Below are 55426 nucleotides of genomic sequence, written 5' to 3' on the forward strand. Positions count from 1 at the left end.
CGGGGGCAGACCCGAGATCGAGGGCGGAATGCACTCCGTCTTGTACGCCACCTCGGCGGCGTGCGCCGGGGCCGCGGCCACACCCAGCAGGATGCCCGCGCCGCCGAGCATCAGCGCGACCCCGGCCGCGCTCACTCTCCGTCCGGCTTCCGGTACCACTCTCCGTTGCGTGCTCACGTATGTCCTTTCGTCGTCGGGCTGTTGTCCTGCGGTGCGGAGAGCTGACCGTTCGCCGCGGTGCCCGGATCGCTGTCCGGCGTGAACCACGGGAGGGCCGGGGTCGTGGAGGTCTTCGACGACATCGGCGCCGAGGCCGGTGACTGGCTCAACTTCTGGATACGGAGGACCAGTTCGGGCAGGCGCAGGCCCCTGTGACGGCCGCCGCGCCCGTTCGCGCCGCGCGGCCGGACCCGGTCCACCACGGCCATTCCGATACGGAACACCGCACCCGGTACGACCACGCCGAGCAGGATCCAGAAGAGGGTCACGCCCCAGGGGCGGCCCACGCCCCACGGCTGCTCGGCGAGCACCTTCCCGCCGTACTTCAGCGAGACCGTGTAGTCGCCGTGCGCCCCGGCCGACAGTTCGACCGGGAGTCTGATCCGCGCCTTCCGGCCGGGCGCGATCGTGCCGCGCCACTGCTGTTCCTCCCACTGCGGGGCGAACACCCCGTGCGAGGTGCCGACTTGGAAGACTGGGTTCTTCACCGGGGCCGTGCCGACATTGCCGATGGTGAAGACGAGTGTGCGGGAGGGGGGTGAGCCGAACCAGGTGAGCAGGCCGCTCGACCCGTCGAGGCCGGTGTCCGTCAGCACCGAGAGGCGCCCGCCGCTCTCCTCCTTGGGCAGCGGCTCGACCGAGTGCCCGGCCACCATGAAGATGGCGTCGGCCTGTGCCTTCTCCCCCGTGACGGTGGCGACGTGCACCACGCACGGACACGGCTTGGGCGGCTCGGCGACCGGCAGCTTCTTGCTGAAGACGCCCTTCGCGTCGGTGGTGACGGCCCGGCCGTCCGCGTTGGCACAGGAGTTGGTGCCGCCGATCACGCCCCGGGACGGCACGGACTGTCCGCAGATCAGCATCATCAGCAACGTCCTCGGCCGCCAGCCGCTGCCGGTCACCGTGATCGAACCACCGGTCCCCGCCTGGGACGTGGACAGCTTCACGCTCGGTTTCCCGGCGGCGGCCGACGCCGGGACGCTCCCCACCGACGGGACCAGGACAAGCGCGAGCACCGCCCCCAGCGCCGCCATCCTCGCCCTGACGCTCACGACACCGCCCCCAGCGCCGCCATCCGTACCCTGACGCTCACGACACCGCTCCCGTCAACTCGACATCCGTACGCGGCTGTTCCTCCCGCGCCTCGTCGTCCCGCCCGCGCCGCCTGTGCCGCCGTACGGCCAGCCAGGCGCCCAGCACCGCCGCGAGGCCACCACCGGCCCCGGCCACCGCGCCCCACGGCACGAACCGCGCCGACCCGGTGGCCGTGTCGCGCGCGCCCCCCGCCGCCGTCACCGTCAGCCGCACGTCGACCGCGTCCAGCGCCGGAGTGTCCGGCCACGGCTCGCCGAGGCGGACACGGCGGCCCGGCAGGAGTTCGACGGGCAGGGTGCGTGGGGCGCGGTCGAGGAGCGTGCCGAACACGCCGTCGGCGTGCACCGCGAGGCTCGGGGTGAGGACGGTGGTGCCGCGGTTGACCAGCTCGTACGAGATCCGGCCGGCGCGCACGGCGACGTGTTCGACGGTGAGCGCCGACAACGTCGGTCCGCTCACCCGCAGTTGGACCCGTACCGCCGTGGACCGGCCGCCGCCGCTCACCACGATCGCGCCGGGGTGGTCGCCGGGCGCCGCGCCCGCCGGGACACTCAGGGTGAACGGCACCTCGGCGCGGGTGTGCGCGGGCAGCCGTACGGACACCTCGCGCACCGCCACGCGCCGTCCGTCCGTCGTCCGCGCGAAGCCGATCCACGCGCCCGTGTCCGTCGCCTTCTTCCGTACGGTGAAGCCGCCGGCCGAGGTGTTGTCGGCGTCCGCGCCGCGCAGCAGGACGGTGAGCGGTCGCGCTCCCGGGTTGCGCACGGACACGGTGTCCTGAAGGACCGTGCCGGGCGCGCCCTCCGCGTAGACGTACGGCCGCCCGCCCGCCGCATCCGCCGCCGTACCCGCCGTGCCCGTGGACGGCACGACGGACCAGCCGTCGTCGGCGAGGGCCGTGGGGGCCGGTGCCGAGAGCGACAACACCAAGGTCAGGCCCAGCGCGCGGGCGGCGGAGAGTGCGTACGGCATCGAGCGGCTCCCGTGTGCAGGGGCGGCGCGCAGCGCCTCGTCGAGGGGCGGTGGCGGGGCTGCGGGCGGGCGTACGGAGACGTCAGCGGCGTACCGCCTGGCGCCTGCGCGTCAGCCACAGCACGCCCGCCGCGCCCGCGAGCAGCACCGTGCCGCCGAGTGTGCCGAGGGCGATCGCCGAGTCCTCGGGGCCGGTCTGCGGGAGCTGGCCGCCGGAGTCCGAGCCGCCCTGGGTCTGACCCGAACCGGAGCCCGAACCGCCGCTCGCCGCCGTCACGTCGAGGGTCAGTGAGGGCTTGGGGTTGTTCGACGGCGTGCACGTGGTCGTCGTGCCGAGCGCCTTGATGGTGAGCACGCCCGCGGTGAAGGTGACCTTTCCGGTCTTCTTCGGCGTGTACGTGCCGCTCAAGTCGCTGATCTTGATGGGGGTGTTGGCGGGGATCGCGGCCGCGTTGGCCGGACCGCTCACGGCCACCGTGCCGCTGTCCGCGCCGCCCACCTTGATCACGGCGCTCGGGCTCATCGCGCCCTTGCCCAGCTCCACCGGGCTGGAGGAGACGCCCTTCTGCCAGGACATGGTGAGCTTGTAGCCGCTGCCGCTCTTGACGCTCTTGATGTCGATGGGCGAGACGGCGCTCTTGTCGCCGATCGGCGTCTTGCACTGGTAGTTGACGTCCACCACGGCGGCCTGGGCCCCGGGGGCGGCCATCAGCACCGCCGAGCCGGCCAGGGCCGCGGCGAACGCGAGCGCGGCGGTTCGTTTCTGGTACGTCCGGTACGACACCTCGAAGTCCCCTCGTCGCCGATTCACTGACAGCACGTACTGGCAGCATCTACTGACGGCATTTACTGACGGCACATCAGATTGGGCGCTCAAAGTACGCCCGGGGACTTGTGGAGGGAAGACAAAGTGCGCGCCGGATCTGAGGAGATCCGGCGCGCATACGGCGACGTACGAGAAGGGGTTCGAGAGGCCGCCGAACCCTGGGTAACCCCAGCTGGCCGTTAGCGCGCGGGTTAAGCGGGGGCCCCGAGCTCCGCCCAGACGGTCTTGCCCGCGACCCCGGGAGTCCGCACGACCCCCCAGTCGAGGCACAGCCGCTGCACGATGAACATGCCGTGCCCGCCCGGGCGGCCGGCACGGTGCGGGGTGCGCGGGGCGGGCTGGCCCGCGCCCCGGTCGGAGACCTCGATGCGCAGCACCTTGTTGTCGCAGCCGATCCGGAGCTCGTCCGGGCCCTCGGCGTGCAGACAGGCGTTGGTGACCAGCTCGGAGACGACCAGCAGCACGTCCTCGGCGGCGGCCCGCCGGTCGGCACCCTCGGCGGGCAGCCAGCCCCACGCGTACAACGCCTGACGGGTGAAGTCGCGGGCGAGCGGCACGACGCCGCTCTCGCCGTCGAAGCTCAGTCTGCGGGCCTGACGGCCGACGGAGGGGACGGCCGCGCCGCCCGGGGACGCGCCGTCGCCGGGCGTCCCGCCGGCTGCGGGCACCCCGGAAGCGCCGCCGTCGCCCGACTCGGGGCCGCGGTCGCCCGGCGAGTAAGGCCGGGTGGTGCTCATCAGCGCTTCACCTCACCGATTCACCGGTTCACGATTCAAGACTCACTACGTTTCAAGACTCAGTACGCGTCGATCACAAGACTTCAGTGCGTGTGTACGTGTTGTACGGGCGTGCGTGTGGATCAGTTGTACGCGTTACGTGTGCGTGTGGATCAACGGCGTCCCCGCCGCGCTGGCTGCCGACATAGTCAGGATGTCTCCTGCCCGACCGATCCGTCCGAACACCCACTTATTCGACACGGAACCTGTGACGCACGTAACGCGCTGGTCACGCGGGGACAACTGAGACATGACGTGGCCATGAAGGGAGTGGTCAGCTTAGTCGGCCAAGGCCGCTTCGAGCGTCTCGTGGATGGTGAAAACGGCCTCGGCCCCGGTGATCTCGAAGACCCGGGCGACCACCGGCAGCATTCCGGCCAGATGAACCCCACCCCCCGCGGCCTCGGCCTTCAGCCGGGCACCGAGCAGCACATTGAGTCCGGTGGAATCACAGAACTCAAGACGTGAGCAGTCGACGACCAATCGCGCGAAGCCCTTCTCGAGGCAGTCATCGAGTGGCTCACGCAACAAATCGGCCGTGTGGTGATCCAACTCACCCGCGGGGGTCACGACGGCACTAGTGCCGTCTTCCCGCACCTCGACAAGAAGCCGGCCAGACTGTGCGCTGCCGACCGTCCCGCGGTCCATGCCGTCTCTCTCCCGAGCGTCGCGACTGTTGATGTACGCCCTCGAACACTACGCCTTCTCCACGACACCCGACACCCGAACAACCCCCCGAAATCGGACATTTCGCAATGAAACGCACTTGCGGCGGCCTTGCGAAAACGGGTAGGGCTAGTAGAGACACCTATTCGACACGGCCGGCTTTGGAGGCGCCGCACACCGCAGTGCACGAATTGGCATCGGCGGCCATATGCCGAGAACGATGGAGGACATCATGTCACCCCGGCTCGACGGATCGCAGACCCAGACGGCGACGTCGACACCCTCTCTGGAACGTCCGGAGCACCTCGACGGAGCCGATGGACCCCCCACGGTCCACGGACTCGACGGGTCCGACAGGTCGGACAGGTCCGACGGTTTCACCGGACCCGTCGGCGTCACCGGACTCGAGGACCTTCCGGAGATCCCCCCGTACGACGAGGTGGGGCCGGTGGACGCACGGGCCCTGTCCAAGACACTCTTCGAGCGGCTGGAGTCCCTCGAAGAGGGCACCCACGACCACGCGTACGTCCGCAACACGCTCGTCGAACTCAACCTCGCGCTGGTCAGGTTCGCCGCCTCCCGCTTCCGCTCCCGCAGCGAGCCGATGGAGGACATCATCCAGGTCGGCACCATCGGCCTGATCAAGGCGATCGACCGCTTCGAACTGAGCCGAGGCGTCGAGTTCCCCACCTTCGCGATGCCAACCATCATCGGCGAGATCAAGCGGTTCTTCCGCGACACCTCGTGGTCCGTGCGCGTACCGCGCCGACTGCAGGAACTCCGGCTCGACCTGGCCAAGGCGGGCGACGAACTCGCCCAGCGGCTCGATCGCGCTCCGACGGTGGGAGAGCTGGCGGAGCGCCTCGGCATCAGCAACGACGAGGTCGTCGAGGGCATGGCGGCGTCGAACGCCTACACGGCCAGTTCGCTGGACGCCCAGCCCGAGGAGGACGACTCCGAGGGCGCGCTCGCGGACCGGATCGGCTACGAGGACCACGGGCTCGAAGGCATCGAGTACGTGGAGTCCCTGAAGCCCCTGATCGCCGAACTCCCGCAGCGCGACCGCCAGATCCTCTCGCTGCGCTTCGTCGCCAACATGACCCAGTCCGAGATCGGTGACGAGCTCGGGATCTCGCAGATGCACGTGTCGCGGCTGCTGTCGCGGACGCTGGTGCGGCTGCGGAAGGGTTTGACGGTCGAGGAGTGAGGGTCGCGAGGCGAGGGGGCCTCACGATGACGCTTCGACCCCGAAAGCGGTCCGGTCCGATCGACGGTGCCGGACCGCTTCGTTTTCTTCTTCGTCTTCTTCGGTACCGTGCCGCATCGTCCTGACGAGTGCCGGTCCGCTTCGACTTCTTCGGTACCGGGCCGCTTCCTGACGAGTGCCGGGCCGCTTCGTCCTTCACGGCGCCTGACGGCCTCGCCCTCGACGAGTGCCGGGCCGCTCGGCCTTCTGCCGGTGCGGACCGCCTCGCCCGGCCGCGATGCTCGGCCTGACCCGTGTGGACGTGACGTACGACACGGAGCCCGCGCTCCAGGCGCTGGCCCAGGCCTGTCTGAAGTCCCGGCTGGCCGCCTCGGACGACCCCCGGGGCCCGGACTTCCGCCGGCTGATCGAGGAGTCCGTACGGCCCGACACCTCCCGCCACAGCCCGGACCTGCACGCTCACAGGGTCCACTGCCCGCACTGCACGACGGCGTACGAGGAACTGTCCGCCCGCGCGACCACCCGCGCACCGCCCTGGCCGAGGGCTTGCTGCCCTGGGCCGGCACGGCGTACGCGACGGCGGCCGGCACGAGGGAGTCGCGGCCCGGCGCGGGTGTCCCGTCGGAGAGTGCGCCTCGGTCGACGGCCGCAACGGCCAGAACCTGAGGTTCACCGTGGACGGCGACGGCGTGATCCGCCCGGCCATCGCCATCGAGACGGCGGTCACACCGGACGGCGCCGACGGTCTGTCCCTGGTGCCGCTGAACGGGGGCGCGGGGCAGCGGTGGCGGGCGGGTGCCTCGTAACCCGTCGCCGTAGCCAGTGCTGGTAGCCCGTCCCTCGCACCCGTCTCTCGTACCCGGTCCCTCGCCCCGTCTCTCGTACCCGGTCCCTCGTAGCCGGTCGTCAGACCTCGCGTACGCCGCGTCGCCAGACCCCGGTGACCAGTGGCACGCCCGGGCGGTAGGCGAGGTGCACGTGGCTGGGCGCGTCCAGGAGAGCCAGGTCGGCGCGGGCGCCGACGGTGAGGCGGCCGATGTCGTCGCGGCGCAGGGCAGCCGCGCCGCCCGCGGTGGCCGACCACACGGCCTCGTCCGGGGTCATCCCCATGTCCCGTACCGCGAGCGCGACGCAGAACGGGACGGACGAGGTGAAGGACGAGCCCGGATTGCAGTCGGTGGAGAGGGCGACGGTCACACCCGCGTCGAGCAGCCGCCGGGCGTTGGGCCACTGGGCGCGGGTGGAGAACTCGGCGCCGGGGAGCAGGGTCGCCACGGTGTCGCCGCTCGCCAGGGCGTCCACGTCGGCGTCCGTGAGGTGGGTGCAGTGGTCGGCGCTGGCCGCGTCGAGTTCGACGGCGAGCTGGACGCCGGGGCCGTACGAGAGCTGGTTGGCGTGGACGCGCGGGTGCAGGCCCTTCGCCTTGCCCGCCGTGAGGATCGCGCGGGCCTGGTCGCCGTCGAAGGCGCCCTTCTCGCAGAAGACGTCGACCCAACGGGCGTACGGGGCACAGGCGTCGAGCATCTCCCCGTTCACCAGGGCGACGTATCCGGCGGGGTCGTCGGCGTAGTCGGGCGAGACGATGTGCGCGCCGAGGTAGGTGACCTCGTCGGTGTGGGCGGCGGCGATGCGCAGGGCGCGGGCCTCGTCCGCGACGGTGAGGCCGTAGCCCGACTTCGTCTCCAAGGTGGTGGTGCCCTGGCGCAGCGCCTCCTGGAGGTAGCGCGTGAGGTTGCGCTCCAGGTCCTCGTCGCCGGCGGCGCGGGTCGCGGCGACGGTGGTGCGGATACCGCCCGCCGTGTAGCCGCGCCCCGACATGCGGGCGTTGAACTCCTGGGTGCGGTCGCCGGCGAAGACGAGGTGCGAGTGGGAGTCGACGAAGCCCGGGATCACCGCGCGGCCCCCGGCGTCGATCCGGTTGTCAGTGGCGGGTGCTTTGCTTGATTCACCGGTCCACGCGATGCGGTCGCCGTCGATGACGACGGCCGCGTCCTGGATCAGACCAAGGGGGGATTCGTCACCGAGGGAGGGGTCGTTGGTTACCAGGCTTGCGATGTTGGTGATGACGGTCGTACTGCTCATGGTGTCCTCGTCGTCCTTTTCGGCGGTGAGGCTGTGGACGGTGGTCAGGCGCGCAGGGCGTCGATGGCGTCCGCGAGGGCTGTCGGCACATCCGGTACGAGGGTGTGCGCGCCGTCTCGGACGACGTGCCGGCCGCCCACGACCGTATGGCGTACGTCGGCCGCCGTCGCGGCGAATACGGCGGTCTCGGCACCGAGGCGCGGCACCGGTCCCGCTGTTCTGACCGAGTCGAGGGCGATCGTCGTGAAGTCGGCGAGCGCGCCCGCCTCCAGGGTGCCCGCGTCGTCCCAGCCCAGCGCCGCGTGGCCGTCGGCGGACGCGGCGCGCAGCAGGGCCGCGGCCGTCCAGTGACCGCGGGTGCGGGTGCGCAGTCGCTCGTTCAGCTCCATCGCGCGCGCCTCTTCGAGGAGGTCGATGACGGCGTGGCTGTCGGAGCCGAGGGAGAGCGGCGAGCCCGCGCGCTGGAGGGCGACGGCGAGACCGATGCCGTCGGCGAGGTCGCGCTCGGTGGTGGGGCACATGCAGGTGCCCGTTCCGGCGCCGCCGATCAGGGCGATGTCCTCGTCCGTGAGGTGCGTGTTGTGGACGCCGGTGGTGCGCCGCCCGAGAACGCCGTGGTCGGCGAGCAGCCGGGTGGGCGTGCAGCCGTGCGCGTCGCGGCAGGCGTCGTTCTCCGCCGTCTGCTCGGACAGGTGCACATGCAGCGGGGCGCGCCGCTCCTCGGCCCAGCGCGCGACCGTGGCCAACTGCCCGGCGGGCACGGCCCGTACGGAGTGAATGGCCGCACCGATCCGTGCGTGATCCCGGTCCTTGAGAACTGAAGAGCGTTCCGCCCAGGCGTCGGCCGTGCCGTCGGAGAAGCGGAGCTGGTGCTGGTTCGGGGGCTGCCCGAAGCCGGAGGAGAGGTAGGCCGTGTCGAGGAGGGTGATCCGGATGCCGGCCTCGGCCGCGGCCGCGATGAGCGCCTCGCCCATCGCGTTCGGGTCGGCGTACCGGGTGCCACCCGGGGCGTGGTGCACGTAGTGGAACTCGCCGACGGCCGTGACGCCCGCGAGCGCCATCTCCGCGTACACCGCGCGGGCGAGCGCGTGGTAGGTGTCCGGGGTCAGCTTGTCCGCGAAGGAGTACATGAACTCGCGCCAGGTCCAGAAGGTGCCGGAGCCGACCTGGACGGTGCCGCGCAGGGCGCGGTGGAAGGCGTGCGAGTGGGCGTTGGCGAGCCCCGGGAGGGTCAGTCCGCGGAGGATCTCGGCGCCGGGGGGCGGGGTGTCGAGCCCGGTGCGGACGGCGGTGATCCGGCCGCCGTCCACGTCCAGGGCCACGCCCGGCTCGACGTAGGTGTCGAGCCAGGCGTGCTCCAGCCAGTACGTCTCCGTCGTCACCTGCGGGCCAGCCCTTCGAGTACGTCGGCGAGTGCGGTCACCCCGGCCACGCAGTCGTCCTCGGCGGCGTACTCGGCCGGGGAGTGCGAGACACCCGTGGGGTTGCGTACGAACAGCATGGCGGTCGGAACGGTGCCGGAGAGGATTCCGGCGTCGTGTCCGGCACCGGTACCGAGCACCGGTACGGTCAGCTCGGCGTCCTTGTCCTTGCCCAGGATGCGGGCGAGCTCGTCCCGCAGGGCGTGCTCGAACTCGACGACGGGGGTGAACGACTCGCGGACGACGTCGAGGTCGACGCCGTGCGCCTCCGCGTATTCGCGCGCCGCCTTCTCGATGCCGGTGACGACCGTGTCGAGGGTCGCCTGATCGGCGGCGCGGGAGTCGAGCCAGCCGCGGACGAGGGAGGGGATGGCGTTCACGCCGTTCGGCTCGACGGCGATCTTGCCGAAGGTGGCCACGGCACCCGCGAGCTGGGCCTCACGGCGGGCGGCGAGCACGGTCTCGGCGTACGACAGCATGGGATCGCGCCGGTCGACGAGCCGTGTCGTCCCCGCGTGATTGGCCTCGCCCCGGAAGTCGAAGCGCCAGCGGCCGTGCGGCCAGATGGCACTGGCGATGCCGACGCGGTCGCCGCTCAGGTCCAGGGCGCGCCCCTGCTCGACGTGCAGTTCGACGAAGGCCCCGATGCGGGCGAGCCGCTCCGGGTCCGGCCCGATGGTGTCCGGGTCGTACCCGGCCCGCTCCATGGCCTGTGGCAGCGTCACACCGTCGGCGTCCGTCAGCCGGTGCGCCTGCTCGACGGTGAGCTGCCCGGCGGCGAGCCGCGACCCGACGCAGGCCAGCCCGAACCGGGCGCCCTCCTCGTCACCGAAGTTCACGATGGCGAGGGGCCGGGTGAACTCCACGTTCCTGTCGCGCAGTTCGTCCAGCGCGGCGAAGGACGACACGACCCCGAGGGGCCCGTCGAACGCCCCGCCGTCGGGCACCGAGTCCAGATGCGACCCGGTGACCACGGCGTCCCCCGCGGTGGGATCCCCGAGCCAGGCCCACTGATTCCCGTTCCGGTCGAGTTCGTAGGCGAGCCCGCGGGCCTCGGCCTGCGCCTTGAACCAGGCCCGGCACTCGGCATCGGCCCCGGTCCAGGCGAACCGGCGGTAGCCCCCGGACTCCGGGTGCCGCCCCATGGGCTTCAGCTCACGCCACATCTCGTGAAAGGAGGCGGCGGACCGATGCCGCCCGGCGGCCCCGGGCTGTGGGCCGCCGACGGCCGCACCCGTGGACGGCGACGAGGCGTCGGCCCGCACCGGGGAGTCGCCGCCGCGCGCCGCAGGCGCGGAATCACGCTGGGTCACGCGTCGCCGCCTTCGCGCATCGGCACGCGCACGCCACGCTCGTCGGCGACCGACTCGGCGATGTCGTACCCGGCGTCCACGTGGCGGATGACACCCATGCCGGGGTCGTTCGTGAGCACCCGACGGATCTTCTCGCCGGCGAGCTTGGTTCCGTCGGCGACGGACACCTGACCGGCGTGGATGGACCGCCCCATGCCGACTCCGCCGCCGTGGTGGATGGAGACCCAGGACGCGCCCGAGGCGACGTTCACCATCGCGTTCAGCAGCGGCCAGTCGGCGATCGCGTCGGACCCGTCGAGCATCGCCTCCGTCTCACGGTACGGCGAGGCGACGGAGCCGCAGTCGAGGTGGTCGCGGCCGATGGCCAGCGGTGCCGCCAGCTCGCCGGACGCCACCATGTCGTTGAAGCGCTCGCCGGCCTTGTCGCGCTCGCCGTAGCCGAGCCAGCAGATACGGGCGGGCAGGCCCTGGAAGTGGACCCGCTCCCGGGCCATCTTGATCCAGCGGTGCAGGGACTCGTTCTCCGGGAAGAGGTCGAGGATCGCCTTGTCGGTCTTGGCGATGTCGGAGGCCTCGCCAGACAACGCCGCCCAGCGGAAGGGGCCCTTGCCCTCGCAGAAGAGGGGGCGGATGTAGGCGGGGACGAAGCCGGGGAAGGCGAACGCCCGCTCGTACCCGGCGAGCTGGGCCTCACCGCGGATCGAGTTGCCGTAGTCGAAGACCTCGGCGCCGGCGTCCATGAAGCCGACCATGGCCTCGACGTGCCGGGCCATGGACTCCCGGGCCCGGGTGGTGAAGCCGGCCGGGTCCTTGGCCGCGTAGGAGGCCATGTCGTCGAAGTCGACGCCGACGGGGAGGTAGGAGAGCGGGTCGTGGGCCGAGGTCTGGTCGGTCACGATGTCGATGGGGGCGCCCTCGGCGAGCATGCGCGGGAGCAGGTCGGCGGCGTTGCCGAGCAGACCGATGGACAGCGGGCGCCGGGCGTCACGGGCTTCGACGGCGAGCTGGAGCGCGTGCTCCAGGGAGTCGGCCTTCACGTCCAGGTAGCGGTGCTCGATGCGGCGCTCGATGGCGCGCGGGTCGCAGTCGATACAGATCGCGACACCGTCGTTCATCGTCACGGCGAGCGGCTGGGCGCCGCCCATGCCACCGAGGCCGGCGGTCAGCGTGATGGTGCCCGCGAGCGTGCCGTTGAACTTCTTCGCGGCGACGGCGGAGAAGGTCTCGTAGGTGCCCTGGAGGATGCCCTGGGTGCCGATGTAGATCCAGGACCCGGCCGTCATCTGGCCGTACATGGTGAGGCCGAGCGCCTCCAGGCGCCGGAACTCCTCCCAGTTCGCCCAGTCGCCGACCAGGTTGGAGTTGGCGATGAGGACGCGCGGGGCCCACTCGTGGGTCTGCATGACACCGACGGGGCGGCCGGACTGGACGAGCATCGTCTCGTCCTGCTTGAGGGTCCGCAGCGTGCGGACCATCGCGTCGAAGGAGCGCCAGTCGCGGGCGGCCTTGCCGGTGCCGCCGTAGACGACGAGCTTGTCGGGGTGCTCGGCGACCTCGGGGTCCAGGTTGTTCTGCAGCATCCGCAGGGCGGCTTCCTGCTGCCATCCCAGGGCACTCAGTTCCGTACCGCGCGGCGCTCGGACGGGGCGGGGTCCTGACATGGTCTGCCTCCTATGCGGACTGCTGTGACTGTACGGAGTGTCCCAGCGGACTGTTGCAGTAGATATTCACATCCTCGCTTCTTGAATAGAGCTAGTCAATAGGTGCATAGGTCAGCGCGGGCGCGTCGTGGATGTTTGGCTGGGATGTATGGGCGCAGACAGGGACAGGACGGGGGATCCGGTGGACGACGGGGCGGACGGGACGGCGGTGTTTTCCGGCGAGGGCTCCGACAAGGACCCCGGCACCGGAGCCGGTGGTGGCGCTGACCGTGGCAGTGGCTACGGCAGTGGCAGTGGCAGTGGCAGTGGTGGCGGTGGCGGTGAGCCGGACTCGTATCGCGTCGTCCGGCGCGACGAAGCCGTCCGGGCCGCCGTGGAGCAAGGGCTTCTCGGTCCGGAAATCCCCATCGTCGCGCTCCTCGACGTCCCCGGCATCCGGGCCTCGGCGGCCGCCCTGCACGCCGCCTTCGACGCGGTGACCGCTCCCGGCACCCCGGTGCTGCACGCGTTCGCGGTCAAGGCGACCCCGCTCGTGCCCGTCCTGCGGCTGCTGCACGAGCAGGGCATCGGGGCGGAGGTGGCGAGCCCCGGGGAGCTGGCCCTCGCCCGGGCGGCGGGGGTGCCGGCGGCGCGCACCGTGCTCGACTCCCCCGCCAAGACGCCCGCCGAGCTGCGCGAGGCGCTGGCGTCGGGCATCGCGGTCAACGCGGACAACCCCCAGGAGCTGGACCGCATCGACGCGCTGGTGCGGTCCTCGGCCGGCCTCCCCCGAGCTCTCGGCCCCGCTCGGCCAGGGGGGACCCCCAGCCCCCTCGGCATCCGGGTGAACCCGCAGGTCGGCGGGGGTTCGATCGAGGCGCTGTCCACCGCTACGGCGACCTCCAAATTCGGGGTCGCGCTGCGGGACGAGGGCGCGCGGGAATGGGTCGTGCGGGCGTACGCCGACCGCCCCTGGCTGACCCGGCTGCACGCGCACACCGGGTCCCAGGGCATCCCGCTGTCGCTGATGGCGCAGGGCGTGGCGGAGACGTACGCGCTGGCCGAGGAGATCAACCGGCGGATCGGGCGGCAGCAGATCGACACGATCGACATCGGCGGCGGGCTGCCGGTCAACTTCGGCTCCGACGCGACGGCCCCGACGTACGCGCAGTACGCGCGGCTGCTCGCCGAGGTGGTGCCCGGGCTGTTCGACGGGCGGTACGGGCTGGTCACCGAGTTCGGGCGGTCGCTGCTCGCCAAGCACGGAACGGTGCTCGCACGGGTGGAGTACGCGAAATCCGCCGGGGGCCGGGCGATCGCGGTGACGCACGCCGGGGTGCAGGTGGCGGCCCGTACGGTGTACGCGCCCGGGTCCTGGCCGCTGCGGATCGCCGCGTACGACGCGAAGGGGCGCCCCAAGGCGGGACCGGACGTCGTCCAGGACATCGCGGGCCCCGCCTGCTTCGCGGGCGACCTGCTCGCCGAGGGGCGCGCGCTCCCGCTGCTCGAACAGGGCGACCACGCGGCGGCGCTGGATACGGGCGCGTACTACTTCGCCCACCACTACGCGTACAACTCCCTCGCCCGGCCGGGCATTTACGGCTTCGCGCCGGACGGGGAGGGCGGGGTGCGCTTCGCGGTCGTACGGGAGCCGCAGACCCTCGACGAGATCGTCGCGGAGTCGGGCGGGGCACGGCCGTCGGCGCTCACGGGGCTCTAGGTCGCCGATCGGATCCCGCTGATCGAAGCCCGCTGATCGAAGCCGGCCGATCGGAGCCCGCCGATCAGTGACGGCCGATCAGTGACGGCCGATCGAAGGTCACTCACCGAGGCCCACCCACCGCGATACGCCCAGAAGCTGACCCCCCGGAGCTCACCCACCGAGGCCCGTCGACCGCGAGGCGCCACCGAAGCTTCAGAGCTCACCCATCAGAGTTCACCCAGACCGGCGCTCGCGGTTTCGCGGGCGCCCCAGTGCACCCCGGTGCACGCCAGTGCACCCCCGCGCACCCCCGGCCCACCCCCAGGTGAGCCCTCGTGACGGCCTCGTGGGGCTTCACGATGGATTCACCGCGTTCAACCGGCCGGAAAATATGGTCAGTTGACCCACCTTAGTCACCCCTCGGCATGTTCCACAGGAAAATGCCAGAAGCCTCACCCCTCGCGCACACGTTGCGTAACTTCGGCGTCACTCGGCCGAACCCTTGGCGGGAGGGGAGACACGGTGCCCGGAATCGACGAGTGCCTGCTGGAAGCCATGACACTGCCCGGTGCCCGGGGTGCCGCGGTGGTCGACTGGACCAGCGGCCTGGCCCTGGGGACCGTCGGGGAGGCGCCGGGCGGTGATCACGAGACGACCGCGGCGGAGGCCGCCGAGCTGGCCCGGCTCGCCGCCGAACACCGGGCGTTCGCCCCGGGCGACGGCTCCGACTGGTCCGAGCAGGACACCCCGGTCGAGGACCTGATCATCAGCAACCGGGACAGCTACCACCTGTTGCGGTTCGTCCGGACGACCTTCGACAGCAGCGTGTTCCTGCACCTGTGGCTGGCCCGCGCGGACGGCAATCTCGCGCTGGCCCGCATCCGGCTCGGCGAGATGGCCGGACGGCTGGTGCTGGGATGACGACGGTCAGGACACCTCCCCCGCCGGGGCTGCCCGTACGGGACAGAGCGGCGGACGTCATCGGCGGCGTCTCGCCGATGCTGAGCCGGCTCGCCGCCGAGCGGGCCACCGGCGTCCTCCTCCGCGAGCGCGGCACGCTCTACCTCGCCGACGGTGACGTGGTGCACGCCGAGAGCCCGGCCACGCCGGGCATCGACCTGCTGTTCGCCGCCCGCGGGGTGCTGGACGCCGAGGTGTGGCGCGAGGCCGTGACAGCGGCCGGGGCGCGGCGCGGGGTCGGCCGCTTCCTGGTCGACAGCGGCCGGATAGCGGAGGGCGCGCTGGAGCTGTGCCATCTCGGTGCGCTGTACGACGCGGCGTACTTCGCGCTCGGGCCGAGCAGCACCCCGACCCGTTTCCGGTACGGGGCCGCGCACTGGCTCGGTCCGGTCCGCCCGGTGCCGGTGGCCGCGCTGGAGCGCGAGACCGTGCGCCGGCGCGAGCTGCTGCACCGCATCTGGCCCGACCCGGCGACGGACACCGCGCCGCTGGTGCGCTGCCGCCTCACCGCTGGGCCGTCGGTCCCGCTGCGTCAGCAAGCCGTTCTCGGCCGGGTGGACGGCCAGCGCACCGCGGCGGACGTCTCGCTCGCCCTGGGGCGGCCCGCGTTCCACACCCTGGTCGACCTGCGCCGGCTGGCCGCCGCCGGACTCGTGGCGGCGGCACCCCCGGCCGAGCCGCCTCCCGTGCCCGCTGTGCTCACCCAGCCCTCCGCCGACCCCGACGTGGCTCTGCTGCGGCGGCTGAGAGACGCGCTGGAGGCGCTGTGAGGCTGCGGACCTGTCGTTGGGATCACGCCCGGGCCGCCGGGTGTGGCACGCACCTCCGCCGCGTCGTCGTCACGCGCCGGCTCCCCCACGCCCGGCTTGGCTCGCGCGGGGGCACCCCCATCGCGTCGGCTCCCTCCTCCGCCGTGCGGCCGCACGCACCAGACCCCGCTCACCTGCGTGGTGACGCGCCGTGGGTCGACGTCGGCCTGACCCGCAAGACCGGCCCCAACCCGCGGGAGGCCCTGTGATCCGCGCGCTGCGACAGCGTGCCGAGAGGAGACTGCTGATGGCTGCGGAGCCCGAAGTCCTGGACGAGCTGCACCGGTTGAGGGCCCGAGTGCCCCAGCTGACCGGGGCGCTCGCGGCCAGCGCCGACGGTCTCGTCCTCGCCCACGACACCCCCGGTGTCGAGCCTGATGGGCTGGCCGCGCTCACGGCGGCCGCGCTGGGCGTCGCCGTGCGGCTGGCGGACGCCACCGGGCAGGGCGACTTCCGCGAGCTGCTGGTGCGCGGCGTACACGGCTATGTGGCGACGTACGCGGCGGGCGCCTCCGCCGTGCTGACCCTGCTCGCCCAGGACCGGGTCAACGTCGGCCGGCTGCACCTGGAGGGCCGCCGCTCCGGTACCCGGATCGGCGAGCTCGTGGACGCGGCGACGGCGCGCGGTGAACCGGTCGCGCCGGCGCGGGCGCCCGCGAAGAGCGCCTCCGCCCCGGCACGTACCCGCACGGCGCGCGGCGCGACGGGTTCGCGCGCCTCCACCACCCCTACCCCCAACACCCCGACCACATCGGAAAGCTGAAAGGAATCACGCCACCATGACCAATACCGAAACCGCGTTGAAAGAGGCGCTCGCCGCCATCGAGGGCGCGACCGGAGCCGCTCTCGTCGACTACACCAGCGGCATGGCGCTGGGCACGATCGGCGGCAGCAAGAGCTTCGACCTCACCGTCGCGGCGGCCGGCAACACCGACGTCGTCCGCGCCAAACTGCGCACCATGGAGCACCTCGGGCTCAAGGGCGAGATCGAGGACATCCTGATCACGCTGTCCGACCAGTACCACCTGATCCGGTTGATGAAGGGACGCGGCGGCAACGGGCTCTTCCTGTACCTGGTGCTCGACGCCAAGCGGTCCAATCTGGCGATGGCCCGCCATCAGTTGCGCAGGATCGAGGCGGACCTGGAGGTGTAGCGGGTCCGCCGCCGTGGTCAGCGGCGCCGCGCTCCACCGGGCGCGGCGTCGCCGGCCGCGACGCCGGTGGCCCGGCACGCCTTGACCGGCTTGCCTGCGGGGGCGCCCGCGCCCCTGCCGAGCCAGTCGACGCGCACCCAGATCAGCGCCTGCTCGGCGCGTTCGCGGCGCCCGAGCCAGCCGGCCTTCAGGCGCAGCCCGACGGCCGCCCCGGCGAGCAGCATGCCGCCCGCGGCGGGCAGCGCGAACGAGCTGCCGAGCGCGGCCACGAAGGCGAGGACGAGCCACCAGCGATGGCCGCGGCGCCAGTTGCGTATCGTCACGGCGCGGTCCTGGAGCACATCGTGCTTGCCGGCCCGGGCGGCGGAGCGCACCAGGGCGGCGTACCGCTTCCGGCGCCAGTACGCCACCACGGCGGCCGTGACGAGGAACAGCGCGGCCCCGGCCATGACCCCGATCCGGCGCCCGGTCACCCCCGGCACCAGCACCCCGATCCCTGCCGCGAACACCCCGCACCACCACAGCGGTGCGGCCCCGGCCCGTACGACGACGGCCACCCGGGCCAGCCCCTGCCCTCCGCGCGCCACGATCCGCCTCCTCAGCTCACCGTTCCGTCCTTTCGGGCGCGCAGGCTAACGAGAAAAAGTGAGACGAATCTGAGAGAGCGGCCGCCCTCGCGACCCGGCGGGCTACTCCACGAACAGCCCCCGCGCGGCGGCCCGCACGTCGAACTCCTCCAGCCGGGCCTGCGCGTCCGGCAGGTCGTCGCACATCGCCTCCAGGAGGACGCGGCCCAGCAGCATCGGGGCGCAGGCCGTGTCGAAGGCGAGGCCGGTGCCGACGGCCGCGGGGAGCAGCAGGTCGGACACCTTTGCCACCGGCGCGAACGCGGAGTCCGCGACCGTGACGACGGTCAGCCCGGCCTCCTTGGCGTAGGCGAGGGAGTCGACGACCTCGCGCGGGTGCCGGGGCAGCGCGAAGCACAGCAGGGCGGTCGCCCCGGCCAGGACCGCCGCGTCGATGCGGTCGTGGAGCATCGTGCCGCCCTCGTGGAGCAGTCGTACGTCGGGGTGGACCTTGGCGGCGAAGTAGGCGAAGCCGTATGCCTGGGAGGCGGCGGCCCGCAGGCCGAGCACGGGCAGCGGGCGGGAGGCGGCGAGCAGCCGGCCCGCCTTCGCCACCGGGCGCGGGTCGGCGAGCACTTCCGCGAGGTGCTTCAGGTTCTCGATCTCGGCCTCGACGGCCTGCTGGTACTCGTTGTACGAGCCGGTGTCCACCGCCTGTTCGGCGGGCGCGACCTCGCGCAGGTGCTTGCGCAGCGCCGGGTAGCCGTCGAAGCCGAGGGCGACCGCGAAGCGGGTGACGGACGGTTGGCTGACCCCGGCGAGGTCGGCCAGCTCGACGCTGGACAGGAAGGGGACGTCGGCGGCGCGCCGCACCATGCTGTGCGCGATGCGCCGCTGGGTCGGCGTGAGCCGGTGGCCCTCGAAGAGGGCCTGCAGCCGGGCGGCGGGACTGTCCGTCACGCTCACGTTCCTGTCCATGCCGGCAGCGCTCCCGTCCTTGTCCACGCCCGTGCCGTCGCCCCTGCCCGGACCCGCGCCGCTGCCCTTGTCCTTGCCCACGCTCATGACGTACTCCCCCTCCAGATGTCCGTGAACCGGTCGAGCAGTGCGGCCGCGGCCGTCACGTCGTCCGTGAGCGGCCGGTCGGCCTGTTCCGGGTCGAGCACCGACTCGGCCAGTTCCAGCGCGCGCCCGGCCGGCAGTTCCGGTGCCGGCCGCAGGTCGCGCTGGCGCAGCGCCCGTACGGCGGCGACCAGTTCGCAGCCGATGACGAGACGGTACGCACCGCACGCCCGCAGTGTCTGACGTGCGGCGAGCGAGGCGAAGCTCGCCTGCTCCTCGACGCCCCGGGAGAGTACAGCGTGGCCGAGCGAGGCGGGCGCGGAGAAGGCGCGCAGGTCGCCGAGGGCGGCTCCGGCGGCGTACTCCAGGATCATCACGCCGGAGGACGCGGGCTCGTGGTCGGCGAGGAAGGGGCGCAGACGGGTGTAGGCGGGCTCGTTGAGGGTGGAGAGCCGGGAGGTGGACAGGCGCGCCACCTGCGTCACGGCCAGCCGGAAGTGGTCGAGGGCCAGGGCGAGTTGGGCCTGGTAGAAGCCGCCATGGTGGTAGGCGGCCATGTCCTCGGGGGAGATGAGGGGGTTCTCTGCGGCGGCGTTGATCTCCACCGTGAGGACGGCTTCCAGGGCGTCCGCCGCGTCGTGCGCGGGTCCGTGTATCTGCGGGACGCACCGGAAGCCGTAGGGGTCCTGGATCCGCCCGAGCGGCGGCGTCGGCCGGTCCGCCGCACCGATCAACTCCCGCATCCGGCGCGCCACTTCGACCGATCCTCGGTGCGGGCGGGCGGCGTGCACGGGTGCGGCGTACGCCTCGTGCGAGCCGTCGACGGCCAGCAGCGACAGCGCCGCCACGACCTGCGTGGCCCCGATCAGACCCCGCAACTCGTGCAGCGCCAGGGCGGCCTGCCCGAGCGTGAGGGCGTTGCTGCTGATGAGCGCGAGCGCGTCGTTGTTGTCGAGCGGCTGCGGCTCGGGGCCGATGCCGTGCGGGCGGAGGCCGCCCTCCGGACCCCGCCAAGGGTGCTCCCCCGCCAGCGCCAGCCCCACCTGGGCGAGCGCCGCGATGTCGCCGGTGCCCACCGAGCCGAACTCGTTCACCACGGGGTGCGCGCCGGTCTCCAGGGCCTCGCACAGCGCCGTCACGACGGTGGGCCGCAGCCCCGCTCCGCCCGCGAGCAGCTGATTGGCGCGGACGGCGAGCATGGCGCGGACCTGATGGGCGGGGAGTTCCTCGCCGATCGCACCGGCGTGGCTGCGCAGCAGGCGCAGGCCGTGGTCCGCGGCGGCCTCGGTGGGCACGTCCTCGTTCCGGTTGGCGCCGACGCCGGTGGAACGCCCGTAGACGCGCCCGGTCGCGGCGATCTGCCGGGCCGCGTCCCAGGACTCCTCGACCCGCTTCATCGCCTCGGTGCCGGGCACCGGTCGCACGGCCCCGCCGGCGAGGCGGACGACGTCGTCGACGCCGGTGCTGCATCCGTCGAGGACCACGATGCCGCTCGGTGCGGCCACCGACCCGTCCACAGTTCGAGACGACATCACGCCCAAACTCCCCTCAATCCGGACATCCGATCTTGTCTGGCGGTCATAAGTAACCAGCGATTAACACCGGACCGTTGACAACCTATTCAGGTACAGAGAACTCTGCATGACGATATGCAGGCCGGGCAAGGGACACCTCATGATCCAGTTCGACGCGGTCCACAAGCGCTTCCCGAACGGCACGACAGCAGTCCACGACCTCTCCCTGGATATGCCGGAGGGCGGTGTGACCGTCCTCGTCGGATCTTCCGGTTGCGGTAAGACGACCACCCTCAGGATGGTCAACCGGATGGTCGATCCGACCTCCGGCACCATCCGGGTCGGCGGCAAGGACGTCCTGGAGCAGGACGCCGCCGAGCTGCGCCGTTCCATCGGGTACGTCATCCAGCAATCGGGGCTCTTCCCGCACCGCACGGTGCTCGACAACATCGCCACCGTGCCGCTGCTCCTCGGCTGGGGACGCAGGAAGGCACGGGCACGGGCGGCCGAGCTGCTCGAAACGGTCGGCCTCGCCGCCGACGCGGGCAAGCGGTACCCGCACCAGCTCTCCGGCGGTCAGCAGCAGCGCGTCGGCGTGGCCCGCGCGCTCGCCGCCGACCCGCCCGTCCTCCTCATGGACGAGCCCTTCGGCGCGGTCGACCCGGTCGTGCGCACCCAGCTCCAGGACGAACTCCTGCGCCTCCAGAAGGAGTTGAGCAAGACCATCGTCTTCGTCACGCACGACGTCGACGAGGCGGTCCGGCTCGGCGACCAGATCGCGATCTTCCGCACCGGCGGTCATCTGGTGCAGTGCGCCGCACCCGCGGAGCTGCTGGCCCGCCCCGCGGACGACTTCGTGGCCGACTTCCTCGGCGCCGAGCGCGGCCTCAAGCTGCTCTCCCTGAAGACCCTCGCGGACGTCCCGCAGGGGCCGGCCCCCGAGGGCGGCGGCTGGACCCTCGTACTCGACGAGGCCCACAAGCCGCTGCACTGGGCGTCGACGTCCGCGACGAACACGGAACTCCCCGTCCGCCCGCTCGCGGACGGCGACTCCCTGCTGGCGGCCCTCAACGAGTCGATCGCCTCCCCCACCGGCCTGATAGCCCGGGTCGACGCGGCCGGCGTCCTCACCGGCGTGTCGTCCCGCGACGACATCCACGAGCACGCGGGCCGCGCCCACACCGAAGCGAGCGTGCCCGCATGACCATCGACTGGTCGTGGATAGCCGACCACACGGACGACCTCACCACCCTGACGCTCTCCCACCTCCAGGCCGCCCTCTCCGCCGTCCTTTTCGGCCTGCTGATCTCGCTCCCGCTGGCCGTCGTCGCCCACCGGGTCCGCCCGCTGCGCGGCTTCCTCCTCGGCCTCTCGAACGTCCTGTTCACGATCCCGTCTATCGCGATCTTCGTCCTCCTGCTGCCCGTCTCCGGACTGACCCGCACCACCACGGTCATCGGCCTGACGACCTACTCCCTGGTCGTCCTGCTGCGGAACACGGTCGAGGGCCTCGACTCGGTCCCGGCCAAGGCGAAGGAGGCCGCGAAGGCGATGGGCACCCGCCCCCTGCGCACCCTCCTCACCGTCGAACTCCCCCTGGCCCTCCCGGTGATCATGGCGGGCGTCCGCATCGCGACGGTCATGTCGATCTCACTCGTCTCCGTCGCCACCTACATCGGCGACGGCGGCCTCGGCCAGCTCTTCACCGACGGCTTCCAGCGCAACTTCCCGACCCCGGTCGTCGCCGGTGTCGTACTGACCCTGCTGCTGGCCCTGGTCGCGGACGCGCTGCTGGTCGCGCTCCAGTACGTACTCACCCCGTGGACGAGGCGGCGAGCCTGATGTACGAACTCTTCAAGAACCTCGGAAAGTGGCTGGTCAGCGGCGACCAGTGGGCAGGCCCGGACGGCATCGCGCACCGCATCGCCGAGCACCTCGAATACTCCCTCCTCGCCACACTCATAGCCGCGGCCATAGCCCTCCCCCTGGGCCTGCTGATCGGCCACACCGGCAAGGGCGCCTTCCTGGCCATCAACCTGTCCTCCTTCGGCCGCGCACTGCCCACCGTCGGTCTGGTCGTCCTGGTCTTCCTGGTCAGCGGCCTGTCGCTGTGGTCGGTGTACGTAGCCCTCGTGGTCCTCGCCGTACCGGCCATCGTCACCAACACCTACGCGGGCATGAGCGCGGTCGACCCGGATGTGAAGGACGCGGCGCGGGGCCAGGGCATGCGCGGCCACCAGGTCCTCTTCCAGGTGGAGATCCCGCTGGCCCTCCCGTTGATCATGACGGGCCTGCGCCTCTCCCTCATCCAGGTGGTGTCCACCGCCACGATCGCCGCGTACGTCAGTTTCGGCGGCCTGGGCCGGTACGTCTTCGACGGCCTGGCCCAGCGCGACCTCGTCCAGGTCCTCGGCGGCGCCACCCTGGTCGCCGTCGTCGCCGTCGTCCTCGACCTGGCACTGGCCGGACTCCAGCGCTACCTGTTCCTCCCCCACTCTCGGCTTCGCTCGAGCGGGAGGGACCCCCATCGCCGTACCCCCGCAGCCCACTGAGGAGCCGAAGAACCATGAACCGTAGGACTCTGCTCGGGGGCCTGTTCGCCGCGGCCTCCGTCCCCGCCCTCGCCGCCTGCGGCAGCGGCATCACCTCGCTCGACGGCTCTGGCAACGCCGGCAGCGGCGGCTCCGGATCGAGCGCCGGCGGCGTGACCATCGGCACCGCCAACTTCACCGAGAACCAGATACTCGGCTACCTGTACGCGGGCGTCCTGGCGGCCGCGGGCGTCAAGACGAAGGTCCGCCCCAACCTCGGCTCCCGCGAGATCGTCGTCCCGGCGCTCAAGGGCGGCGACATCGACCTGCTCCCCGAGTACCAGGGCAGCCTCCTCCTCTACCTGGACGAGAAGGCCACGGACACGGAGGCGGGCGCCATGCAGAACACCCTCACCACCGTCCTCCCCGGCGGCCTGGAGGTCCTCCCCTACGCGGCGGCCGAGGACCGTGACAGCTTCGCCGTCACCAAGGAGACCGCCGACAAGTACGGCCTCACCTCCCTCGCCGACCTGCGCAAGGCCAACGGCAAGCTGATCCTGGGCGCCGCGGCCGAGATGAAGAAGCGCGTCGTCGGCGTCGTGGGCCTCAAGGACCGCTACGGCGTGGAGTTCAAGGAGTTCAAGTCCCTCGACTCCTCGGGCCCGTTGGTCAAGGGCGCCCTGAAGAAGGGCGACATCGACGTCGCGAACGTCTTCACCACGGACGTCGACGTGGCGGACAACGGCTGGGTCGTCCTCACCGACCCCCTGAACCTGATCCCCTCCCAGCACATCGTCCCCCTCATCGCCTCCCGCAAGGCCGACGCCAAGGTCCGCAAGGCCCTGGCCACCCTCGGCAACGTCCTCACCTCGGAGGAGCTGACCAAGCTCAACCGCCTGGTCGACAAGGACAAGAAGGACCCGGACGAGGTCGCGAACACGTGGCTCAAGGGGAAGAAGCTGGCGTGAGCCTCGAAGTGCCGGGCGGATCCAGCAGTTTCGTCCCGCCCGGCATCCGAGGCCGAGCGTGTCAGCCCATGGGGTCGTGCCACGTCCAGACCGGATCCGCTGGCGCCACCGTTCGTCACTTCCGGATCACCTACGGATGTAGCGGGCCGGCGTGTAGGCGACCGGGCCGGTGAGCCCAGCCCCGGACTCGTCGACCATGTCCACGACCTCGAAGCCCGCACCCGCCGCGTAGCGCTCCAGTTCCCGTGGAAACAGCACGCGTCGCCGGATCTCGTCCTGGGCCTCTTCGCCGGAGGCCGGAACCCAGCGCCTGCGCATGGTGTTGATCTGCGTCCGCAGGTCCCACTCGTATGGAGGGCGCTGGTCAACTTCGCTCGGACTGATGCCTTTGACCAACACCCATTCGACGCGTCACAGACAACGCAGCCGGGAGGCGGTCCATGAACCACCCACTCCTTATTTCGTCACTCTGACACAATCTTCCCTCGATTGATGATGCTCATGCTCTCTTCTGCGATGCTGGAAGCCGATCGAGAGGGGCCGTAGCCATGCAGTGGAAGATCCACGGGGAACGTCCGATCTACGAGAACCCTTGGGTGAACCTGTGGTTGACCGATGTGGAGCAGCCGGACGGACGCCGATGGGAGTACCACGTCGTCAAGCTTCGCCATCTGGCCGTGGCCGCCGTAGTGAACGAGCGTCAAGAGGTCCTGATGATGTGGCGCCACCGCTTCATCACGGACTCGTGGGCCTGGGAGTTGCCCATGGGCCTGGTCGAGGACAGCGAGTCCCCAGAAGAGGCGGCGGTACGCGAAGTTCTGGAGGAGACGGGCTGGCGTCCTGGCCCCACCAAGCCTCTGATCTACGCCGAGCCGGCCAACGGGATCACCGACTCGCAGCACCACATCTTCCGCGCGGATGGCGCGACCCACGTAGGACCGCCCACCGAGAAGAACGAGTCCGATCGCATCGAGTGGATCCCCCTCAGCGAGGTGCGAGGCATGATCGACCGCCGCGAGATCGTAAGCAGTGGATCCCTCGTCGGTCTCCTGTACCTGCTCATGGATGAAGCGATCCGCTGACCGGTGGGAGGAGCTCCCGTAGTCTCGCCTCGAAGGCCAGGGCCACGGGCTCCTGTCTGTGCGGTGCCAACTGCTCGTAGAACTCCCTGAGATGGCCCGACACTCGCTCCGAGGCCACCGCCGACGCGGGCACCAGAGCTTGCGTGGCGGTGTCGCACGCCTGATCAAGCTTGCCCTGGTCCAACTGCGTGCGAGCCAGCCAGAACGCGTGAAACGCACGGCCGCGCTGGTTGCTGTGGTCTTCCCGCCGTAAAGCATCCGCGATCAAGGGTTCGGCGGTTGCTGCTTCGCCCAGTCGGCCGTGGGCGATGCCCGTGTCCACGATGAGCTTGGGCTCATCGAAGTAGTTCACCCATGACGGGTCCGAGTCATTTGCCCCGATCCGCTCGAAATGGCGGTGTGCTTCGCCGATCGCCCGGTGAGTGGAGTCCCGGTTGCCGAGGGTGGCATGGGCGAACGCTTCGCGCATGGACAGCATCGACAGGACGCGCGGGGTGGTGCCCAGGGCTGAGCGGGCCTGGTCCTGGGCGGCGGTCACGAGTGCCAGGGAGTCTGCGGGCTTGTCCTGGTAGGTCGCCTGCAAGCTCATGCAGGCAAGCACGTTGGCCATGAACTGCCGGTCGTCGCTCTCCTTGGCCAGTTGCAATGCCTCGGTGAAGTACGCGCGGGCCCGGTTGTACTGGCGGGCGTCGAAGTAGGTCCAGCCGGTGAGGCGGGCCAGCTCGGCCGCGATTCCGTACAGGCCGTTCTGGATGGACGGCGGTCGGCTCTCCTTCAGGAGCCCGACCACATACCGGAGCTGACCGACGATGGCCGGCCTCAGAGCTTCGCCGCCGTGCTGGTCGTCCCGTCGCCAGTAATCCTCGATAGACGACCGGAAAGCTTCCAGCGTGGCTGTGCTGAGGTTTGTCCGGGTGGCCAACGCCAGGATGCTGTCCACATCTGGCCCCGGTAGAGAAGCGGGTGTCTGCTTCTCTGGCTCCGGCTCTTGCGGTGCCTCGCGCTCGGTGACGACGAGTGCCTGAGGCGTCTCCCAAGATCGCCGGGCAAGCCCGAGCATGTGCCCAGGGATGCGCAAGCCGTCCGCGATGCGTTCGACGACGTCCATGTGCCGCAACTGGCGGCGGCCTGCAGTGACTTCACCGACCCGGCTGGGAGTCAGTTCGCATCGCCTGGCGATCATCGACGGGTAGATGCCCGCTCTCGTTTTCACCAGCCGGAAGACTCTGGCGAAGTCCCGTACCCGACACGCATTGATCATCTCAGGATCGGTGAGCAGCCGGGCGGGCAGTTCCTGTGGCCGGTCGGCTTCGGGCATTGGGCAAGCTCCCACACTGCGAGGGCTACGCAACGTCGCTGATTCTCTACTTCCCGCGATATTACCCAAGTTGGGTAATCAGCCTGACCTTTTGGCGACGACCCGTGGGTCGCGATGCTCCTGTGCATGGCGAGCAATCAGCAGACCAGGCCAGTCATCGGTGAACTGGCGAAGGACAGCGCAAGGGGACGTATCGGCGTCGTCATGGGTGAGATCGGCGGCCGTGTACAGATAAGGCCGATCCGCGGCGGCAGGGAGTGGGATGCCATGCCGGACAACGTGGTGGCGCTCAGCGCGCGGGAGGAACTGAGCGCACGTCTGGCCGTGAAGGACGGCAACAGTCAGGTCGGACTGTGATGCGCGCCATCGGCCGGTACGCCGGGGTCCTGTTCATCATCTGCATCAGCGGCTCATGCGGCTTGGTGATCGGCATGGCCCTCGCTACCAGCCCGTAGACCGGCCGCCCCCGGACGGGTGCCAACTCCCCGGCTCCCCAACCCGTTCGGGGTCGGCCATCCAAGCCCGCTTCCCGGTCGTCTATGAGCCGAGCTCGACGATCAGGGCGGGAGGTAAGCGCCACGCACCACCTCACACGAGGAGATTGCACATGACAGCAACGATGAACGAGCAGAAGACCGGCCGCGCGGTGGCTGGTGAGGAGCTGTTCGAAAGCCTCTTCCACTTCGTGGTCATCCACAACGGGCAGTCGCCCGAGCGTGCCAAGCGGATCGCCGACCAGGCGGTCGCGTTCCTGGTCACGGTGGCCACCGCCACCGTGACCATGGTCCCCTCGGACGACGTGGACCTCGGCCTGCACGCACTCATCCTGCACACGAAGGAGTACGCCGAGCTGTGCGAGAAGTACGCGGGCCGCTTCCTGCACCACAACCCGGTGCTGGGTGGAGGGGCCCGTGACCCTGAGAAGGTCGCCGCCTCGGCACACGCCATGAAGGCGGCCGGTTTCACGGTCTTCGACGACCTCTGGACCGTCAACGGCGCGAACCTCGCACAGTGCGACTCGGACTGTGGCCGACCGTACGGTCAGGCGTAGCACACGACAACAGCGATGCGGCCGGCCCCGACTCGCGGTCGGCCGCGTTCGCTCGGAAGGAGAAGAGACGTTGCCCGGCTCAACCGCTGAACTGCCGATCGTGGTGCTCGACGCACTCATGCCCACGGCTCAGCACCTGGTCATCAACCGTCGGGGCTCCACTGTCTGGGAGGTGGAGAGCCATCGGGGCCACTACGCCGTGAAGCTCGGTTATCCGATCGAGGCCACCGCCGACTGGCCTGCCCAGCCCTGGACTGCGCTCGCGCCCGCACGCGAGGGTGCCGTGCTGCATCGCCTCGGCCTCGATGAGATCGCGTACGGCGAATGGGACCGCGGAACGTGGAACATGCAGCCATGGCATGAAGGGCCGGACCTGTACAGGCTGTGGGAGCCATGCCGTGGGCGAGACTCCTCCATCGCACCGCACACCAGCGCGGCGCTGGGATGCGTGGAAGCACTGGCCGAACTCCACGCAAAGGGCTGGGCACACGGTGATGTGCAGCCCGCCCACTTCATCATCGGGCCGGAACGGACGCACCTCATCGACCTCGCCCTTGCCCGGGGCGGACAAGTGCCCGAGGGGTACGATTTCCCCTTCCGCGGCAGCCTCGTCCACTACGAGGCACCGGAGATCGCACGCAGCGTGCTCGCCACCGGAGAAGCCGAGCCCACGCAGGAAGCCGACATCTACGCTCTCGGCGCATCCCTGCTCATCTCCGCCACCGGCTGGCGGGCGGTCGAGTACCCGGACGATGCTCCGCGTCCCGTGCAGAGAGAGGCAGTGGCGAATGGTCGGCGTCGAACCGTCAAGGCACCTGGCGAACTGGGCGAGCTGATCGACGCGATGCTCAGCCACGCTCCCAAGGATCGGCCGACGATCTACGAGGTGGGCAAAGCCCTGAGCTGATCCCGAAGCCCCGGTTCATCCGGCGCCGCTCGCACGGCCAAGGCCAACAACCAAAGACCGGACCACCCCTCAGCCTGGACAGCATTCCGGGTGGTCGGTCACGGAATCCCTGATCAGGACCCCGGTGCCGACGGTACCGGGGCTGTCGGCGTGCTCGGATGCGGGCACGGCTGTAACCAACCCCAGCTTCCTGTTGTCGAGTTGGAGAGGATCACTGTTGCGGTTCGGCCGGCGGAAGCCCAGTTCTGACCTGAGCCACCGAAAGTCGGCCGACGGCGGGACCGCCGAACGAGCACCCGTCACGTGTGTTTCCAGCGACCCCGCACCGACCTCAGCCACGCTTCTCCCACACACTGGTGCCTGCCGGTTGAGACTGGCAGGCAGGGCCCCTAGGGCACTCACCGGCCGCTGCTACACCGATCGCTTCACTGCTGGTGACATGGAACTGGTCCTGATCACCAGGACCACCGACTACAGCACCTTCGCTCAGGTCGCAGCAGACACCACCACGCCCTGATGCCCATAGCTCACCACCGTGGGCCGTGGTCCACGGCTGGTCCACACGCACTGATCAACAACGCGACAGAGCCGCGTCAAGGTGAGACAGGCCCCATGCAGAAGGGGTGCCCCTCAGCGAGAGGCGCCCCTCCTGACCAGCACGTCCATGACCTGGTGAGGTGGCGGGATTCGAGCCCACGGGGACGCTTTCACGTCCTCACGTTTTTCAAGACCGTTCCCGACCCCGTCGGGGCCTACACCCGCACCGCCGACCCCCGCTCACTCATCCGAGGCGCACAGAGGATCCGCTTCTTCCGGACCCGTTTCCCCTCGATCGCGGCGACCGTCAGCCGGGCGGCCTCCGCGGCGATCTCGGCCAGCCCCCAGTCGACGGTGGTCAACGGCGGCGTGAGCACCCGGGAGACGGGGTGGTCGTCGAAGCCGACCACGGAGACGTCGCGGCCGACTTCCAGCGAAGCCTCCGCCGCGGCCGCGTACACGCCATAGGCGAGGGAGTCGGAGAAGCAGAAGACGGCGGTGGCGGGCCGGTCGCCGTCCAGGACGCGGCGGGCCACGCGGGTCGCCTCGGTCAACTCCTGGGGGCAGGGGACGAGTTCGGCCTGCAGGCCGAGGCGGTCGGCGGCTTCGCGGACGTAGACGTCGGCGGGGCGGTCCGGGGTGCTCGGGCGGGTCGGGGTCAGCACGGTCACGCGGCGGTGGCCGAGGCCGTGCAGGTACTCCAGTACGGCGTCGATGCCGGCCCTGTTGTCGAAGATGACCTGCCCGGCCGTACGGGCCGCGCTCAGCGAGTCCCCGACGGCCACCACCGGCAGCGCCTCGGCGATCGCCGCCCAGCCCTCCGCCGAGGGGTTGACCGGGGACACCAGCAGCGCGTCGACCCGCTGGTCGCGCAGCTGCTTGGCGAGGACCAGCTCGCGGTCGGGGTCGCCGCCCGCGTCCAGGATCAGCGCGTAGCGGTCGCCGACGAGGAGCTCACGGCCGATGGCCGCCATCAGCTGCTGCTGCCACAGGTCCTGGAGGTCGCCCGCGAGAACGCCGACCATGCTGGTGCGGCCGCTGGCGAGGGCGCGGGCGATGGGATCGGCCTCGTAGCCGAGTTCGGCGGCGGCCTTGCGCACCCGCTCCTCGGTCTCCTTCGAGACCTGCTTGCCGCGCAGGGCATAGGAGACGGCGGCGGTGGAGAGGCCCGTGGCCTCGGCCACCTCCCGGAGGGTGGTGCGCTTGGTGGGCCTGGCCATGCCGGGAAGCCTACCGGGACCCGTCCGCATTGTGGGCACGCGGCGCCGTCCGCGCACCGTGGTCCCGCCCTCGCCCCACCCTCATCCTCGCCCCGCCCTCATCCCCAGCCCCCATCCAGCCCCCCTCGATCCAGTCCTCATCGATCCGGTCCTCGCCCCCCCCCGCTCCCGCCCCCGGGCGCGCTACTTGACACATCACCTTGTTAAGCGCTTAAGTTAACCGCATAAGTGAAGCGGTTAACCAACCACCACAACCACCTGACCCGCCTCCCGAGGACCCTCCGCGTGCCCACCGACGTCCACCAGCACATCTGGCCGCCCGCCTTCATCGAGCTGCTGCGCGCCCGCACCGCACCGCCGTTCCTCGACGGCTGGACCCTGCACCTGGCGGGCGAGCCGCCCTACGAGGTCCACCCGGCCGATCACGACGTCGCGGCCCGCACCGAGCTGGCCCGCGCCGACGGCCTCGACCTGGCCCTCGTCTCGCTCTCCAGTCCACTGGGCATCGAATATCTGCCGCCCGCCGAGGCCGAAGAGCTCCTGACCGCCTTCCACGACGGCGCCCTCGCCCTCCCCGCACCCTTCGGCGTCTGGGCCTCGCCCTGCCTGACGGCCCCGGACCCGGAGGCGGTCGCCGGCGAGCTGAGCCGGGGCTGCGTGGGCCTCCAGCTCCCCGCCACGGCCCTGCTCGACGCCGCAGGCTGGGACCGCTGCACGCCCCTCCTCGACGTCCTCACCCACCACGACAAGCCCCTCTTCATCCACCCGGGTGCCGCCCCGCCCGCCCCCGACGCCCCACCCTGGTGGCCCGCCCTGGTCCCCTACCTCCACCAGATGCACGCGTCCTGGTTCGCCTTCCGCGCCTTCGGCCGCGCCCGCCACCCGCGCCTGCGCGTCTGTTTCGCCGCCCTCGCCGGCCTGGCCCCGCTGCACGGTGAACGGCTCGCGGCCCGCGGCGGAGGGCGCGGCGAGGTCGACTTCGACGCCTTCTACGAGACCTCGTCGTACGGAACGCGCGCCGTGGACGCGGTCGTCCGCGCCGTCGGCATCGACGTGGTCGTCAGCGGCAGCGACCGCCCCTACGCGCCCCCCGTCGTCCCCGACCTCGGCGCGGACGCCGCCGTCCACGCCCTGCGCACCGCCAACCCCGTCCGTCTGCTGCACGGCCACCCCTGACACGGCCCACGCCACGCGGCCGACACGACACGAGAGGAGCCATCCATGACGTACGAGGCCCTGCCGGACCGCACGCTCGACAAGCGCGAGCTCCAGGCACTCGTCGACGACCTCGCCGGCCGCCCCGGCCTCTGGCGCGAACAGGTCGCGTTCTCCGACGAGGAACGGCACTACGCCTCCCTGTACCGCGACGAGTACGTCGATGTCTGGCTGCTCTGCTGGACCCGGCAGAACGACACCGGCTGGCACGACCACGACCTCTCCTCCGGCGCGGTCGCCGTCGTCCAGGGCGCGCTGGACGAGTCCAACCCCCGCATAGGCGGCAGCCATCTGTCCGTCACCGTCGGCGCGGGTGAGTCGTTCTGTTTTGGACCGGAGCACATCCACCGGCTGACCGGCGCCACCGACGACGCGGTCTCGATCCACGCGTACTCGCCGCCGCTGTGGCGCCTCGGCCAGTACGAGATCACCGACGACGGCCTGATGCGCCGGATCTCCGTCTCGTACGCCGACGAACTGCGCCCGCTGGACGCTCCGGCCGCCTGAAACACCCCCGGCCGGCAGGGCACAAAGGAGCGTTTGTGAGAGTGACCGCGTGCGTCAGTCTCCGAAGTCGGCTGCGCAGACGACTGGAGTCGGGTGCACTGAGTAAGGCCTCCGCTCGCGGGCCGTCGGCCCCTGGCGGCTGCTCAGTCGGGTGGGACGGCTGGTTCGATGATCCGATACCCCACGCCGGGTTTGGTGGCGATGACCGGGGGGTCGCCGAGTTTGCGGCGCAGGCGGCTGATGGTCACCGTGACGGTGTTGGTGAACGGGTCGGCGTGTTCGTCCCAGACCTGTTCGAGGAGGTTTTCCGTGCTGAGGAAGGCGGGGCTCGCGTGTAGGAGGGCTTCGAGTACCGCGAATTCCTTGACGGAGAGGTCGAGTTGGTGGCCGTCGCGGCCGGCGGTGCGGCGCATCGGGTCGAGTTCGATGCCCGCCGCACTCAGGGTGCGGGACCGGGCGGCGGGGCGGCGGCGGGCCAGGGCGCGGATGCGCAGGACGAGTTCGGGGAAGTGGAAGGGCTTGGCGAGGTAGTCGTCGGCGCCCAGGGTCAGGCCGCTGACGCGGTCCCCGGGAGAAACGGCGGCGGTCAGCATCAGGACCATCACGCGGCCGTCCCCCTCGGTGATCATCTGGCAGAGGGTGTCGCCGTGGATGCCTGGCAGGTCGCGGTCGAGCACGACGACGTCGTACGCGTTGACGTCCAGCTTGGCCGCGGCGTCGAGCCCGTCGTGGGCCACGTCCACGGCCATGCCCTGGTCGCGCAGTCCCTCGGCAATGACTTCGGCGAGGGGGCGGGCGTCCTCGACCACCAGGACTCTCAACGCGCCACGCCCGTCTCTGCGTTGGGAACTTTCGCCGTCGCCCTGCCGTCCTTACGGGGGAGGGTGATGGTGACGCGCAGGCCGCCGTCGGGGTGGGCGCGCAGGTCCAGGGTGCCGTGGTGGGCCTGAGTGATGGCCGCGACGATGGAGAGGCCGAGGCCGCTGCCCTGGCCGGTGCCGGTCCGGTCGGCGCCAAGACGGCGGAAGGGCTGCGCGAGGTCCGCCACCCGCCGCTGGTCGAGGACCGGCCCGCTGGACTCGACGACGAGGGACACTGCGCCTGCATCGTCTCCTTCGGCCCGTACCACGACACTGATCCAGCCCCCAGGGTCGTTGTGCGCGATCGCGTTGTCGACCACGTTGTCGGCCACGCGGCGCAGCAGCGTCTCACTTCCCCACACCCACGCGGAGTCGTCGATCCGGTTTTCACGCACGGTCAGACCCTTGGCCGCGATGTCCTTTGCCCGTCCGCTCAGGGCGGTCAGCGCGAGTTGGCCGAGGGCGAGGCGCGCCCAGTCGGTGAACTCGCCGTGCTGAGTGCGGGCCAGGACGAGGAAGCTCTCCAGCAGCCGGTCCACCCGGTCGAGTTCGGCGCGCATCCGGGCGGCCAGCGTGGCCGTGGTCTCGGGTACCGGGCCCGGCTTGGCGAGGGCCACGTCCAGGGAGGCCCGCATCGTGGTGAGCGGGGTGCGCAGCTCGTGAGAGGCGTTGGCGACGAAGAGGCGCTGGGCGTCGAAGGAGCCCTCCAGGCGGCCGAGGAGGTCGTCGATGGTGTCGGCGAGGTCCTTCACCTCGTCGCCGGGGCCGCGGATGGCCAGGCGTTCGTGCAGGCTGTCGGCGGTGATCCGGCGGGTGGCCGCTGTCATCACGCGCAACGGGCGAAGCACCCGGCCGGCGACGAACCAGCCGAGGCCGACCGAGAGCACCGCCATGACGCCGAGGGCGATGGCGGAGCCGATCAGGATCTGCCGGGACTGGGTGTCGTGCGCCTGGGCCAACTGCTGCTCCAGCTCGTCGATGCGGCCCTGGGCCTGTGCCGCCGCGGCGGGCTGATCGGTGCCGCTGCCGGGGGCGGTCTGGCTGACCCTCGATCCTCCGGATGCCACCAGGGCCGCGATGGCGAGCAGCGCCGTGCCCGACAGCAGGAACAGCGTCACATACAAGGCGGTGAAGCGGGTGCGGGCAGTGCCACGGCGCAGGCCGAGCCGGGCAGTCAGGCCCGCGAGCCGTCGGGGCGGACCCCATTTCATCCGCATGCTCCCCTCTCACCACCGCACCAGGACACGTACCAGGCCAGGCTAAGCCGAGGCGCCTAACAGCGAGATGACAGCGGCCGTTCGGCCCCTGTAACTCGATCCGTCACAGGGTGGGGCCATGAGCGATGAGAGTACGAAGGCGACGATCGAGGTCATCGGTCTGCGTAAACGCTTCGGGCCACAGCTGGCTCTGGACGGAATGACGTTCACCGTGCGGCCCGGACGGGTGACCGGCTTCGTCGGCCCGAACGGCGCGGGCAAGTCCACCACCATGCGCGTGATCCTGGGCCTTGACGCGGCTGAGGAGGGAAAGGCCCTGGTCGACGGGGTGCTATACCGTACCCTGCGTCGCCCGCTTCGGCATCTGGGGGCACTGCTCGACGCCTCCGCGCTGCAGCCGAGCCGCACCGCCCGTAACCACCTGCTGTGGCTGGCCCACTCACAGGGCGTGCCGGCCCGGCGCGTGGACGAGGTCATCGATCAGGTTGGCCTGGGCACGGCGGCCCGGCGCAAGGCCGGCGGCTTCTCGCTGGGCATGCGCCAGCGCCTGGGGATCGCGGCGGCGCTGCTCGGTGACCCGCCGGTCGTCATGCTGGACGAGCCGTTCAACGGCCTCGACCCCGACGGCATCGTGTGGATGCGCGGCTTCCTTTCGTCGCTGGCCCGGCAGGGCCGCGCCGTCCTGGTCTCCAGTCACCTGATGAGCGAACTCCAAGACACCGCGGACCATCTCGTGGTGATCGGCCGCGGCCGGGTCGTCGCAGACGCCAGCGTGTCCGAGCTGCTCGCCGAGGCATCCGGCGGCCGGGTCACCCTGCGTACCTCCGCGCCTCCGCGCGCCGCCCAGGTCCTGCACGGCGCGGGCGCCACCGTTCTCGCCACCGGCCCCGACACCCTCGGCGTCACGGGCCTGCCCGACGAGGAGATCGTGGCCCTGCTCGCCCGGAACGGGGTGCCGTTCTCCCAGGTGTCCACGCATCGGGCGACGCTCGAAGAGGCATACATGGAGCTCACCCGGGACGCGGTGGAGTACCGGGGCATCCCGGCGATGGAGGCCACGCGATGACAGCCACCCTCACCCCTCGCCCCCCGGCCACGAGGCGCGCTGAGCGGAGCGGGTTCCTCAGGACGCTGCACGCCGAGTGGACGAAGTTCCGTACGGTACGCGGCTGGGTCCTCGCCATGGCGGGGGCGCTCCTGGTGACGATCCTGGTCGGCCTGCTCGGCACGGCCGCCCCCGCCCCCGGCGGTCGCGGCGCCGACTCCGCCTCGTACCCGAAGGGCCCCGGCGGCGAGGCCGTCAACGACAGCTTCTCCTTCATCCACAAGACGCTCACCGGCGACGGCGCCCTCACCGTTCCCCTGCGGTCGCTGACTGGTGTGGCCGACACCGGGACCGGCAAGACGGCCCAGGGCGCCCAGCCCTGGGCGAAGGCCGGGATCATCGTGAAGGAAAGCCTCACCCAGGGATCCCCGTACGCGGCGGTCATGGCCACCGGCGGCCACGGCGTACGCATGCAGTACAACTACACGCACGACACGGCGGGCCCTTCCGGCAAGGTCTCCCAGGAGTCCCCGCGCTGGCTGCGCCTGGTCCGCTCCGGTGACAGTCTCACCGGTTCCACCTCCACCGACGGCTCCCACTGGACCAAGGTCGGCCATGCGAAGCTGCCGAGACTTGCGCGCACCGTGCAGGCCGGGCTTTTCGCGACGTCACCGGAGGCGAAGCAGGACACGGCGGCGGGCGCGGGCTTCAGCCCTGCCGTGGCCACCGGCACCTTCGGCCGCCCCGCTCTCACCGGCGACTGGTCCCAGGGGGCGTGGAGCGGCACACAGGTGGGCGGCGACGCGGGCACCTCCGGCAGCTACACGAACACCACCAAGGGCGGCTTCACCCAGACCGACGGCGGCGGGTTCACCGTGACCGGGGCCGGTGACATCGCACCGGTCGTCGGCGGGCCCGTCATGGGCGTCGGCTTCTGCGTCGAGAACTTCCTTGTCGGCACCTTCGCCGGGCTGATCGTGGTGATCGCCGTGGGCACGGTGTTCATCACTGGCGAGTACCGGCGCGGTCTGCTGCGTACGACCATGGCGGCAACTCCCCTGCGGGGCCGGGTGCTTGGTGCCAAGGCGCTGGTGGCCGGCGCCGTCGCGTTCGCCATGGGCCTGGTGGCCGCCGCGATCACCATTCCCATCGGGGAACGCAGCGCGCTCGGCAGGGGCTTCCATGTCTTCCCCGCAACGTCGGCGACCGAAGTGCGCGTCATGGTCGGCACCGGCCTGCTCTGCGCGGCCGCCGCCGTGCTCGCCCTCGGCGTCGGTGCCCTGCTGCGGCGCAGCGGCACGGCGGTCGCCCTGGTCATCGCGTCGATCGTGCTGCCCTTCCTGCTTGCCACCTCCGGCGTACTGCCCCCGGGCGTCTCGGAGTGGCTGCTGCGGGTGACCCCGGCTGCGGGCTTTGCCATCCAGCAGACTCTGCCGCAGTACGCACAGGTGCTCAGCGTGTACGAACCGTCGACCGGCTACTACCCGCTGGCGCCCTGGGCCGGCCTCGCCGTGCTGTGCGGATACGCCGCGCTCGCCTTCGGTCTGGCCATGGTGCGGCTGCGCGGGAGGGACGTATGAGTCTCCTGAGCGGTGCACGACTCACGAGCACGGCGGACGGCGCATGGCGAGGGGACTTCGGCCGCGCCCTGCGCGCGGAGTGGACAAAGCTGCGCACCGCAGGGGAAATGGGCAGGTTGCTCCTGCTCGCCGTCGCGCTGACCGTGGCCGTCGGCTGCGGCATCGCCAAGGCCGTGAAGTGCCCGGACGCGGGGTGCGGCCAGGACGCCGTCAAGCTCGCCCTGACCGGCGTCACCGTCGGGCAGGCGGTCATCGCCGTCTTCGCGGTGCTGGCTGTCAGCGGCGAGTACGGCACCGGCATGATCCGCACCACGTTCACGGCGTTGCCGAACCGGCTCACCGTCCTCACCGCCAAGGCGACGGTTCTCACCACGGTCGTCCTGGCCTCCGGGACGGTTGCTGTCCTGGCCTCCCTCCTCGTCGGCCGCTACATCCTGTCCGGCAACGGATTCACCGAAGCGCACGGCTATGCCCCGCTGTCCCTGGCCGACGGCCCGACCCTGCGCGCGGCCGTGGGCTCGGTCCTCTACCTCGTCCTCATCGCCCTGCTCGGCCTCGGCGTGGCGACCGCGGTACGGGAGGCGGCGAGCGCCATCGGGATCGTGCTCGGGCTGCTCTACCTCTTCCCGGTCGTCACCGGGGTGGTCAACGACCCGGAGTGGCAGCGCCACCTCCAGCAGATCTCGCCCATGACCGCCGGGCTCGCGATCCAAGCCACCGTCCATCTGCACGAGCTGCCCATCGGCCCATGGGCCGGCCTGGGCGTGCTCGCCACGTGGGCCGCGGCCGCGCTGCTGGTCGGCAGCCTGCTGCTGCACAGGCGCGACGCGTAGCCGAATCGAGCCGTCCGCGAGCACGGTGGCTTCCGGCCCCTCCCCGGCCCGGCACCTCACCCGGTCAACGATCCAGCCGATCGGGAGCGACGCCGGGCGGGCGGGTCTTCAGGATGCCGACCCGGACCCACTGTCCGCCGCCGATCGGGCGGCTTCCGCCTCGGGCACGGTGCGAGGGCCGGGCGGCGTACATCGCCCTGATCATGGTGGCCGGCACGGCGGTCGCCCTGCTCGGCAAGGACAGCTTCCTGTCCTCCTTCAAGGACTTCCTGCTCTTCCTGCTGACCTTCTTCACCCCGTGGTCGGCGATCAACCTGGTCGACTACTACCTGATCTCCAAGGAGCGATACGACATCCCCGCCCTGTCGGACCCCCACGGCCGCTACGGAGCGTGGCGCTGGGACGCGCTCGGGGTGTACGCGGCGGGGCTGCTCGCCCAACTGCCGTTCCTCGCGACGAGCTTCTGCACGGGCCCGTTCGTGGCGCCGCTCGGCGGTGCGGATGTCTCGTGGATCGTGGGTCTCGTCGTACCGGCGCTGCTGTATTGGCTGGTCGCACGGCGCAACACGGCGCACATCCCGGAGCGGACGGCGTATGCGCCGGTACCCGATCAAGATCCGGTATCGCCGCGGCGATGATCTGACGACGAATCAACCAAGTGTCGTTAAACCGACACTCAGGGTGACTCTCCGGGTGCGTACGGTGAATGTGCGCTTCAGGCACAACTGGCGCTACAGGCACAACTCCTGAGGGAGCGTCATGCCCTCGAACCGCAGGGCCTTTCTGGCGGCCACCACCGCCGCGTTCACCACGACTCCGGCCGTGTCGGCCGCCGCCGCGCCCCATCGGGATGCGGATCCGGGACCACCTCCACGTCCACTGCCACATCCACCCCCACTTCCACATCCGCATCCGCATCCGACCACTGCGCGGGAAGCGCTCGCCGCGCTTCTCGCGGGCAATCGGCGGTACGCCGCCGGGCACCCCCGGCATCCGCACGAGGGACGCACCCGGCGGCATGTCCTCGCCGCCGAGCAGCACCCCTTCGCTGTCGTCGTCGGGTGCGTCGACTCCCGGGTGCCGCCCGAGCTGGTCTTCGACCAGGGGCTCGGGGACCTGCTCTGCATAAGGACCGCGGGCCAGGTGCTCGACGAGGCGGTGCTCGGGTCCATCCAGTACGGGGTCGAGGTGCTGCACATTCCGCTGGTGCTGGTGTTGGGGCACGAGCGGTGTGGGGCGGTGGCGGCGACGCTGGCGTATCTGCGGGACGGGACGCCGGTACCGGGGCACCTCCGGCTGCTGGTGGACGAGATCGCTCCTGCGGCGTGGCGGACCCGGGCGATGCCAGGCGACTGGGCGGAGCACACCGTGCGGGCCCATGCCGCATGGGTGCGGGACGCCATCCGGGCGGACCCGGCGTTCTCCTCCGCCACCGTGGCCGCCGCCCGCTTCGACCTCGACACCGGGCGTGTGGGCCTGCTGCCCTGAGCCCCCTCTTTCACCGCACCCGGTCTTTCCCGGCACCCGGCGCTGTCGGCTGTACCCACCCTCCCCCAGCTCTCGACGCCGCTCGGCCAGGGACCCCCATCGACCCCTCCCCCCGCAACGATCGCCCACAGCGGTAACACCGGACGCTTCTCCCCCAACTCCGCGAAGAAGTCACGCACTCTGATGAACCACTCCCCTGCCCTCACCCGGGCTCTCTCCGTCCTGCCCTCCGCCGCCGACTTTCGTTCCATGACGCGCGCCCCTCGGCGCGACCTGCTCTGTGGGCTCACCGTCGCCGTGGTGGCCCTTCCGCTCGCCCTCGGGTTCGGGGTGACCTCCGGGTTGGGGGCCGCGTCCGGGCTGGTCACCGCGATCGTCGCGGGGGCGCTGGCCGCGTTGTTCGGGGGATCGGCGAGGCAGGTCAGTGGGCCCACGGGGGCGATGACGGTCGTGCTGGTGCCGATCGTGCACGAGTACGGCGCCGACGGCGTGCTGACCGTCGGGCTGATCGCGGGAGTGATGCTGCTGGCACTGGCGTTCGCGCGGGCCGGGGCCGCGATGGCCTATGTGCCCGCGCCGGTGATCGCCGGGTTCACGGTCGGCATCGCCTGTGTGATCGCCTTGCAGCAGGTGCCGTCGGCGCTGGGGGTGCCCGTACCGCACGGGGAACAGGTCGCGGCGGTGGCGGCGCGGGCGGCGGAGGAGTTCGAGCGGACCCCGCAGTGGGCGGCGCTCGCGCTGTCGCTGGGGGCGGCGGCGGTGATGCTGGCCGGCGCCCGGTGGAAGCCGGGGGTGCCGTTCTCACTGGTCGCGGTGGCGGCGGCGACCCTCGCGGCGGAGGGGCTCGGCCTGCACGTGACCCGGATCGGCAGCCTGCCCGCCTCCCTCCCCGCTCCTTCCCTGGCCTTCCTCGACCCCGCCCGCGTGCCCTCCCTGCTCGCGCCCGCCGCCGCGGTCGCGGCCCTCGCCGCCCTGGAGTCCCTGCTGTCGGCCTCGGTGGCGGACGGCATGCGCCCGGGTGAGCGCCACGACCCCGGCAAGGAGCTCTTCGGCCAGGGCATCGCCAACCTCGCGGCCCCGCTGTTCGGCGGCGTACCGGCTACGGGTGCGATCGCTCGTACGGCCGTCAACGTCCGTACCGGAGCGGCCTCGCGGCTGGCCGCCCTCACGCACGCGGTGATCCTCGCCGGGATCGTCGCGGCGGCCGCCCCGCTGGTGGCGCGTATTCCGCTGGCCGCGCTGGCGGGGGTGCTGCTCGCCACCGCCGTACGGATGGTGGAGACGGGCGCCGTACGGGCGATGGCGCGGGCCACGCGCGGCGACGCGCTGGTGCTGGCGCTCACCGCGTGCGCGACGCTCGCCCTCGATCTGGTGCGGGCGGTGCTGCTGGGCCTCGCGGTGTCCGTGCTGCTCGCCCTGCGCGCGGCGGTACGGGGCAGTCGGCTCACCCCCGCCGCGGCCGACGAGGCACCGGGATGCGCGGAGGTGACGTACCGCTTCGACGGGCCGCTGCTCTTCGCCGCGGCCCATCGTTTCCGGCGCAGCCTCGCGGACGTGCACGGGGTGTCGGCGGTCGACCTGCGGATGTCGGGGCTGACCGCCGTGGACGCGACGGGCGCGCTGGCGCTGAAGGACGCGGTGGGGGATCTGCGCGGCCGGGGCATCGAGGTCCGCATCACCGGAGTCGAACGAGGTCACCGCAAGGTCCTGGAGTCGCTCGGGGTGCTGTCGGGGGCGCAGCCCAGTGCGAACAGGGGGGCTATCCCCAGTGCCACGGGGGCCGCTGCTCCCTAACCTGAGCACCATGACCGGTATGGAGGCGCGCGGCGACGCCGAACTGAAGAAGGAACTCGACGCCACCCTGCACGCGCGCAGGGAACTGGGCGAGGAGTACGAGTCCGCGCTGGTCGACTCGTTCCTGGAGAAGGTCGAACAGCGCCTCGACGGCGCGGTCGACCGCCGGGTGCGGCGCCAGCTCGCCGAACAGCAGATGGTGGTGGCCCGCGGCGCGCGCTCACCGCAGTCGTCCGACTCCTGGGGCGAACGTTTCGGCTTCGGGATCGTCTCGCTCGTCCTCGCGATCCCGCTCTCCGCGATCGGCGGCGGTGTCGGGAACCTGCCCGGCCTGCTGGTCGCCTGGGGCGGCATCGTGGGCGTCAACGTGGTCCAGGCCGCGCGCGTCACGCCGAACTTCTTCGGCCGCCGCAAGGACACGTCACAGGGCTCGGACTGGGACGAGTAACCCTGTTCTTGAAGCTACGAATGCCGTGGCCACCGATCGGTGAACCACGACGGCGAGCGACCAGGTCCGCGAGAGCCGACCGGGTCCGCGAGAGCGGCGCCGGCTCCGGCGCAGAGACAGGGCCCGGCACCTTCACAGGTGCCGGGCCCTCTCCACGTGTTGCGCGGGGACCGCCGCACCCCCGTTACCGGGGGGCGGGACGACGGCGGTCCCCGCGAGGGACGCGGGCCGGGTCAGGGCCGGGCTTGCGCGTCCTAGGCGTCCATGGAGGTCCGGGAGCCGCTCCGGAGGTCCTTGGCGCCGTTTTCGGTGTCGGCCGGGGCGGGGAGCCGCTCCCGCCCTGCCGACACCCACTAATGTGACGGACCCGTGTTAAGCGGGTGCTGCGCGGACGTGACGCGCTCGTACCACTTCCGCGAAGTTCCCCGTCGCAAGAGCCGGAAGATCCCTCTTGGGTGGGGTACTTCGGGAAACGTTCTTCCTGCCCCGGCAGGAAGCCCCCGCTCGCGGCGCACCCGATCACCACCGCTCGGCGCTGCGGCCTACTGCTTGGCGCCGCCCTTGGCGAGGAAGGAGAGCAGGTCCTGGCGGCTGACGACGCCGGTGGGCTTGCCCTCGACGAGGACGATCGCGGCGTCGGCGCCGCCGAGCACGGACATCAGGTCGCCGACCGGCTCGCCCGAGCCGACCTGCGGCAGCGGCGCCGACATGTGCTTCTCCAGCGGGTCCTCCAGGGAGGCCCGCTGGGTGAACAGCGCGTCGAGCAGCTCGCGTTCGACGACCGACCCGATGACCTCGGCGGCCATCACGTCCGGGTGACCGGCGCCCGGCTTCACGATCGGCATCTGCGAGACGCCGTACTCGCGCAGCACCTCGATGGCCTCGCCGACCGTCTCCTCCGGGTGCATGTGGACGAGGGAGGGGATGGAGCCGCCGGCCTTGTCGTTCAGGACGTCGGCGACGCGCGCGCTCGGGCCCGCGTCCTCCAGGAAGCCGTAGTCGGCCATCCACTCGTCGTTGAAGATCTTGCTGAGGTAGCCGCGCCCGCTGTCGGGGAGGAGGACGACCACGACGTCGTCCGGCCCGAGCCGCTCGGCCACCCGCAGCGCGGCGACGACCGCCATGCCGCAGGAGCCGCCGACCAGCAGTCCCTCTTCCTTCGCGAGCCGCCGCGTCATCTGGAAGGAGTCCTTGTCGGACACGGCGACGATCTCGTCGGCGACCGTCCGGTCGTACGCCGTCGGCCAGAAGTCCTCGCCGACACCCTCGACGAGATACGGCCGCCCGGAGCCTCCGGAGTACACAGAGCCCTCGGGGTCGGCGCCGATGACCTGGACGCGACCCTCACTGGCGTCCTTCAGGTAGCGGCCGGTCCCGGAGATGGTGCCGCCGGTGCCCACACCCGCCACGAAATGGGTGATCTTCCCCTCCGTCTGCTCCCACAGCTCGGGGCCGGTGGAGTGATAGTGCGACAGGGGGTTGTTCGGGTTGGAGTACTGGTCCGGCTTCCAGGCGCCGGGCGTCTCGCGCACCAGCCGGTCGGAGACGTTGTAGTACGAGTCCGGGTGCTCGGGGTCGACGGCGGTCGGGCAGACGACGACCTCGGCGCCGTACGCGCGCAGCACGTTGATCTTGTCCGTGGAGACCTTGTCCGGGCAGACGAAGATGCACTTGTAGCCCTTCTGCTGGGCCACGATGGCGAGGCCCACACCGGTGTTTCCACTGGTGGGCTCGACAATCGTGCCACCGGGCTTGAGGGCGCCGCTCTCCTCCGCGGCCTCGATCATGCGCAGGGCGATGCGGTCCTTCACGGACCCGCCGGGGTTGAAGTACTCAACCTTCGCCAGGACGGTCGCCTGGATGCCCGCGGTCACGTTGTTGAGCCTCACCAGCGGGGTGTTGCCGACGAGGCTGATCATCGAGTCGTGGAATTGCACCGTTGTCTCCGGAGCTGCGTTTCAAAAGGAATGGTCCCGTCAGCCTAAGGCCCTGGGGGACCGTCACGCGCCGTTGAGATTGGCCGACCTGCTTCACGGGGCAAGCAGTGGTTGTACGGCTACGAGGAGGTGGCGGCGACGGATGTCGAGCTTGTCGAGGGCGAGGGTGGCTCGGCGCATCGCGGCGGGCGCTGCGTACGGCGGTGGTGGGATCGGCCTGGTGGGGGCGGCAGCAGTCGGCCTGGTACTGGCCGAGGTGCAGATGGCGAAGCGCCATGTGGGCAACGGACACAGTCACGCGCCGCGCGCGGACGGACTGTACGGGTACGCGTACACCGGTCCTGACGAACCGCCCCTGCGTCTGACGATGCTCGGCGACTCCACGGCCGCGGGCCAGGGGGTGCACCGGGCCCGCCAGACGCCGGGCGCACTGCTGGCCTCCGGGCTCGCGGCGGTGGCCGAGCGGCCGGTGGAGCTGTGCAACGTGGCGCTGCCCGGGGCCCAGTCGGACGACCTGGACCGGCAGGTGGCACTCGCGCTCGCGGACACCACGCGGGTGCCCGACATCTGCGTGATCATGATCGGCGCGAACGATGTCACACACCGGATGCCGCCGACGCGCTCGGTGCGGCATCTGTCGTCCGCGGTGCGCCGGCTGCGCACCGCCGGTGCGGAGGTCGTGGTCGGCACGTGTCCCGACCTGGGGACGGTCGAGCAGGTGCAGCAGCCGCTGCGGTGGCTGGCCCGGCGGGCGTCGCGGCAGCTGGCCGCCGCGCAGACGATCGGTACGGTCGAGCAGGGAGGCCGCACGGTGTCACTGGGCGACCTGCTCGGCCCCGAGTTCGAGGCGAATCCGCGGGAGCTCTTCGGGCCCGACAACTACCACCCCTCGGCGGAGGGGTACGCGACCGCGGCGATGGCGGTGCTTCCCACCGTGTGCGCGGCGCTGGGGCTGTGGCCGGCGGAGGAGGAGCGTCCGGACGTGTCCCGTCGGGAGGGCTTCCTGCCGGTGGCCCGTGCGGCGGCCGAGGCGGCGTCCGAGCCCGGCACCGAGGTCACGGCCGCCATGCCCACCGGCCCGCGCGGGCCCTGGGCCCTCCTCAAGCGCCGCCGGCGCCGGCGGCTCCCGGCCACGGACCCGGCTCCGGCGCCGTCCCCCTGACCGGCGGGAGTCCGGCGGGCATCTTCTCTCCCCGGAGGGGCCGCATTTCAGCCCCTCCGGATTTCAGCCCGTCCGGATTTCAGCCCGTCCGGGATTGAGGACGAGGCCGTTCAGGCCGATGCGGGGGTCTGAGGGCGGCAGCCCCCAGGAACAAGGGACGGGTAGGCGCGGAGGCGCGGAGGCGCGGAGGCGCGGAGGCGCGGAGGCGCGGAGGCGCGGAGGCGCGGAGGCGCGGAGGCGCGGAGGCGCGGAGGCGCGGAAAAGCAAGCGCTTAGAAAAGTGCGGCCGGAGTCACACGCCCAGAGCGGTGACCTCCACGGTACGTGCGGGTAACTTCCCCAACAGACCTGCCCGTCACCCCCGTACGCCAATGGAGCCGTGATGCCCGAAGCCGTGATCGTCTCAGCCGCCCGCTCCCCGATCGGCCGCGCCTTCAAGGGCTCCCTGAAGGACGTACGCCCCGACGACCTGACCGCCACGATCATCCAGACCGCCCTCGCCAAGGTTCCCGAGCTGGACCCGAAGGACATAGACGACCTGATGCTCGGCTGCGGTCTCCCCGGCGGCGAGCAGGGCCACAACCTCGCCCGCATCGTGGCCGTGCAGATGGGCATGGACCACCTCCCGGGCTGCACCGTCACCCGCTACTGTTCCTCCTCCCTCCAGACCTCCCGGATGGCCCTGCACGCCATCAAGGCGGGCGAGGGCGACGTCTTCATCTCCGCGGGCGTGGAGATGGTGTCCCGCTCCGTCAAGGGCACCTCCGACGGCCTTCCCGACACCCACAACCCCCTCTTCGCCGAGGCGGAGGCCCGCACCGCCGCCGTCGCGCAGACGGAGGGCTCGACCTGGCACGACCCGCGCGAGGACGGCCTGATCCCGGACGCGTACATCGCGATGGGCCAGACCGCCGAGAACCTGGCCCGCCTGAAGGGCGTCACCCGCCAGGACATGGACGAGTTCGGCGTCCGTTCGCAGAACCTCGCCGAGGAAGCCATCAAGAACGGCTTCTGGGAGCGGGAGATCACCCCGATCACGACCCCGGACGGCACGGTCGTCTCCAAGGACGACGGTCCGCGCGCGGGCGTGTCGCTGGAAGGCGTCCAGGGCCTCAAGCCCGTCTTCCGCCCGGACGGACTCGTCACGGCCGGCAACTGCTGCCCGCTGAACGACGGCGCCGCCGCCCTCGTGATCATGTCCGACACCAAGGCCCGCGAGCTCGGCCTCACCCCGCTCGCCCGCATCGTCTCGACCGGCGTCACCGGCCTGTCCCCCGAGATCATGGGTCTCGGCCCGGTGGAGGCCAGCAAGCAGGCCCTCCGGCGCGCCGGCCTGACCGTCGACGACATAGACCTGTTCGAGATCAACGAGGCCTTCGCCGCCCAGGTGATCCCGAGCTACCGCGACCTGAACATCCCGCTGGACAAGCTGAACGTGAACGGCGGCGCGATCGCCGTCGGCCACCCCTTCGGCATGACCGGAGCCCGCATCACCGGCACGCTCATCAACAGCCTCCAGTTCCACGACAAGCAGTTCGGCCTGGAGACGATGTGCGTCGGCGGCGGCCAGGGCATGGCGATGGTCATCGAGCGCCTGAGCTAGTTCCGTAGCTGTCACCGGAGTTGAACCCTGCGTGACCGAATCGGCCCGGAACCCGGTAACCACCGGGGTTCCGGGCCGATTTGTGATCCAATCCGCCCCAAGATGTGACCTATCTCCCTCGGGAGAGGGATTTACGCAGGTCAGAGCAGTTGCGCAAGTAAACATCAGGGCCAAAGTCCTGTCCCTTTCGTGACGTTACGCACTGACAGTTGGATAGTCCGCCCTTCAAGCTGATGTAGGAAGTCGGGGGTCGACTTTGAACCGGGAGTACGTCAGTGAGCGCCATGCCGATTGCTTTGCTGCTCACCACCGCCGCGACCGCGGCCGTGGGCGTCGCCGTTCTGCGCACCCTGCAGGGTCTGCGCAGGCAGGTCGCGGCCCTGCACACCGAACTGGCCGAGAGCCGCGCCATGACCGCCGCACGCGGTCTGGTCCCGGCTGCCCGCGCGGCCGCCGACACGGATGAGATACGCGCCGCCGTGGCCGAGGCGCTCGCCGAGGAGCGGGAGCGGGAGCTCGCCGAGGCCCGGGCTTTCTGGGCGGCCCAGGAGGCGCGTGACGCCTCGGACGCGCCCTCGCTGCTCGGCCTGCCCGACAGCGAGCTGTTCATGCCGCGCCCGTCGGACTTCGTGGGCCTGGAGCCCCTGGAGCCGGTGACCGAGGCCGGCCTGGAGGCCGAGGAGTTCGCCGGCGGCACCCCGCTGGACGAAGCCCTCGGGGGAGACTCGCCCGAACTGGCCGCCGCCCGCCGCCGGCACCCCTCTCACCCGGACTTCGTACCGGTCCAGTCACCTGTCGTGAACGACCATGAGCGCACGGTGGCCTGCCTGGAGGAACTCGCCGAGTCCGGCACCGAGCTGGCCGACGTCCGCCCCGGCCCACTGGGCACCCTCGACGTCTACGTCTTCGCCGACGGTACGACCCTGTGCATGACCCCGGGCCACCGCGAGACCGCGGAGCGACTGGCCGCCGCCCTGCGCGCCGGCGAGACCCCGTTCCTGCTCGGCGGCTCCGGCGTCTCGGGCGCGTACGCCCTGACGTTCGCCTGCGGCGAGGAGAACGTCTACATCCTGGCGGACCGCGTCATAGCGTCGCTGTAGCGGCGGCGGGCGGGAACTTCCCGCGAGCGCGGGGGCCTGTCCCGCAAGCTCGGGGGCTTGTCCCGCAAGCGCCGGGACCTGCCCCGCAAACTCGGGGACCCGCCCCGCAAACTCAGGGACCTGCCCGCAAGCTCGAGGACGGACGGTTGACCGGCCGCGAGTCCGTCGTGGCTGGTCGCGCGGTTCCCCGCGCCCCTCAGGGGGCGTCGGCATCACCCATGGAACGCCCTCGCGCCGGAGTCGATCGCAAGATCAGACCCCGGCGCGTTTCTGTGCCTCCGCCACGAGAGTGACCGCGTCCGCCAGTTCCTCCTCGTCTTTCAGTACGAGCGCCAAATCGTGCGCGGCGACGGTGATTTGATCGGCGGCCGCGAACATGCCCGCGTCGGGCATCTCCCGGGGCTCTCCGGAGGGGTCCTCCACTCGCTGGGCACGCAGTGCCAACTCCCTGGCCAGACCCAGTGCCTCGGCGGCGGCCCCCCGTTGCAGGCGGCTCTGCGGCGCGGCCCGCAACCGGTCGGCGAAGTGGTCCACGGCACGGGTCAACGGCGTCGTATCAAGCACGCGGCGAGCGTACGCGCCACGGCAGGACTGTTGCCAACAACCCAACCCTCAGGCACGGTGGCGTGAAGGACCGGCTTACATCCCCATTGCGTCCGGAGGCGCCGATGTCCCAAGTCTTCTCCGAGGAGACCCATCGCAATCTGCTCGCCCGCATCCCCCACTGCACCGGTCGTGAAATCTCCGACTGGCTGCGCACCGTCGACGAAGGCCCCGCTCTCTTCCGCTTCGAGGAGAAGGTCAGCTGGCTCCGCGCCGAGCACGACCTCGCGTACGGCCACGCCAAGGCGATCATTCACGAGTACGACATGAGGAGGGCCGCGCGCAAACTGCTCTGAGCGCGCACCACCGCGATGACAGGCACCCGACGACACAGCGACGAAGGGCCCGCGAACCGGGGCGGTTCGCGGGCCCTTCCGTCACGTACTACCAGCCGTGACCGGCGTGTCTAGTCGTCGCCGCTGAAGATGGCGACCAGGCGCAGCATCTCGACGTAGATCCACACGAGGGTCAGGGTCAGCCCGAACGCGGCCAGCCAGGCCTCTTCCTTCGGCGCGCCGTAGGCGATGCCGTCCTCGATCTGCTTGAAGTCGAGGGTCAGGAAGAACGCGCCGATCAGGATCGCCAGGATGCCGACAATCGCGCCGAGCGGGCCCATGCTGCGCAGCCCGCCGTCGCCGGCGACGCCGAAGGCGACCAGCAGCAGGTTGACCGCCATAACGACGATGAACGCGATGGCGATGGCCATGCCGATGCGCGCGTACCGCGCGGTCACGCGGATCCAGCCCGCCTTGTAGACGAGCAGGGTCGCGCCGGCGACCGCCATGGTGCCGAGCACCGCCTGGAAGGGCGCCCCCGACCACTGGCTGTTGTACATCTCGCTGATGACCCCGAGGAAGACGCCCTCGAAGGCGGCGTACCCGAGGATCAGCGCGGGAGAGGCCTTGCGCTTGAAGGACTGCACCATCGCCAGCACGAAGGCGACGAGGGCGGATCCGACGGCCAGGCCGTAGCTGGTGGACGACACCGGCAGCAGGGCCCAGGCCAGGATGGCGCCGACGGTGACCGTGCCGAGCGTCATGGCCGAGCGCACGACGACGTCGTCCATCGTCATCCGGCCGGTGGTGACCGGGGCCTGCGGCGGAGCGCCGTGCTGAAGGTCCTGCTGTGCGTACGGGTTCTGCGCGTAGGGGTTGCCGCCCTGCTGGGCGTACGGGTTGCCCTGGGCGTACGGGTTGCCCTGGGTGCCGACAGCGGGTCCCCCGGCCTGCGGCGCCGCGTTGAAGCCCGCGTAGCCGTTGTCGCGGCTGAACCCCCGTCGCGAGAAGACCGGGTTACTGCTCCTCATTTCACTCCTCCATGGCCACCCTTCGTGGCCTTGGCTCAAGAGTAATAGGTAGGCAAAGGAATGACCCTACTGCTTGGGGAGGATCTTTCCCTTGTGGTGCCACGGTACGCGTGTGTCTCTTGCCCTGCCCGCACTGGTACGAAGCCGTGACACCAGGCCTTGTGCCCTCTCAAGCCGCCCTGACCCCCTCTTATTCCGGCTTCCTCCGGCTTGTTCCGGTTACTCCAGGGGGAAGCCGGTGTAACCCTCCGCGAGGTCGGTCTCGGCCGCCCGGGAACCCGCGATCCGCTCCAGGCGGGCCAACTGGAGCCGTTCCTCGAAGGGGGTCGCGGCGGGGTCGCTGTGCAGCAGGGTCGTCATGTCGTACGAGAACCGCTCGGCCTGCCAGACGCGGCGCAGGCAGGTCGCCGAATAGGCGTCGAGCAGCTCGTCCGAACCGGTCTCCCGCTCGTACGCCAGAGCCCGCGCGAAGGTGACGACGTCGCCGACGGCGAGGTTGAGCCCTTTGGCTCCGGTCGGCGGCACGATGTGGGCGGCGTCCCCGGCGAGGAAGACCCGCCCGTGCCGCATCGGCTCGTGGACGTAACTGCGCATGGGGGTCACCGTCTTGGAGGTGATCGAGCCCCGTTCGAGCCGCCAGTCGTCATCGGTCGCGAAGCGCCGCTCCAGCTCGTCCCAGATCTCCTCGTCGCTCCACGCCTGGGCGTCCGTGCCCTGCGGCACCTGGAGGTAGAGGCGGGACACGGCGGGCGAGCGCATGCTCAGCAGGGCGAAGCCGCGGTCGTGGCGGGCGTAGACGAGCTCGTCGTGCGAGGGCGGGACGTCGGCGAGGATGCCGAGCCAGCCGAAGGGGTACGTCCGTTCGAACACGCGGGAGAGTTCGGCGGGCACGGCCTTGCGCGCGACACCCCAGAAGCCGTCGCATCCGACGACGTAGTCGCACGTGAGCACGTCCTCGCGCCCCTCGTAGGTGAACCGGATGCGCGGCCGCTCGCTCTCGGCGGCCTCGACCGCGAGCGCCTCGGCCTCGAAGAGCAGCGGCCCGCCTTCCTTGAGCTGAAGGGCGATCAGGTCCTTGCACACCTCGGTCTGCGCGTACACCATCACGGAGCGCCCGCCGGTCAGCGCCGGGAAGTCGACGCGATGCCGCCCGCCCGCGAACCGCAGCTCGATCCCGTCGTGCCGCAGCCCCTCCCGGTCCATCCGCTCCGCGGCTCCGGCGGCCCGCAGCACGTCCACGGTCCCCTGCTCCAGGATCCCGGCCCGCTGCCGCTGCTCCACATACGCCCGGTCCCGGCTCTCCAGCACGACGGACTCGATCCCCGCGTTGTGCAACAGCCGCGCCAGCAGCAGCCCGGCCGGCCCGGCCCCGATGATCCCGACAGTGCTACGCATCGGCACGCCCCTTCGCGTTCCCTTGTTCGCCCAGTGAACTTTCCTTCACCCTTCCCTCGAAGAAGTCTCGACTCGCACGCGCCCCCTGTCAACGGCCGGGGATGGCCCTCTCCAGGCTGAGTGAGTTCTGCAACCGGCCGAACGGGGCGTCAGGCGCCCGCCTCCCGGCGTCCCGGCCGGCCCGGCCGGCCTGCGGCGGCCGCTTCGCCTTCGGGGCGCACGCATGCGAAAGGGAGTGATATGGGCGATGCGTTCCCTGGTGTTCCCGTGGCCCCGAAAGAGGTACGGCGCCCACCGGCCGCTGCGCCAGGTTTGCCGCCTTCCAGCGGGAGGTGCCCGGAACCGGACTTGAACCGGTACGCCCGCGAGGGGCAGCGAGGTTTAAGCTCGCCGTGTCTGCATTCCACCATCCGGGCAGGCCATGGGCTCCGCATCGAGGTTCCGAGCCTATCGGGACGCATCCCCCGAACAGCGGACGGGCGGCCCGATGTTGTCTTATTTTATTGACGTCTGAGGGAGCATCAGCCCTCGGTACGGGCCATCCGCACTTGCCAACAGCCTTTCGGACGGCCCGCGGCGGCGTATACGGAATGACGGAATTTCACCGTCCGAACGAACGGCCCCATGAGGCCGGACCGACGGGTACTCAGAAAGTTCACAGGGACGCCTTACCCGGAGCCCCGTCAGGGGACCCCCGTCATCCCCAGGTATGACATGACCGCTCCCGGTCCGCCCGAAGGCTGCCCCCGGAACCAGAACAGCGGCTGACTCCATCGAGCGAATCGGCCCGGACGATGGAACACGTCCCAGAAACGTCGTCGTCCCGACAGGAGCACCCTCCCGTGACCACCACCCCCCTCGCCGGCCGCACCACCTCCGTGGCCGCCCGCGCCACGGAACTGTCCAAGGTCTACGGGCAGGGTGAGACCCAGGTGGTCGCCCTCGACCGGGTCTCCGTCGACTTCCGCCAGGCCGAGTTCACCGCGATCATGGGCCCCTCCGGTTCCGGCAAGTCGACGCTGATGCACTGCGTGGCGGGACTGGACACCTTCAGCAGCGGCTCCGTCCGGATCGGCGAGACCGAGCTGGGCTCCCTCAAGGACAAGCAGCTCACCAAGCTCCGCCGGGACAAGATCGGCTTCATCTTCCAGGCGTTCAACCTGCTGCCGACCCTGACGGCCCTGGAGAACATCACCCTCCCGATGGACATCGCCGGCCGCAAGGCGGACAAGCAGTGGCTGGACACGGTCATCAAGATGATCGGCCTCGCCGACCGTCTCGGCCACCGGCCCTCCCAGCTCTCCGGCGGCCAGCAGCAGCGCGTCGCCGTGGCCCGCGCCCTCGCCTCCCGCCCGGACATCATCTTCGGCGACGAGCCGACCGGAAACCTCGACTCCCGCTCGGGCGCGGAGGTGCTGGGCTTCCTGCGCAACTCCGTACGGGAGTTGGGGCAGACCGTGGTGATGGTGACCCACGACCCGGTCGCGGCGGCGTACGCGGACCGTGTCGTCTTCCTCGCGGACGGACGCATCGTCGACGAGGTGTACGAGCCGACCGCCGACTCGGTCCTGGACCGGATGAAGCAGTTCGACGGCAAGGGCCGCACGAGCTGACGCCCGGCCCCCGGTCCCAGCCCCGGACTCAGAGCCGGCCCCGGACTCAGAGCCGGCCCCGGACCCGGTCCCAGCCCCGGTCCCGCAACGGCCGACCGGAGCCCGATCGCCCGCGCCCACCCGTCGACGTAACCCTCCTGGACTGAGAAAACCCATGTTCCGTACCGCCTTGCGCAACGTACTCGCGCACAAGGCCAGGCTCCTGATGACCGTGCTCGCCGTGATGCTCGGCGTGGCGTTCGTGTCCGGCACCCTGGTCTTCACCAACACCATCTCGGACGCCTACCAGAAGAGCTCCGCCAAGGGCTTCGACCAGGTCGACGTCGCCGTCCGACCGGAGTACCCGGCGGACAAGGGCGACACGGTGGCCAAGGAGCAGAAGCTCACCCAGCCGCTGTTCGACAAGGCCGCCAAGGTCCCGGGCGCCGCCTCCGCCATCGGCGTCGTGAACGGCTTCACCGCCATCGCCGACAAGGACGGCAAGCTCATCGGCGGCGGCTTCCAGTCGCAGGGCGGGAACTACTGGGGCGGCAAGGACCCGCGGTATCCGCTGACGAGCGGTCACGCGCCCCAGGGGAAGGGCGAGGTCGCGATCGACGCGGAGACCGCGAAGCGCGCCGGCTACAAGGTCGGCGACACCGTACGGCTGTCCGTCGACGGACCCGTGCTCACACCCACCGTCTCCGGCATCTTCACCACCGACGACGGCAACGTCGCCGCGGGCGGCAGCCTCGCCCTCTTCGACACGGCGACCGCGCAGAAGCTCTTCCACTCGGTCGGCTCGTACGACGAGATCGACGTGAAGGCGGCGGCGGGCACGAGCCAGACCGCCCTGCGCGACGCCCTCGACGCGGTCGTGCCGAAGGACGTCGCCTCCACGACCACCGGCCGGCAACTCGCCGACGACCAGGCCGCCCAGATCTCCTCGGCGATGAGCGGTATGAAGACGGGCCTGCTGGTGTTCGCCGGCATCGCGCTGTTCGTCGGCACGTTCATCATCGCCAACACCTTCACCATGCTGGTCGCCCAGCGCACCAAGGAACTGGCCCTGCTGCGCGCCGTCGGCGCCTCCCGCAGGCAGGTCACCCGGTCCGTCCTCCTGGAGGCGTTCGTGGTGGGCGCGGTCGCCGCCGTCGCGGGTCTGGCCGCGGGCATCGGCATCGGGGCCGGTATGCGCTCGCTGATGGGCTCGCTCGGCGCCACCGTGCCGGACGGCCCGCTGGTCATCTCGCCGGGCACGATCGCCACGGCCCTGCTGGTCGGCATCCTCATCACGATGCTGGCCGCCTGGCTGCCCGGCCGCCGCGCCGCGAAGATCCCGCCGGTCGCCGCGATGAGCAGCGTGCACGCGAAGGCGACGACGAAGTCCCTGGTCGTACGGAACACGATCGGCGCCCTCTTCGCCGCCGCGGGCGTCGCCGTGGTCCTCTACGCGACCACCATGGACGGCTCGGACGGCCAGGCCCCGATGGGCCTCGGCGCGGTCCTGTTGATCCTCGGCGTCTTCGTCCTCACCCCGCTGCTCTCCCGCCCGCTGATCGCGGCGGCGGCTCCGGTGCTGCGCGGCTTCGGGGTCTCGGGCAAGCTCGCCCGCCAGAACTCGGTCCGCAACCCGCGCCGTACGGCCGCAACCGCCTCCGCCCTGATGATCGGTCTGACCCTGATCACCGGCATGACGGTGATGGCGGGCAGCCTGCAGAAGTCGATCGACAAGATGGCCAGCTCCGCGCTCAAGGCGGACTACGTCGTCTCCATGGCGAACGGCAACTCCCTCTCGCCGGACGTCGAGAAGAAGCTCGCCTCGGTGGACGGGGTCACCGACATCAGCTCGCTGCGCGACGCGCCCTCGCGCATCGACCAGCAGACCGAGTACCTGACCGGGGTGAACGGCAGGTCCATCACCAAGCTCACCGACCTCACGATCGCGGACGGCGCCTTCACGGTCGGCGGCACCCGGACCGTCGTCGACAAGGACACCGCCAAGGCCCATGGCTGGCAGGCCGGCTCGGACTTCACGGTCTCGTACGAGGACGGGAAGAAGGGGAAGCTGACCGTCGCCGGTGTCTATGAGGGCAACGAGATGATCCACGGCATCATCGTGGACAACGCGACGCTGTCGCCCCACCGGACCGACACCGCCTCCGACATGCAGGTCATGGTGAAGACGTCGAGCGGCGCCTCCGACGCGACCAAGAACAAGCTGGAGAAGGCCCTCGGCGACAACCCGGCCGTCAAGGTCCAGGACAAGAAGGACATCTCCGACGGCATCGCGCAGATGTTCACGCTGATGCTGAACATGCTCTACGGCCTGCTCGCGATGGCGGTCATCGTCGCCGTCCTCGGTGTCATCAACACCCTCGCGATGTCGGTCTTCGAGCGCTCGCAGGAGATCGGGATGCTCCGCGCGATCGGCCTCGACCGCAAGGGCATCAAGCGCATGGTCCGCCTGGAGTCCCTGGTCATCTCGCTCTTCGGCGGCGTGCTCGGCATCGGTCTGGGCGTGTTCTTCGGCTGGGCGGCCGGCGAGCTGCTGGGCAGCAAGATGTCGACGTACGAACTGGTCCTGCCCTGGGCCCGGATGGGGATCTTCCTCCTCCTCGCGGCGACGGTCGGCGTCCTGGCGGCGCTGTGGCCCGCGCGCCGCGCGGCCCGCCTGAACATGCTGACGGCGATCAAGTCGGAGTAGTCCGGCCGGGTGGTACGCGAGTCGGGGCCCCGTTCCGGGAGGAACGGGGCCCCTTTCTCGTACGGTCCTGGTCGCGTACGGTCCTGGTCGCGTACAGGCCTGGTCGCGTACGGGGCCGGCCGCGTACGGGCCTGGTCTCGCGCGGGTCCGGTCTCGCACGGCCCGGTCTCGCACGAGCCCGGACTCGCATTGGCCCGGACTCGCACGGATCAGGACTCGTACAGCTCCGGTCGCCTACGGGTCAGCTCACTTGGTTCCAGGTTCTCGCCCGCAGGGGCATTCCGGAGGCGCCGGACGCTTCGGGGGTCCTGATCGCGAGTACCTGGTTGACGCCGATGCGGTTGCGCTCGAAGGCGACCGCGCTGGCCGCCATGTAGAGGCGCCATACGCGGGCCCGGCCGGGGCTGGTGAGCTGGACGGCGCGCGCCCACTGCGCCTCCAGGTTGGCGACCCAGCGGCGCAGGGTGAGCGCGTAGTGCTCGCGGATCGACTCGACGTCGCGCACCTCGAAGCCGGCGCGCTCCAGCTGCGTCACGGTCGTGCCGATGGGCGCGAGCTCGCCGTCCGGAAAGACGTAGGCGTCGATGAACTCGTCCACGGAGTAGGCCGACTCGTCCCGCCGCGGCGGACGCCCGATCTGGTGATTGAGCAACCGCCCGCCGGGCTTGAGGAGCCGGAAGAGGACCCCGGCGTACTCCAGGTAGCGCTCGGAGCCGACGTGTTCGGCCATCCCGATGGAGGAGATGGCGTCGTACGGCCCGTCGGTGACGTCCCGGTAGTCCTGCACGCGGATCTCGACCTTGTCGGTCAGCCCCGCGTCGGCGACCCGCTTACGGGCGTACGCGGCCTGCTCCTGCGACAGCGTGACGCCGACGACGCTCACACCGTGCTCGCGGGCGGCGTGGATGGCCATGGATCCCCAGCCGCAGCCGACGTCGAGAAGCCGCTGACCTGGCTTCAGGTCGAGCTTGAGGGCGATGAGTTCGAGCTTGTCGCGCTGGGCCCCCTCCAGCGTGCCGCCCTCTTCCCAGTAGGCGCACGAGTAGACCATGCTCGGCCCGAGGACGATCTCGTAGAAGTCGTTCCCCACGTCGTAGTGGTGGCTGATGGCCCGCTTGTCGCTCCGCTTGGTGTGCAGGTGGTGGCGTCGGCGGACCTCCTCGCGGGGCGGCGTGGGCGGCAGCGGCGGCCCGGCCATCTTCACCAGCCCCCGTACGGCCGCACGCACCTCGGGATCGCGCAGGGCCTCCCCGAGCCCCCTCGCATCCTCTCCCCGGTCCCATACGAAGCCGGACACCAGGTCCAGGGCGGTGTACAGGTCGCCCTCCACGCCGAGATCCCCGGCGACCCAGGCCCGCCCCAGCCCCAACTCACCCGGCTTCCACAGCAGTCGGCGCAGGGCCCTCCGGTTGCGCACGACGAGTGCGGGGGCGCCGG

52 protein-coding genes, 1 tRNA gene and 1 pseudogene (2 of these 54 cut by a window edge) are annotated in these 55426 nt (G+C 71.1%); 30 read left to right on the plus strand and 24 right to left on the minus strand.

Annotated elements, in window-relative coordinates:
- The 6 genes from ACFVXA_RS26945 to ACFVXA_RS26970 all read right to left on the minus strand — a co-directional run.
- Window positions 1-111: the start of a hypothetical protein gene (locus ACFVXA_RS26945; RefSeq protein ID WP_390027135.1), read on the minus strand. 1200 nt of this gene lie to the left of the window's left edge; the window shows 111 of its 1311 coding nt (coding positions 1-111); the start codon lies at window positions 109-111; its stop codon lies beyond the left edge, outside the window.
- A gap of 62 nt (window positions 112-173) precedes the next feature.
- On the minus strand, window positions 174-1253 hold the full coding sequence (locus tag ACFVXA_RS26950) for a hypothetical protein (protein ID WP_390027138.1): 1080 nt from the start codon (window positions 1251-1253) through the stop codon (window positions 174-176).
- Between the two features lie 55 nt (window positions 1254-1308).
- Window positions 1309-2286, minus strand: coding sequence for a hypothetical protein (locus ACFVXA_RS26955; protein WP_390027046.1), 978 nt, complete (start codon window positions 2284-2286; stop codon window positions 1309-1311).
- Between the two features lie 82 nt (window positions 2287-2368).
- Window positions 2369-3070 (minus strand): LPXTG cell wall anchor domain-containing protein, encoded by a 702-nt coding sequence (locus ACFVXA_RS26960; RefSeq protein ID WP_390027142.1) that lies wholly within the window; start codon window positions 3068-3070, stop codon window positions 2369-2371.
- A gap of 233 nt (window positions 3071-3303) precedes the next feature.
- A complete protein-coding gene (locus ACFVXA_RS26965) occupies window positions 3304-3849 on the minus strand; it encodes an ATP-binding protein (RefSeq protein ID WP_383903747.1) in 546 nt (181 codons plus the stop codon).
- 318 nt (window positions 3850-4167) lie between these two features.
- Window positions 4168-4536 (minus strand): STAS domain-containing protein, encoded by a 369-nt coding sequence (locus tag ACFVXA_RS26970; protein WP_362028252.1) that lies wholly within the window; start codon window positions 4534-4536, stop codon window positions 4168-4170.
- 238 nt (window positions 4537-4774) lie between these two features.
- Here ACFVXA_RS26970 and ACFVXA_RS26975 point away from each other — a divergent pair, with 238 nt between their 5' ends.
- The gene (locus ACFVXA_RS26975; RefSeq protein ID WP_390027049.1) at window positions 4775-5761 is read left to right on the plus strand and encodes an RNA polymerase sigma factor SigF; all 987 of its coding nucleotides are present in this window, start codon (window positions 4775-4777) and stop codon (window positions 5759-5761) included.
- Window positions 5762-6435: 674 nt separating this feature from the next.
- Entirely contained in the window at window positions 6436-6567 is a 132-nt protein-coding gene (locus ACFVXA_RS26980; RefSeq protein WP_362028257.1) for a hypothetical protein, read from the plus strand.
- A 100-nt stretch (window positions 6568-6667) separates the two neighbouring features.
- Here the strand turns inward: ACFVXA_RS26980 and hutI are convergent, their stop codons facing one another.
- The 4 genes from hutI to hutU form a co-directional block, all read right to left on the minus strand.
- Window positions 6668-7843, minus strand: coding sequence for an imidazolonepropionase (gene hutI / locus ACFVXA_RS26985; protein ID WP_390027051.1), 1176 nt, complete (start codon window positions 7841-7843; stop codon window positions 6668-6670).
- 44 nt (window positions 7844-7887) lie between these two features.
- Window positions 7888-9225: a formimidoylglutamate deiminase gene (locus tag ACFVXA_RS26990; protein ID WP_390027054.1), complete on the minus strand. Its 1338-nt coding sequence runs from the start codon at window positions 9223-9225 to the stop codon at window positions 7888-7890.
- Window positions 9222-10430, minus strand: a complete 1209-nt coding sequence (locus ACFVXA_RS26995; protein ID WP_390027145.1) for an allantoate amidohydrolase — start codon at window positions 10428-10430, stop codon at window positions 9222-9224. The genes ACFVXA_RS26990 and ACFVXA_RS26995 overlap by 4 nt, the downstream gene beginning before the upstream one ends.
- 143 nt (window positions 10431-10573) lie before the next feature.
- The gene (gene hutU / locus ACFVXA_RS27000; RefSeq protein ID WP_362028262.1) at window positions 10574-12238 is read right to left on the minus strand and encodes a urocanate hydratase; all 1665 of its coding nucleotides are present in this window, start codon (window positions 12236-12238) and stop codon (window positions 10574-10576) included.
- A 148-nt stretch (window positions 12239-12386) separates the two neighbouring features.
- On the opposite strand from hutU, the gene ACFVXA_RS27005 reads away from it, so the two are divergent.
- The 5 genes from ACFVXA_RS27005 to ACFVXA_RS27025 all read left to right on the plus strand — a co-directional run bounded on the left by ACFVXA_RS27005 (window position 12387) and on the right by ACFVXA_RS27025 (window position 16842).
- Window positions 12387-13937, plus strand: a complete 1551-nt coding sequence (locus ACFVXA_RS27005) for a diaminopimelate decarboxylase (protein ID WP_390027056.1) — start codon at window positions 12387-12389, stop codon at window positions 13935-13937.
- Between the two features lie 504 nt (window positions 13938-14441).
- Window positions 14442-14840 (plus strand): hypothetical protein, encoded by a 399-nt coding sequence (locus ACFVXA_RS27010; protein WP_362028266.1) that lies wholly within the window; start codon window positions 14442-14444, stop codon window positions 14838-14840.
- Window positions 14837-15649 (plus strand): transcriptional regulator, encoded by an 813-nt coding sequence (locus ACFVXA_RS27015; protein WP_390027059.1) that lies wholly within the window; start codon window positions 14837-14839, stop codon window positions 15647-15649. The genes ACFVXA_RS27010 and ACFVXA_RS27015 overlap by 4 nt, the downstream gene beginning before the upstream one ends.
- 286 nt (window positions 15650-15935) lie before the next feature.
- The gene (locus ACFVXA_RS27020; RefSeq protein ID WP_383741811.1) at window positions 15936-16451 is read left to right on the plus strand and encodes a roadblock/LC7 domain-containing protein; all 516 of its coding nucleotides are present in this window, start codon (window positions 15936-15938) and stop codon (window positions 16449-16451) included.
- A gap of 16 nt (window positions 16452-16467) precedes the next feature.
- Window positions 16468-16842 (plus strand): hypothetical protein, encoded by a 375-nt coding sequence (locus ACFVXA_RS27025; RefSeq protein ID WP_362028274.1) that lies wholly within the window; start codon window positions 16468-16470, stop codon window positions 16840-16842.
- 17 nt (window positions 16843-16859) lie between these two features.
- On the opposite strand, the gene ACFVXA_RS27030 is transcribed toward ACFVXA_RS27025, so the two are convergent.
- The 3 genes from ACFVXA_RS27030 to ACFVXA_RS27040 form a co-directional block, all read right to left on the minus strand.
- On the minus strand, window positions 16860-17429 hold the full coding sequence (locus ACFVXA_RS27030) for a hypothetical protein (RefSeq protein ID WP_389470289.1): 570 nt from the start codon (window positions 17427-17429) through the stop codon (window positions 16860-16862).
- A gap of 102 nt (window positions 17430-17531) precedes the next feature.
- Window positions 17532-18386 (minus strand): MurR/RpiR family transcriptional regulator, encoded by an 855-nt coding sequence (locus ACFVXA_RS27035; protein ID WP_362028371.1) that lies wholly within the window; start codon window positions 18384-18386, stop codon window positions 17532-17534.
- An 83-nt stretch (window positions 18387-18469) separates the two neighbouring features.
- Window positions 18470-20002: an aromatic amino acid ammonia-lyase gene (locus tag ACFVXA_RS27040; protein WP_390027062.1), complete on the minus strand. Its 1533-nt coding sequence runs from the start codon at window positions 20000-20002 to the stop codon at window positions 18470-18472.
- 142 nt (window positions 20003-20144) lie between these two features.
- On the opposite strand from ACFVXA_RS27040, the gene ACFVXA_RS27045 reads away from it, so the two are divergent.
- From ACFVXA_RS27045 to ACFVXA_RS27060, 4 genes are read left to right on the plus strand one after another with little or no spacing between them, the layout of a single operon-like run.
- A complete protein-coding gene (locus ACFVXA_RS27045; RefSeq protein WP_390027066.1) occupies window positions 20145-21188 on the plus strand; it encodes an ABC transporter ATP-binding protein in 1044 nt (347 codons plus the stop codon).
- The gene (locus tag ACFVXA_RS27050; RefSeq protein WP_383741819.1) at window positions 21185-21826 is read left to right on the plus strand and encodes an ABC transporter permease; all 642 of its coding nucleotides are present in this window, start codon (window positions 21185-21187) and stop codon (window positions 21824-21826) included. The genes ACFVXA_RS27045 and ACFVXA_RS27050 overlap by 4 nt, the downstream gene beginning before the upstream one ends.
- Complete coding sequence (locus ACFVXA_RS27055) at window positions 21826-22536, plus strand: ABC transporter permease (RefSeq protein ID WP_383741932.1); 711 nt, start codon at window positions 21826-21828, stop codon at window positions 22534-22536. The genes ACFVXA_RS27050 and ACFVXA_RS27055 overlap by 1 nt, the downstream gene beginning before the upstream one ends.
- Window positions 22537-22550: 14 nt before the next feature.
- Window positions 22551-23483, plus strand: coding sequence for an ABC transporter substrate-binding protein (locus ACFVXA_RS27060; protein ID WP_362028288.1), 933 nt, complete (start codon window positions 22551-22553; stop codon window positions 23481-23483).
- Between the two features lie 126 nt (window positions 23484-23609).
- Here the strand turns inward: ACFVXA_RS27060 and ACFVXA_RS27065 are convergent, their stop codons facing one another.
- Window positions 23610-23801, minus strand: coding sequence for a hypothetical protein (locus tag ACFVXA_RS27065; RefSeq protein ID WP_383741825.1), 192 nt, complete (start codon window positions 23799-23801; stop codon window positions 23610-23612).
- A 230-nt stretch (window positions 23802-24031) separates the two neighbouring features.
- Here ACFVXA_RS27065 and ACFVXA_RS27070 point away from each other — a divergent pair, with 230 nt between their 5' ends.
- Window positions 24032-24565 (plus strand): NUDIX hydrolase, encoded by a 534-nt coding sequence (locus ACFVXA_RS27070; protein ID WP_383741828.1) that lies wholly within the window; start codon window positions 24032-24034, stop codon window positions 24563-24565.
- Here the strand turns inward: ACFVXA_RS27070 and ACFVXA_RS27075 are convergent.
- Entirely contained in the window at window positions 24543-25883 is a 1341-nt protein-coding gene (locus ACFVXA_RS27075; protein ID WP_390027071.1) for a helix-turn-helix domain-containing protein, read from the minus strand. The two genes, ACFVXA_RS27070 and ACFVXA_RS27075, sit on opposite strands and share 23 nt — an antisense overlap.
- A gap of 114 nt (window positions 25884-25997) precedes the next feature.
- Here ACFVXA_RS27075 and ACFVXA_RS27080 point away from each other — a divergent pair, with 114 nt between their 5' ends.
- From ACFVXA_RS27080 to ACFVXA_RS27090, 3 genes are all read left to right on the plus strand, one after another.
- Window positions 25998-26240: a hypothetical protein gene (locus ACFVXA_RS27080; protein WP_384022726.1), complete on the plus strand. Its 243-nt coding sequence runs from the start codon at window positions 25998-26000 to the stop codon at window positions 26238-26240.
- Between the two features lie 250 nt (window positions 26241-26490).
- Entirely contained in the window at window positions 26491-26934 is a 444-nt protein-coding gene (locus ACFVXA_RS27085; RefSeq protein WP_383741835.1) for a glycine-rich domain-containing protein, read from the plus strand.
- A 118-nt stretch (window positions 26935-27052) separates the two neighbouring features.
- Window positions 27053-27841, plus strand: coding sequence for a protein kinase (locus tag ACFVXA_RS27090; protein ID WP_383741934.1), 789 nt, complete (start codon window positions 27053-27055; stop codon window positions 27839-27841).
- Between the two features lie 752 nt (window positions 27842-28593).
- Here the strand turns inward: ACFVXA_RS27090 and ACFVXA_RS27095 are convergent.
- Window positions 28594-29598, minus strand: a complete 1005-nt coding sequence (locus ACFVXA_RS27095; protein ID WP_390027074.1) for a LacI family DNA-binding transcriptional regulator — start codon at window positions 29596-29598, stop codon at window positions 28594-28596.
- Between the two features lie 285 nt (window positions 29599-29883).
- On the opposite strand from ACFVXA_RS27095, the gene ACFVXA_RS27100 reads away from it, so the two are divergent.
- Both ACFVXA_RS27100 and ACFVXA_RS27105 read left to right on the plus strand, forming a co-directional pair.
- Window positions 29884-30774 carry an amidohydrolase gene (locus ACFVXA_RS27100; RefSeq protein WP_390027077.1) on the plus strand — a complete coding sequence of 297 codons (891 nt, stop codon included), beginning with the start codon at window positions 29884-29886 and terminating at the stop codon, window positions 30772-30774.
- 45 nt (window positions 30775-30819) lie between these two features.
- Window positions 30820-31320 carry a cysteine dioxygenase gene (locus ACFVXA_RS27105; protein ID WP_390027080.1) on the plus strand — a complete coding sequence of 167 codons (501 nt, stop codon included), beginning with the start codon at window positions 30820-30822 and terminating at the stop codon, window positions 31318-31320.
- A 143-nt stretch (window positions 31321-31463) separates the two neighbouring features.
- Here ACFVXA_RS27105 and ACFVXA_RS27110 read toward each other — a convergent pair whose 3' ends face one another.
- Entirely contained in the window at window positions 31464-32141 is a 678-nt protein-coding gene (locus ACFVXA_RS27110; protein WP_362028300.1) for a response regulator transcription factor, read from the minus strand.
- A complete protein-coding gene (locus ACFVXA_RS27115) occupies window positions 32138-33391 on the minus strand; it encodes a sensor histidine kinase (RefSeq protein ID WP_390027083.1) in 1254 nt (417 codons plus the stop codon). The genes ACFVXA_RS27110 and ACFVXA_RS27115 overlap by 4 nt, the downstream gene beginning before the upstream one ends.
- 124 nt (window positions 33392-33515) lie before the next feature.
- Between ACFVXA_RS27115 and ACFVXA_RS27120 the strand changes: the two genes are divergently transcribed.
- From ACFVXA_RS27120 to ACFVXA_RS27150, 7 genes and pseudogenes are all read left to right on the plus strand, one after another.
- Window positions 33516-34463: an ATP-binding cassette domain-containing protein gene (locus ACFVXA_RS27120; protein ID WP_390027086.1), complete on the plus strand. Its 948-nt coding sequence runs from the start codon at window positions 33516-33518 to the stop codon at window positions 34461-34463.
- Window positions 34460-36022, plus strand: a complete 1563-nt coding sequence (locus tag ACFVXA_RS27125; RefSeq protein WP_383903721.1) for an ABC transporter permease subunit — start codon at window positions 34460-34462, stop codon at window positions 36020-36022. Before ACFVXA_RS27120 ends, ACFVXA_RS27125 begins: the two co-directional genes overlap by 4 nt.
- Window positions 36019-36855: an ABC transporter permease gene (locus ACFVXA_RS27130; protein ID WP_390027089.1), complete on the plus strand. Its 837-nt coding sequence runs from the start codon at window positions 36019-36021 to the stop codon at window positions 36853-36855. Before ACFVXA_RS27125 ends, ACFVXA_RS27130 begins: the two co-directional genes overlap by 4 nt.
- A gap of 176 nt (window positions 36856-37031) precedes the next feature.
- Window positions 37032-37493, plus strand: a pseudogene (locus tag ACFVXA_RS27135) (cytosine permease); the annotation flags it as partial.
- A 121-nt stretch (window positions 37494-37614) separates the two neighbouring features.
- The gene (locus ACFVXA_RS27140) at window positions 37615-38343 is read left to right on the plus strand and encodes a carbonic anhydrase (RefSeq protein WP_390027093.1); all 729 of its coding nucleotides are present in this window, start codon (window positions 37615-37617) and stop codon (window positions 38341-38343) included.
- A gap of 249 nt (window positions 38344-38592) precedes the next feature.
- Window positions 38593-40137 carry a SulP family inorganic anion transporter gene (locus ACFVXA_RS27145; RefSeq protein ID WP_390027096.1) on the plus strand — a complete coding sequence of 515 codons (1545 nt, stop codon included), beginning with the start codon at window positions 38593-38595 and terminating at the stop codon, window positions 40135-40137.
- Between the two features lie 10 nt (window positions 40138-40147).
- A complete protein-coding gene (locus tag ACFVXA_RS27150; RefSeq protein ID WP_362028319.1) occupies window positions 40148-40585 on the plus strand; it encodes a hypothetical protein in 438 nt (145 codons plus the stop codon).
- Window positions 40586-41127: 542 nt separating this feature from the next.
- On the opposite strand, the gene ACFVXA_RS27155 is transcribed toward ACFVXA_RS27150, so the two are convergent.
- Window positions 41128-42522: a cystathionine beta-synthase gene (locus tag ACFVXA_RS27155; RefSeq protein ID WP_362028322.1), complete on the minus strand. Its 1395-nt coding sequence runs from the start codon at window positions 42520-42522 to the stop codon at window positions 41128-41130.
- A gap of 142 nt (window positions 42523-42664) precedes the next feature.
- Between ACFVXA_RS27155 and ACFVXA_RS27160 the strand changes: the two genes are divergently transcribed.
- The 3 genes from ACFVXA_RS27160 (at window position 42665) to ACFVXA_RS27170 (ending at window position 46386) form a co-directional block, all read left to right on the plus strand.
- The gene (locus tag ACFVXA_RS27160; RefSeq protein WP_362028325.1) at window positions 42665-43684 is read left to right on the plus strand and encodes an SGNH/GDSL hydrolase family protein; all 1020 of its coding nucleotides are present in this window, start codon (window positions 42665-42667) and stop codon (window positions 43682-43684) included.
- A gap of 381 nt (window positions 43685-44065) precedes the next feature.
- Window positions 44066-45286, plus strand: a complete 1221-nt coding sequence (locus ACFVXA_RS27165) for an acetyl-CoA C-acetyltransferase (protein WP_362028328.1) — start codon at window positions 44066-44068, stop codon at window positions 45284-45286.
- Window positions 45287-45570: 284 nt separating this feature from the next.
- On the plus strand, window positions 45571-46386 hold the full coding sequence (locus ACFVXA_RS27170) for a hypothetical protein (RefSeq protein WP_362028330.1): 816 nt from the start codon (window positions 45571-45573) through the stop codon (window positions 46384-46386).
- A gap of 252 nt (window positions 46387-46638) precedes the next feature.
- Here the strand turns inward: ACFVXA_RS27170 and ACFVXA_RS27175 are convergent, their stop codons facing one another.
- Entirely contained in the window at window positions 46639-46950 is a 312-nt protein-coding gene (locus ACFVXA_RS27175) for a hypothetical protein (protein WP_362028333.1), read from the minus strand.
- A gap of 104 nt (window positions 46951-47054) precedes the next feature.
- Here ACFVXA_RS27175 and ACFVXA_RS27180 point away from each other — a divergent pair, with 104 nt between their 5' ends.
- Window positions 47055-47285 carry a DUF4287 domain-containing protein gene (locus ACFVXA_RS27180; protein ID WP_362028336.1) on the plus strand — a complete coding sequence of 77 codons (231 nt, stop codon included), beginning with the start codon at window positions 47055-47057 and terminating at the stop codon, window positions 47283-47285.
- Between the two features lie 110 nt (window positions 47286-47395).
- Here ACFVXA_RS27180 and ACFVXA_RS27185 read toward each other — a convergent pair whose 3' ends face one another.
- The 3 genes from ACFVXA_RS27185 to ACFVXA_RS27195 form a co-directional block, all read right to left on the minus strand.
- Window positions 47396-48295 (minus strand): Bax inhibitor-1/YccA family protein, encoded by a 900-nt coding sequence (locus tag ACFVXA_RS27185; RefSeq protein WP_383741874.1) that lies wholly within the window; start codon window positions 48293-48295, stop codon window positions 47396-47398.
- Window positions 48296-48514: 219 nt separating this feature from the next.
- Window positions 48515-49690: a 4-hydroxybenzoate 3-monooxygenase gene (locus ACFVXA_RS27190; RefSeq protein ID WP_390027099.1), complete on the minus strand. Its 1176-nt coding sequence runs from the start codon at window positions 49688-49690 to the stop codon at window positions 48515-48517.
- A gap of 333 nt (window positions 49691-50023) precedes the next feature.
- Window positions 50024-50106: transfer RNA gene (locus ACFVXA_RS27195), tRNA-Leu, on the minus strand.
- Between the two features lie 426 nt (window positions 50107-50532).
- Here ACFVXA_RS27195 and ACFVXA_RS27200 point away from each other — a divergent pair.
- Together ACFVXA_RS27200 and ACFVXA_RS27205 are read left to right on the plus strand one after the other, a co-directional pair.
- Window positions 50533-51303 carry an ABC transporter ATP-binding protein gene (locus ACFVXA_RS27200; RefSeq protein WP_362028342.1) on the plus strand — a complete coding sequence of 257 codons (771 nt, stop codon included), beginning with the start codon at window positions 50533-50535 and terminating at the stop codon, window positions 51301-51303.
- 154 nt (window positions 51304-51457) lie between these two features.
- Window positions 51458-53989, plus strand: coding sequence for an ABC transporter permease (locus tag ACFVXA_RS27205; protein WP_383741879.1), 2532 nt, complete (start codon window positions 51458-51460; stop codon window positions 53987-53989).
- 241 nt (window positions 53990-54230) lie between these two features.
- On the opposite strand, the gene ACFVXA_RS27210 is transcribed toward ACFVXA_RS27205, so the two are convergent.
- A protein-coding gene (locus ACFVXA_RS27210) for a class I SAM-dependent methyltransferase (protein WP_390027103.1) crosses the window boundary here: on the minus strand, window positions 54231-55426 show its 3' portion. It continues 103 nt past the right edge of the window; only the last 1196 of its 1299 coding nucleotides appear in the window; its start codon lies off the right edge, out of view — the gene reads right to left on this strand; its stop codon occupies window positions 54231-54233.

The organism is Streptomyces sp. NPDC058246 (assembly GCF_042881985.1).
Taxonomy (GTDB): Bacteria; Actinomycetota; Actinomycetes; order Streptomycetales; family Streptomycetaceae; genus Streptomyces.

What these genes read in the sequence shown, in the direction of transcription:
- ACFVXA_RS27190 (WP_390027099.1), bottom strand. Translation starts at nt 49,690, where the DNA reads ATGCGTAGCACTGTCGGGATCATCGGGGCCGGGCCGGCCGGGCTGCTG.
- ACFVXA_RS27205 (WP_383741879.1), top strand. Translation starts at nt 51,458, where the DNA reads ATGTTCCGTACCGCCTTGCGCAACGTACTCGCGCACAAGGCCAGGCTC.
- ACFVXA_RS27185 (WP_383741874.1), bottom strand. Translation starts at nt 48,295, where the DNA reads ATGAGGAGCAGTAACCCGGTCTTCTCGCGACGGGGGTTCAGCCGCGAC.
- ACFVXA_RS27025 (WP_362028274.1), top strand. Translation starts at nt 16,468, where the DNA reads ATGACCAATACCGAAACCGCGTTGAAAGAGGCGCTCGCCGCCATCGAG.
- ACFVXA_RS27160 (WP_362028325.1), top strand. Translation starts at nt 42,665, where the DNA reads ATGTCGAGCTTGTCGAGGGCGAGGGTGGCTCGGCGCATCGCGGCGGGC.
- ACFVXA_RS27015 (WP_390027059.1), top strand. Translation starts at nt 14,837, where the DNA reads ATGACGACGGTCAGGACACCTCCCCCGCCGGGGCTGCCCGTACGGGAC.
- ACFVXA_RS27140 (WP_390027093.1), top strand. Translation starts at nt 37,615, where the DNA reads ATGCCCTCGAACCGCAGGGCCTTTCTGGCGGCCACCACCGCCGCGTTC.
- ACFVXA_RS27055 (WP_383741932.1), top strand. Translation starts at nt 21,826, where the DNA reads ATGTACGAACTCTTCAAGAACCTCGGAAAGTGGCTGGTCAGCGGCGAC.
- ACFVXA_RS27050 (WP_383741819.1), top strand. Translation starts at nt 21,185, where the DNA reads ATGACCATCGACTGGTCGTGGATAGCCGACCACACGGACGACCTCACC.
- ACFVXA_RS27060 (WP_362028288.1), top strand. Translation starts at nt 22,551, where the DNA reads ATGAACCGTAGGACTCTGCTCGGGGGCCTGTTCGCCGCGGCCTCCGTC.
- ACFVXA_RS27115 (WP_390027083.1), bottom strand. Translation starts at nt 33,391, where the DNA reads ATGAAATGGGGTCCGCCCCGACGGCTCGCGGGCCTGACTGCCCGGCTC.
- ACFVXA_RS27130 (WP_390027089.1), top strand. Translation starts at nt 36,019, where the DNA reads ATGAGTCTCCTGAGCGGTGCACGACTCACGAGCACGGCGGACGGCGCA.
- ACFVXA_RS26950 (WP_390027138.1), bottom strand. Translation starts at nt 1,253, where the DNA reads ATGGCGGCGCTGGGGGCGGTGCTCGCGCTTGTCCTGGTCCCGTCGGTG.
- ACFVXA_RS27165 (WP_362028328.1), top strand. Translation starts at nt 44,066, where the DNA reads ATGCCCGAAGCCGTGATCGTCTCAGCCGCCCGCTCCCCGATCGGCCGC.
- ACFVXA_RS27045 (WP_390027066.1), top strand. Translation starts at nt 20,145, where the DNA reads ATGATCCAGTTCGACGCGGTCCACAAGCGCTTCCCGAACGGCACGACA.
- ACFVXA_RS27040 (WP_390027062.1), bottom strand. Translation starts at nt 20,002, where the DNA reads ATGTCGTCTCGAACTGTGGACGGGTCGGTGGCCGCACCGAGCGGCATC.
- hutU (WP_362028262.1), bottom strand. Translation starts at nt 12,238, where the DNA reads ATGTCAGGACCCCGCCCCGTCCGAGCGCCGCGCGGTACGGAACTGAGT.
- ACFVXA_RS27105 (WP_390027080.1), top strand. Translation starts at nt 30,820, where the DNA reads ATGACGTACGAGGCCCTGCCGGACCGCACGCTCGACAAGCGCGAGCTC.
- ACFVXA_RS27180 (WP_362028336.1), top strand. Translation starts at nt 47,055, where the DNA reads ATGTCCCAAGTCTTCTCCGAGGAGACCCATCGCAATCTGCTCGCCCGC.
- ACFVXA_RS27080 (WP_384022726.1), top strand. Translation starts at nt 25,998, where the DNA reads ATGCTCCTGTGCATGGCGAGCAATCAGCAGACCAGGCCAGTCATCGGT.
- ACFVXA_RS26955 (WP_390027046.1), bottom strand. Translation starts at nt 2,286, where the DNA reads ATGCCGTACGCACTCTCCGCCGCCCGCGCGCTGGGCCTGACCTTGGTG.
- ACFVXA_RS27120 (WP_390027086.1), top strand. Translation starts at nt 33,516, where the DNA reads ATGAGCGATGAGAGTACGAAGGCGACGATCGAGGTCATCGGTCTGCGT.
- ACFVXA_RS27150 (WP_362028319.1), top strand. Translation starts at nt 40,148, where the DNA reads ATGACCGGTATGGAGGCGCGCGGCGACGCCGAACTGAAGAAGGAACTC.
- ACFVXA_RS27075 (WP_390027071.1), bottom strand. Translation starts at nt 25,883, where the DNA reads ATGCCCGAAGCCGACCGGCCACAGGAACTGCCCGCCCGGCTGCTCACC.
- ACFVXA_RS27065 (WP_383741825.1), bottom strand. Translation starts at nt 23,801, where the DNA reads ATGCGCAGGCGCTGGGTTCCGGCCTCCGGCGAAGAGGCCCAGGACGAG.
- hutI (WP_390027051.1), bottom strand. Translation starts at nt 7,843, where the DNA reads ATGAGCAGTACGACCGTCATCACCAACATCGCAAGCCTGGTAACCAAC.
- ACFVXA_RS27035 (WP_362028371.1), bottom strand. Translation starts at nt 18,386, where the DNA reads ATGGACAGGAACGTGAGCGTGACGGACAGTCCCGCCGCCCGGCTGCAG.
- ACFVXA_RS27070 (WP_383741828.1), top strand. Translation starts at nt 24,032, where the DNA reads ATGCAGTGGAAGATCCACGGGGAACGTCCGATCTACGAGAACCCTTGG.
- ACFVXA_RS27090 (WP_383741934.1), top strand. Translation starts at nt 27,053, where the DNA reads ATGCCCACGGCTCAGCACCTGGTCATCAACCGTCGGGGCTCCACTGTC.
- ACFVXA_RS26995 (WP_390027145.1), bottom strand. Translation starts at nt 10,430, where the DNA reads ATGTGGCGTGAGCTGAAGCCCATGGGGCGGCACCCGGAGTCCGGGGGC.
- ACFVXA_RS27085 (WP_383741835.1), top strand. Translation starts at nt 26,491, where the DNA reads ATGACAGCAACGATGAACGAGCAGAAGACCGGCCGCGCGGTGGCTGGT.
- ACFVXA_RS26975 (WP_390027049.1), top strand. Translation starts at nt 4,775, where the DNA reads ATGGAGGACATCATGTCACCCCGGCTCGACGGATCGCAGACCCAGACG.
- ACFVXA_RS26970 (WP_362028252.1), bottom strand. Translation starts at nt 4,536, where the DNA reads ATGGACCGCGGGACGGTCGGCAGCGCACAGTCTGGCCGGCTTCTTGTC.
- ACFVXA_RS26965 (WP_383903747.1), bottom strand. Translation starts at nt 3,849, where the DNA reads ATGAGCACCACCCGGCCTTACTCGCCGGGCGACCGCGGCCCCGAGTCG.
- ACFVXA_RS27170 (WP_362028330.1), top strand. Translation starts at nt 45,571, where the DNA reads ATGCCGATTGCTTTGCTGCTCACCACCGCCGCGACCGCGGCCGTGGGC.
- ACFVXA_RS27145 (WP_390027096.1), top strand. Translation starts at nt 38,593, where the DNA reads ATGACGCGCGCCCCTCGGCGCGACCTGCTCTGTGGGCTCACCGTCGCC.
- ACFVXA_RS27095 (WP_390027074.1), bottom strand. Translation starts at nt 29,598, where the DNA reads ATGGCCAGGCCCACCAAGCGCACCACCCTCCGGGAGGTGGCCGAGGCC.
- ACFVXA_RS27125 (WP_383903721.1), top strand. Translation starts at nt 34,460, where the DNA reads ATGACAGCCACCCTCACCCCTCGCCCCCCGGCCACGAGGCGCGCTGAG.
- ACFVXA_RS27005 (WP_390027056.1), top strand. Translation starts at nt 12,387, where the DNA reads ATGGGCGCAGACAGGGACAGGACGGGGGATCCGGTGGACGACGGGGCG.
- ACFVXA_RS27020 (WP_383741811.1), top strand. Translation starts at nt 15,936, where the DNA reads ATGGCTGCGGAGCCCGAAGTCCTGGACGAGCTGCACCGGTTGAGGGCC.